The sequence below is a fragment of the Vibrio sp. OPT18 genome, assembly GCF_015163615.1.
Classification (GTDB): Bacteria; Pseudomonadota; Gammaproteobacteria; order Enterobacterales; family Vibrionaceae; genus Vibrio; species Vibrio coralliirubri.
Window position 1 is genome coordinate 1 of sequence record NZ_JADDYK010000073.1, and the last position, 43,893, is coordinate 43,893.

The 43,893-nt window shown below is 43.3% G+C and carries 56 protein-coding genes and 2 pseudogenes; 12 read left to right on the top strand and 46 right to left on the bottom strand.

Annotated features, from left to right (window positions below):
• Window positions 1-48: 48 nt before the first annotated feature.
• The 3 genes and pseudogenes from IQQ51_RS18075 to IQQ51_RS18085 form a co-directional block, all read right to left on the bottom strand.
• Window positions 49-1,461 carry a transporter substrate-binding domain-containing protein gene (locus tag IQQ51_RS18075; RefSeq protein WP_193841719.1) on the bottom strand — a complete coding sequence of 471 codons (1,413 nt, stop codon included), beginning with the start codon at window positions 1,459-1,461 and terminating at the stop codon, window positions 49-51.
• Between the two features lie 314 nt (window positions 1,462-1,775).
• A pseudogene (locus IQQ51_RS18080) lies at window positions 1,776-2,033 on the bottom strand (IMP dehydrogenase); the annotation flags it as partial.
• A 130-nt stretch (window positions 2,034-2,163) separates the two neighbouring features.
• Window positions 2,164-2,454 (bottom strand): hypothetical protein, encoded by a 291-nt coding sequence (locus IQQ51_RS18085; RefSeq protein WP_193841720.1) that lies wholly within the window; start codon window positions 2,452-2,454, stop codon window positions 2,164-2,166.
• 238 nt (window positions 2,455-2,692) lie between these two features.
• Here IQQ51_RS18085 and IQQ51_RS18090 point away from each other — a divergent pair, with 238 nt between their 5' ends.
• Window positions 2,693-3,394: an SPOR domain-containing protein gene (locus IQQ51_RS18090; RefSeq protein ID WP_193841721.1), complete on the top strand. Its 702-nt coding sequence runs from the start codon at window positions 2,693-2,695 to the stop codon at window positions 3,392-3,394.
• Window positions 3,395-3,397: 3 nt separating this feature from the next.
• Here the strand turns inward: IQQ51_RS18090 and IQQ51_RS18095 are convergent, their stop codons facing one another.
• From IQQ51_RS18095 to IQQ51_RS18215, 25 genes and pseudogenes are all read right to left on the bottom strand, one after another.
• Window positions 3,398-3,595, bottom strand: a complete 198-nt coding sequence (locus IQQ51_RS18095) for a hypothetical protein (protein WP_193841722.1) — start codon at window positions 3,593-3,595, stop codon at window positions 3,398-3,400.
• Window position 3,596: 1 nt separating this feature from the next.
• Complete coding sequence (locus IQQ51_RS18100) at window positions 3,597-4,292, bottom strand: hypothetical protein (protein WP_193841723.1); 696 nt, start codon at window positions 4,290-4,292, stop codon at window positions 3,597-3,599.
• On the bottom strand, window positions 4,283-4,972 hold the full coding sequence (locus tag IQQ51_RS18105) for a hypothetical protein (RefSeq protein ID WP_193841724.1): 690 nt from the start codon (window positions 4,970-4,972) through the stop codon (window positions 4,283-4,285). Before IQQ51_RS18105 ends, IQQ51_RS18100 begins: the two co-directional genes overlap by 10 nt.
• 9 nt (window positions 4,973-4,981) lie before the next feature.
• Window positions 4,982-5,518, bottom strand: a complete 537-nt coding sequence (locus IQQ51_RS18110) for an adenine glycosylase (RefSeq protein ID WP_193841725.1) — start codon at window positions 5,516-5,518, stop codon at window positions 4,982-4,984.
• Between the two features lie 9 nt (window positions 5,519-5,527).
• Complete coding sequence (locus IQQ51_RS18115) at window positions 5,528-5,833, bottom strand: tail fiber assembly protein (protein WP_193841727.1); 306 nt, start codon at window positions 5,831-5,833, stop codon at window positions 5,528-5,530.
• A 12-nt stretch (window positions 5,834-5,845) separates the two neighbouring features.
• A complete protein-coding gene (locus tag IQQ51_RS18120; RefSeq protein ID WP_193841728.1) occupies window positions 5,846-6,778 on the bottom strand; it encodes a hypothetical protein in 933 nt (310 codons plus the stop codon).
• 126 nt (window positions 6,779-6,904) lie between these two features.
• Window positions 6,905-7,364 (bottom strand): annotated as a pseudogene (locus tag IQQ51_RS18125) (phage tail protein); the annotation flags it as partial.
• Window positions 7,365-7,368: 4 nt separating this feature from the next.
• Window positions 7,369-7,869, bottom strand: a complete 501-nt coding sequence (locus IQQ51_RS18130) for a hypothetical protein (RefSeq protein WP_193841873.1) — start codon at window positions 7,867-7,869, stop codon at window positions 7,369-7,371.
• 19 nt (window positions 7,870-7,888) lie between these two features.
• On the bottom strand, window positions 7,889-9,076 hold the full coding sequence (locus IQQ51_RS18135; protein WP_193841730.1) for a baseplate J/gp47 family protein: 1,188 nt from the start codon (window positions 9,074-9,076) through the stop codon (window positions 7,889-7,891).
• Complete coding sequence (locus IQQ51_RS18140) at window positions 9,069-9,401, bottom strand: DUF2590 family protein (protein ID WP_193841731.1); 333 nt, start codon at window positions 9,399-9,401, stop codon at window positions 9,069-9,071. The genes IQQ51_RS18135 and IQQ51_RS18140 overlap by 8 nt, the downstream gene beginning before the upstream one ends.
• Entirely contained in the window at window positions 9,401-11,506 is a 2,106-nt protein-coding gene (locus IQQ51_RS18145) for a phage tail tape measure protein (protein WP_193841732.1), read from the bottom strand. The genes IQQ51_RS18140 and IQQ51_RS18145 overlap by 1 nt, the downstream gene beginning before the upstream one ends.
• 25 nt (window positions 11,507-11,531) lie before the next feature.
• Entirely contained in the window at window positions 11,532-11,675 is a 144-nt protein-coding gene (locus IQQ51_RS18150) for a DUF6890 family protein (RefSeq protein WP_167332346.1), read from the bottom strand.
• Between the two features lie 41 nt (window positions 11,676-11,716).
• Window positions 11,717-11,980, bottom strand: a complete 264-nt coding sequence (locus IQQ51_RS18155) for a putative phage tail assembly chaperone (protein WP_193841733.1) — start codon at window positions 11,978-11,980, stop codon at window positions 11,717-11,719.
• Entirely contained in the window at window positions 11,977-12,255 is a 279-nt protein-coding gene (locus tag IQQ51_RS18160; protein WP_193841734.1) for a hypothetical protein, read from the bottom strand. Before IQQ51_RS18160 ends, IQQ51_RS18155 begins: the two co-directional genes overlap by 4 nt.
• Window positions 12,256-12,777: a hypothetical protein gene (locus tag IQQ51_RS18165; protein ID WP_060641565.1), complete on the bottom strand. Its 522-nt coding sequence runs from the start codon at window positions 12,775-12,777 to the stop codon at window positions 12,256-12,258. It abuts the gene before it with no gap.
• A gap of 5 nt (window positions 12,778-12,782) precedes the next feature.
• Window positions 12,783-13,205, bottom strand: coding sequence for a DUF5675 family protein (locus tag IQQ51_RS18170; protein ID WP_193841736.1), 423 nt, complete (start codon window positions 13,203-13,205; stop codon window positions 12,783-12,785).
• Entirely contained in the window at window positions 13,202-13,420 is a 219-nt protein-coding gene (locus IQQ51_RS18175; protein ID WP_193841738.1) for a TraR/DksA C4-type zinc finger protein, read from the bottom strand. The genes IQQ51_RS18170 and IQQ51_RS18175 overlap by 4 nt, the downstream gene beginning before the upstream one ends.
• A 12-nt stretch (window positions 13,421-13,432) precedes the next feature.
• Entirely contained in the window at window positions 13,433-13,888 is a 456-nt protein-coding gene (locus IQQ51_RS18180) for a phage protein (RefSeq protein ID WP_102363524.1), read from the bottom strand.
• 3 nt (window positions 13,889-13,891) lie between these two features.
• Entirely contained in the window at window positions 13,892-15,013 is a 1,122-nt protein-coding gene (locus IQQ51_RS18185; protein ID WP_193841740.1) for a DUF2586 domain-containing protein, read from the bottom strand.
• 15 nt (window positions 15,014-15,028) lie between these two features.
• The gene (locus IQQ51_RS18190; RefSeq protein ID WP_193841741.1) at window positions 15,029-15,685 is read right to left on the bottom strand and encodes a virion morphogenesis protein; all 657 of its coding nucleotides are present in this window, start codon (window positions 15,683-15,685) and stop codon (window positions 15,029-15,031) included.
• Window positions 15,669-16,163 carry a phage tail protein gene (locus IQQ51_RS18195; RefSeq protein WP_193841743.1) on the bottom strand — a complete coding sequence of 165 codons (495 nt, stop codon included), beginning with the start codon at window positions 16,161-16,163 and terminating at the stop codon, window positions 15,669-15,671. Before IQQ51_RS18195 ends, IQQ51_RS18190 begins: the two co-directional genes overlap by 17 nt.
• Window positions 16,160-16,579, bottom strand: a complete 420-nt coding sequence (locus IQQ51_RS18200; protein WP_193841744.1) for a head completion/stabilization protein — start codon at window positions 16,577-16,579, stop codon at window positions 16,160-16,162. The genes IQQ51_RS18195 and IQQ51_RS18200 overlap by 4 nt, the downstream gene beginning before the upstream one ends.
• A gap of 129 nt (window positions 16,580-16,708) precedes the next feature.
• Complete coding sequence (gpM, locus tag IQQ51_RS18205; RefSeq protein ID WP_193841745.1) at window positions 16,709-17,425, bottom strand: phage terminase small subunit; 717 nt, start codon at window positions 17,423-17,425, stop codon at window positions 16,709-16,711.
• Between the two features lie 9 nt (window positions 17,426-17,434).
• Window positions 17,435-18,445, bottom strand: coding sequence for a phage major capsid protein, P2 family (locus tag IQQ51_RS18210; protein WP_193841746.1), 1,011 nt, complete (start codon window positions 18,443-18,445; stop codon window positions 17,435-17,437).
• Window positions 18,446-19,321: a GPO family capsid scaffolding protein gene (locus IQQ51_RS18215; RefSeq protein WP_016788142.1), complete on the bottom strand. Its 876-nt coding sequence runs from the start codon at window positions 19,319-19,321 to the stop codon at window positions 18,446-18,448.
• Between the two features lie 176 nt (window positions 19,322-19,497).
• Between IQQ51_RS18215 and IQQ51_RS18220 the strand changes: the two genes are divergently transcribed.
• Together IQQ51_RS18220 and IQQ51_RS18225 are read left to right on the top strand one after the other, a co-directional pair.
• Window positions 19,498-21,276 carry a terminase large subunit domain-containing protein gene (locus IQQ51_RS18220; RefSeq protein ID WP_193841747.1) on the top strand — a complete coding sequence of 593 codons (1,779 nt, stop codon included), beginning with the start codon at window positions 19,498-19,500 and terminating at the stop codon, window positions 21,274-21,276.
• 4 nt (window positions 21,277-21,280) lie between these two features.
• A complete protein-coding gene (locus tag IQQ51_RS18225) occupies window positions 21,281-22,300 on the top strand; it encodes a phage portal protein (RefSeq protein WP_193841748.1) in 1,020 nt (339 codons plus the stop codon).
• 510 nt (window positions 22,301-22,810) lie between these two features.
• Here IQQ51_RS18225 and IQQ51_RS18230 read toward each other — a convergent pair.
• Together IQQ51_RS18230 and IQQ51_RS18235 are read right to left on the bottom strand one after the other, a co-directional pair.
• Complete coding sequence (locus IQQ51_RS18230; protein WP_193841749.1) at window positions 22,811-23,515, bottom strand: hypothetical protein; 705 nt, start codon at window positions 23,513-23,515, stop codon at window positions 22,811-22,813.
• A 71-nt stretch (window positions 23,516-23,586) separates the two neighbouring features.
• A complete protein-coding gene (locus IQQ51_RS18235; RefSeq protein WP_193841750.1) occupies window positions 23,587-24,465 on the bottom strand; it encodes a potassium channel family protein in 879 nt (292 codons plus the stop codon).
• A 442-nt stretch (window positions 24,466-24,907) separates the two neighbouring features.
• Here IQQ51_RS18235 and IQQ51_RS18240 point away from each other — a divergent pair, with 442 nt between their 5' ends.
• Window positions 24,908-25,159 carry an ogr/Delta-like zinc finger family protein gene (locus IQQ51_RS18240; RefSeq protein ID WP_193841751.1) on the top strand — a complete coding sequence of 84 codons (252 nt, stop codon included), beginning with the start codon at window positions 24,908-24,910 and terminating at the stop codon, window positions 25,157-25,159.
• Here the strand turns inward: IQQ51_RS18240 and IQQ51_RS18245 are convergent.
• From IQQ51_RS18245 to IQQ51_RS18285, 9 genes are all read right to left on the bottom strand, one after another.
• A complete protein-coding gene (locus tag IQQ51_RS18245) occupies window positions 25,110-25,778 on the bottom strand; it encodes a hypothetical protein (RefSeq protein WP_193841752.1) in 669 nt (222 codons plus the stop codon). The genes IQQ51_RS18240 and IQQ51_RS18245 overlap by 50 nt on opposite strands.
• A gap of 8 nt (window positions 25,779-25,786) precedes the next feature.
• Window positions 25,787-26,005, bottom strand: a complete 219-nt coding sequence (locus IQQ51_RS18250; protein ID WP_193841753.1) for a hypothetical protein — start codon at window positions 26,003-26,005, stop codon at window positions 25,787-25,789.
• 182 nt (window positions 26,006-26,187) lie between these two features.
• Window positions 26,188-28,296, bottom strand: coding sequence for a hypothetical protein (locus tag IQQ51_RS18255; protein ID WP_193841754.1), 2,109 nt, complete (start codon window positions 28,294-28,296; stop codon window positions 26,188-26,190).
• Window positions 28,296-28,523, bottom strand: coding sequence for a hypothetical protein (locus IQQ51_RS18260; protein ID WP_193841755.1), 228 nt, complete (start codon window positions 28,521-28,523; stop codon window positions 28,296-28,298). The genes IQQ51_RS18255 and IQQ51_RS18260 overlap by 1 nt, the downstream gene beginning before the upstream one ends.
• Window positions 28,523-28,765 carry a hypothetical protein gene (locus tag IQQ51_RS18265; protein WP_102341204.1) on the bottom strand — a complete coding sequence of 81 codons (243 nt, stop codon included), beginning with the start codon at window positions 28,763-28,765 and terminating at the stop codon, window positions 28,523-28,525. The genes IQQ51_RS18260 and IQQ51_RS18265 overlap by 1 nt, the downstream gene beginning before the upstream one ends.
• A complete protein-coding gene (locus IQQ51_RS18270) occupies window positions 28,762-29,181 on the bottom strand; it encodes a hypothetical protein (protein WP_193841756.1) in 420 nt (139 codons plus the stop codon). Before IQQ51_RS18270 ends, IQQ51_RS18265 begins: the two co-directional genes overlap by 4 nt.
• 70 nt (window positions 29,182-29,251) lie before the next feature.
• Complete coding sequence (locus IQQ51_RS18275) at window positions 29,252-29,476, bottom strand: hypothetical protein (protein ID WP_193841757.1); 225 nt, start codon at window positions 29,474-29,476, stop codon at window positions 29,252-29,254.
• Between the two features lie 11 nt (window positions 29,477-29,487).
• The gene (locus IQQ51_RS18280; RefSeq protein WP_193841758.1) at window positions 29,488-30,027 is read right to left on the bottom strand and encodes a phage regulatory CII family protein; all 540 of its coding nucleotides are present in this window, start codon (window positions 30,025-30,027) and stop codon (window positions 29,488-29,490) included.
• 114 nt (window positions 30,028-30,141) lie between these two features.
• Complete coding sequence (locus tag IQQ51_RS18285; RefSeq protein WP_004742462.1) at window positions 30,142-30,354, bottom strand: hypothetical protein; 213 nt, start codon at window positions 30,352-30,354, stop codon at window positions 30,142-30,144.
• A 97-nt stretch (window positions 30,355-30,451) separates the two neighbouring features.
• On the opposite strand from IQQ51_RS18285, the gene IQQ51_RS18290 reads away from it, so the two are divergent.
• The 4 genes from IQQ51_RS18290 to IQQ51_RS18305 are packed head-to-tail and all read left to right on the top strand — an operon-like array spanning window position 30,452 to window position 34,692.
• The gene (locus tag IQQ51_RS18290; protein ID WP_193841759.1) at window positions 30,452-31,078 is read left to right on the top strand and encodes a phage repressor protein CI; all 627 of its coding nucleotides are present in this window, start codon (window positions 30,452-30,454) and stop codon (window positions 31,076-31,078) included.
• Between the two features lies 1 nt (window position 31,079).
• Complete coding sequence (locus IQQ51_RS18295) at window positions 31,080-32,534, top strand: AAA family ATPase (protein ID WP_193841760.1); 1,455 nt, start codon at window positions 31,080-31,082, stop codon at window positions 32,532-32,534.
• Between the two features lie 6 nt (window positions 32,535-32,540).
• Window positions 32,541-33,353 (top strand): hypothetical protein, encoded by an 813-nt coding sequence (locus tag IQQ51_RS18300; protein WP_193841761.1) that lies wholly within the window; start codon window positions 32,541-32,543, stop codon window positions 33,351-33,353.
• Between the two features lie 19 nt (window positions 33,354-33,372).
• The gene (locus tag IQQ51_RS18305; RefSeq protein ID WP_193841762.1) at window positions 33,373-34,692 is read left to right on the top strand and encodes a DUF3427 domain-containing protein; all 1,320 of its coding nucleotides are present in this window, start codon (window positions 33,373-33,375) and stop codon (window positions 34,690-34,692) included.
• A gap of 30 nt (window positions 34,693-34,722) precedes the next feature.
• On the opposite strand, the gene IQQ51_RS18310 is transcribed toward IQQ51_RS18305, so the two are convergent.
• Window positions 34,723-35,589 carry a hypothetical protein gene (locus tag IQQ51_RS18310; RefSeq protein WP_193841763.1) on the bottom strand — a complete coding sequence of 289 codons (867 nt, stop codon included), beginning with the start codon at window positions 35,587-35,589 and terminating at the stop codon, window positions 34,723-34,725.
• Between the two features lie 119 nt (window positions 35,590-35,708).
• On the bottom strand, window positions 35,709-36,089 hold the full coding sequence (locus IQQ51_RS18315; protein ID WP_193841764.1) for a hypothetical protein: 381 nt from the start codon (window positions 36,087-36,089) through the stop codon (window positions 35,709-35,711).
• 133 nt (window positions 36,090-36,222) lie between these two features.
• On the opposite strand from IQQ51_RS18315, the gene IQQ51_RS18320 reads away from it, so the two are divergent.
• Window positions 36,223-37,254 (top strand): tyrosine-type recombinase/integrase, encoded by a 1,032-nt coding sequence (locus IQQ51_RS18320; RefSeq protein WP_193841765.1) that lies wholly within the window; start codon window positions 36,223-36,225, stop codon window positions 37,252-37,254.
• A 138-nt stretch (window positions 37,255-37,392) separates the two neighbouring features.
• Here IQQ51_RS18320 and IQQ51_RS18325 read toward each other — a convergent pair whose 3' ends face one another.
• The 3 genes from IQQ51_RS18325 to IQQ51_RS18335 all read right to left on the bottom strand — a co-directional run bounded on the left by IQQ51_RS18325 (window position 37,393) and on the right by IQQ51_RS18335 (window position 40,724).
• A complete protein-coding gene (locus IQQ51_RS18325) occupies window positions 37,393-38,436 on the bottom strand; it encodes a GMP reductase (protein WP_050650856.1) in 1,044 nt (347 codons plus the stop codon).
• An 844-nt stretch (window positions 38,437-39,280) separates the two neighbouring features.
• The gene (locus tag IQQ51_RS18330) at window positions 39,281-39,718 is read right to left on the bottom strand and encodes a PAS domain-containing protein (protein WP_048606084.1); all 438 of its coding nucleotides are present in this window, start codon (window positions 39,716-39,718) and stop codon (window positions 39,281-39,283) included.
• Between the two features lies 1 nt (window position 39,719).
• Window positions 39,720-40,724: a response regulator gene (locus IQQ51_RS18335; protein WP_048606080.1), complete on the bottom strand. Its 1,005-nt coding sequence runs from the start codon at window positions 40,722-40,724 to the stop codon at window positions 39,720-39,722.
• Window positions 40,725-40,826: 102 nt separating this feature from the next.
• Here IQQ51_RS18335 and IQQ51_RS18340 point away from each other — a divergent pair, with 102 nt between their 5' ends.
• Complete coding sequence (locus IQQ51_RS18340; RefSeq protein WP_193841879.1) at window positions 40,827-41,033, top strand: hypothetical protein; 207 nt, start codon at window positions 40,827-40,829, stop codon at window positions 41,031-41,033.
• Window positions 41,034-41,051: 18 nt separating this feature from the next.
• Here the strand turns inward: IQQ51_RS18340 and IQQ51_RS18345 are convergent, their stop codons facing one another.
• Window positions 41,052-41,297, bottom strand: a complete 246-nt coding sequence (locus IQQ51_RS18345) for a hypothetical protein (protein ID WP_029223306.1) — start codon at window positions 41,295-41,297, stop codon at window positions 41,052-41,054.
• Between the two features lie 212 nt (window positions 41,298-41,509).
• Here IQQ51_RS18345 and IQQ51_RS18350 point away from each other — a divergent pair, with 212 nt between their 5' ends.
• The gene (locus tag IQQ51_RS18350) at window positions 41,510-41,947 is read left to right on the top strand and encodes a Spy/CpxP family protein refolding chaperone (protein WP_048610860.1); all 438 of its coding nucleotides are present in this window, start codon (window positions 41,510-41,512) and stop codon (window positions 41,945-41,947) included.
• A 113-nt stretch (window positions 41,948-42,060) separates the two neighbouring features.
• On the opposite strand, the gene IQQ51_RS18355 is transcribed toward IQQ51_RS18350, so the two are convergent.
• Window positions 42,061-43,413 carry an MATE family efflux transporter gene (locus tag IQQ51_RS18355; RefSeq protein WP_193841766.1) on the bottom strand — a complete coding sequence of 451 codons (1,353 nt, stop codon included), beginning with the start codon at window positions 43,411-43,413 and terminating at the stop codon, window positions 42,061-42,063.
• 100 nt (window positions 43,414-43,513) lie between these two features.
• Here IQQ51_RS18355 and IQQ51_RS27340 point away from each other — a divergent pair.
• Window positions 43,514-43,893: LysR family transcriptional regulator (locus IQQ51_RS27340; protein ID WP_228012984.1), on the top strand; the 380-nt coding region annotated here is incomplete at its 3' end.

Genomic DNA, 43,893 nt, shown 5'->3' on the forward strand with positions numbered 1-43,893 from the left:
TCTTTTTCGCTTTACCCATGTCACCACCGTTCTAACTATCACAAAGGTTCAGATCACGGGACTTGGAAAAGGTTCAACTGATTTAGGCAACAACGCCTGCTCTAGACCATGTTCACTGATCGTTTGGGACATAACATGCGGACTTGTGGCAGTAGCATCGACGTCCCCTCTATCTAGAGCTTTATAGGCGTCAACCCCATTTTTGTATGTGACATAGTTAAGGTCAGGATAGTTTTTCTGCAGTAACCTTGCTACTGAAGAGTTCTTGCTAACTCCAATACGGTAACCTGCTAATTCGTCTAGACTGCTGAACACTGGACCATCATCGTGAGAAAAAATGGTTAAATAATAGGTAAGAACAGGATTGCTCAATAGGACTTCTTGCTTTCTTTTTTCATTGATATTGATCGTGGGGATAAAATCGATTTCACCTTCAAGCAATGCTTGGTAAGTTTCAGTCCAGTTAGGGTAATCAACATAATAGCTGCCTACATCGTATTTGATGTTAAGCTCTTTAACCAAATCTGCAGCTAACCCCCCCATAGTCCCATCTTCTTCAACATAAGAGTAAGGAGAGTATTTGGTCGGCTGCGAGTAAATTAGCCGTTTATTGTTGTCCAGCCACAATTGCTCTTCTTCCGATAGGCCTTTTTCAAGTGGCAATGATTGTTGTTGATTAACCCATTTATCAGCTAAACGTCTCTTTTCTTCCGGCGTAACGGAGGAGATCGCTTTATTGAGAATAGATACGAGTTCTGGCCAATCTTTCCTTACAGCAAAATAGGCTTGCTTTGGCTCTGCTATTTCAGCAATACCCAAATGACCTCGAGACTCAACCAGTGATAAGAATCGACTGCTCAAGTATGTATCACATATACTTGGGTAACATAAAAAGTAGTCACTATCGCCTTTCAAAATAGAATTCACGCCTTGATGAATGCTATCAACACCTTGTAACTGCACATCTGGGTATAATTGTGAAAGCAACCTTTGGTCAACAGTATCTCGAAGAACAGAGACTTTTTTGCTTCCTAATTGAGTATAACTACTGATTAACGCTTTGCTTTTTTTCGCGTATAGAAGGCTCGGTGAACCGGTAAAGTAGGATTGAGTATAATTAAGGTAACGCTTTCGGTCCTCAGATTTACTAACGAGATGAAGTAAATCGATGTGTCGGTCTTCAGCAAATTGCTTGTACTCACTCCACGTTTTTCCTTGAACAAACTCAAAAGATAAACCAACTTTATCCCCCAGTAATTGAAGGTATTCAATGGAGTAGCCCGCTGGAGCACCATTTTCGATAAAATCAAAGGGGGCGTTTCCACTTGAGTTGTTCGTTTTAATAACAGGAGCGTTATCAATCCATCGCTTCTCATCTTCCGTTAATTGCACAGTTTGTGCGAACGCTACGTGTATAAGAAACACACAAGTCAAAACAGATTTTGCTAGCAACTTCAGCATATCAAACGCACCTGATTAATTACATTGGATTAACAGTCAATCCTAGCCTATAACGTTGGCATTATCATTAAAAACAGATGTATCATATTGAAAAATTTCGACAAATGATGATATCAAGCGAAACCTTAGTGCTAGTATTATTCTGATTGACTGCTGACGTTGACTTTAGAAAAAGATAAACACGCAATTGATTTTACTACACCAATTAGTCAAGTTAAGGTTGTGATGTACCTGCTGCCACTTACTAAATCCCAAACAAAAAAGAGCCGCTAAAAAGCGGCTCTAGATCTTCAAACTATTCGAACTCGTTCAGATTACTCTTTACCGAATACGTTGTTCTCTTGCTCTTGTACACGGATGAAAGTAGTACGCTTAGTTAGCTCTTTAAGCTTTGCTGCGCCTACGTATGTACAAGTTGAACGTACACCACCAAGGATGTCAGAAATTGTGTTGTGAACTGAACCACGGTATGGAAGTAAAACAGTTTTACCTTCCGCAGCACGGTACTTAGCAACACCACCTGAGTGCTTGTCCATAGCCGACTGTGAAGACATGCCGTAGAACTTAACAAAAACAAAGAATAATTCAACAAAATCAGAAACTTAAAACAAAACCACTATATTTATAAACAGTGAAAAATGACGTCTTATACCCATAAATTACGCTGTTTTACAATGAATGCCGCCATTTTTGCCGCCATTTTCACCAACTCAATTCATTCATTTGTTTTACATCTATGATTAATCTATTCGCTGTATCTAGCAATTCACGCGCTTCACTTCCCAAGGGTTGATTAGCTAATACTAAAGCGTAGAAGTAATCGAGCATCACTATTAAATCATGTAGTTGATTTAGTATGTTGATGTCTATGCTTCCTATGTAATTTTCTAAGTCATTATCTGAATCAAAGTCATTCGGTTCTCCACCAAGCGCATGTACGATTGTCTCTCGTATGTAATGGCACAGCGGAATCAACTCCTTAGCTACAATCATTTATCCTCCAAGATTTGCTGGCTTATGAATCAATCTTGAGATTGTCAGCCCTGGTTATTCAAATGGTTTGTCAGATAATTTCGTCTGACTTAACAAAGAAAGTCCTCTCCCCCCTAACCCTCTGTGTTTAATGCTCAGAAAATTTGACTTACAGCGAACAATAGCTCGATTTGAAACGCTATTCTATTTAATGTAAATAACAATTATGGCGCTAAGCACCTAGCACAAGGGTTTATACATGAGATGGTTTCCTCTAACATTTTTACTTCTATTTTCTAGCTCACTCTATGCACTACCGGAAGAAGGTAAGTCAACCGAAGCCTTAAGCTTAGGGTTCTTCCTAACTGTTAGTGAAGACTGCCCTCTTGAGTATTCAACGTTAAAACACGGCTTGGATGGTGAGTTTTTACGAGCTAGGATTTCACCTAGTAAAGACCTAGACCAAAACTTATCTGTTTATGTGAAATGCATGCCAGTCCATAGCGGGAGTTCTGTTCATACTGGCTATGCTCTTAATGTAGATATTCGTTTTGGTACAAGGTTAACAAGTGGAGAGAACGTGCTCCTAGAAACACCAAAATATGGAGCACTATTAATTGGAGGGACTACTGATAGCGCTAGACTATACTTCACCAATTACATTAAAGAAGGTGTATCAACAGCTCTAACTGATTACCTCGCAGAGAGTATTGATGAACAAAAGAAATATTCCAATAACTCCAGTCATTTTCTTTTACAACTAATGGTACTAAGGGATAAAGACAATGCGATTAATGTGCAAAAAGACCTCACCGAGCGAGGGTATAACACCTCAATCGTTAGTAGCCCCGATTTTTTTCGAATCGTTGTTTCAGGCAAAGCGAAAGAGCCAGGCGATGTCGTAAAGATTATCAATGAACTAGAAGAAATTACTGGTTCCAAAGCTAAACAAATAGAATAGACGTTAACTGATTTTGTAAGAGCCTGATGAACTTCCACTCGTAATATTAGCTTGTGCGTTTTGTGTGATCTCATCAACCACAGCATTCGCGATAGCTTCGGCCATCATGCCAGCCATCGCGAATTCACCATCAAGAACAAAGCCTTGCGCTTTCAACTCGTTTTCTAACTTCTCTTTTAGTGATGCTTTGCTTAATGCCATCTTACTTACCTGCAAATACGGTGGTTGATACGTCTACGTGTGGCTTACCCATAAACGGGCAAATGCTTGCACCTGTGCATACTCCCTTACCACCATTCATCTTTATAGAATCTGCATCCTCGGTGATATTCTTAGCCGTGGTTGCCTTATTACCTTTGACGGTTTCCGTGTGATCACCTTCAATTTCGGCCAAACGGTTTTCCAGTACTTTGATGCGTTGGTTAAGACATTCCAATTTATCGTCTTTATCTGTCTTTCGTTCAAAGTTTCCGTCTTGATCTACTAAGTGATAAACGCCTTTGCGTTGTTGGTATCGGCTTTCACCTTCTTTGATACCTGGTAACTGGAAGCCAAGTGGAAGAACGCAACGAATAAAAGGTTTGTCTGGTTGTCCGAACATAAAGCCTAACTCTACAATGCTGCCAATAGCAGGTGGCTCTAATCGGCCAGCATGATCACCAAGACCTGGAACTGGAAGCGGTACCGCCTGCAGTGGCGGTTTACCTTCGTATTCCATGCCCTTTTCATCGAGTAGCTGAACATCCACGGCATAATAAGGATAAAAGCGATCAGATAAGTCACCCTCTTCTGGTAGTTCTGGCAATGCCACAACCTTTCCCCATCTTGGCAAGTGCCACTGGCCTGTAAACTCTGGGAACAACCGGAAGATAATACGCTTAATAACATTCACATCCATGTTAGCTTTGCCTCCGTTCCTTCAAACTCTACACCAATTAATCGAAGTCCATTCACGACAATACCTGGCTTTAGCTTTGGAATAGCCGGTATCTTTACTGATTTATTGGCTGTGTGGTTTGTCATTAGCTCATTAGGTACGGTGACTGGCTTATCTGCCCAGAATGAATCTTTCCAACTACCTACGTATATTTGCCCATTGCCTTGTTGCTGCCAGAACAAGCCATCAATGCTGAACGCTTGAGCTAATTCGTCCATAACTCGATAGCCGTTACCATCGCTATAAAAACAAGGAATGGCTGTTTTACTGTAGGCTTTCTCTGGCACCACAAATTGAAGTCCCGTTTTATTAGTCACTTCGCTAAGCAGCTGCATAAGTGTCGGGTGACGCATGATGATGTTGAGTGGCTTATAAAGTATTGCCGCTAATTCGCGGCAAAACACTTTCGACCAACCTTTTTCTGCAGGTTGTACTCGCTCAATGTAACCAAGAAAAACACGGCTGATATCACTGCCCCAACCTAAATCTACCGCAATGATGGTATTAAGTTCGGGGTTACCTTCAATAGCAAGCTCACAACGACCTGGTGTGTTTTCGCTAAAGACAATGCGATGGCTTTTCACCTTGGCTTTATCTTTGCCCAGATAAGCGCGGCAAAGGAACTTGTTGGTTGTCGTCATAAATCACCATTAGCCCAAAGCATTATCGACAGCTTTTAGCACCTTCATTACACCAGTTAATTCGACTTCTGTATCTGGCGGCACATCCTTGGTTTGTCCTATTTCAACTGGCGTACTCACACCTTGCACTTTTTGTTGAGCTGCAGGCTCATCTGGTTGACGTTGCTCAACTCGTTCTGGTACCGATAAGTACTCAACAAGTTCGAATGAAACGCTCCATTGCCTATGAGAATCTTGCTCATCGGCACGGACTGCACCTTGGAATTTCACCTGGCGAATTTTCAAAGCTTCTGCTGTTTTGTTACTGATACGGTAGATATGGCGAGAGCCATTTTCTAACGCTTCGGCCATGCTAAACAGATTGGTGAGAAGTTGGTTCTTACTGAACGGGATCACACCTTTTATGGTTAGAATTTTGCCCTTAGTACCTGTTTCTGCTTGGTCGGTGGCCGAAGTTTGGCCGGACATATCTTGTCCGGCTAACTGTTGGCGAACGCTAATGCGCAAGTTCTTTAGTGGGAGTTGTGAACCGTCGAGAGTTAGCATTTTTTCTACCTATAATTCTGGCTTTTCTGGCCACACAACCTTAGTTGGATCGCTGTAGGTCTGAGGAACATCTCGTAGCTCTTGGCGGTACGCTGCGAACTCAGCGATTTTTTCAGGATTTAACGGGCTGTCTTGCCCCTGCGTCCAGTCGGTTTCAAATAACAACTGACTGCGTTTTCCTGAAATTTCCTTCCATCGTTCATTATCCAACGCCGCATCAATGATACTTTGTCCAACACCTAACGCTTGTAGGTCTTCTACCGTCACGTTGTAATAGTGGCACCCGTTTATTTCTACATGAGCAATCATTTGCATTTTTAGCCCCTATTAAGCAGTTAGTGGTACTGTTGAACGAATGTTATCTTTGCCAACGAGTGGACCGATTAACTCAGGCAACGTAATACCACCATTCAAAGATAAAGAAATAATCTCTAAATCAAATGGAATGTTTGCCACCCCATACTGATCCACTAAATATTGGAAACCATTAGTGATTAAGTCACTTGATAAATCACGCTTCGTAACCGACGAATAAACAATAGAGATAGTATCTAACCAACCAATCGTTCCACTAGTATGTTGCTGAACTAGCGCGCTGTTATTTAGAGTGATGTTCGATGAATAGAATGTTACTCGCCCACCTGTTACACCATTTGAATGTGTCCCAAACAATGCGCTTATGTAATTCACTGGGACTCCTGACGACACCCAATCTTGCCAGCGACAAGTTTCAATATCGACACCATAAAATTGAAAATTACTTCCTCCTTTCAATAGGAAGCTTTTAGCTTCAATATTATCTCCATTCTTCTTAGCTGAATGAGTAAGCACTGGGTTAGTACCGTTAGCTCGATAAGGTTTGAATGTTACTGTTACATTGTCAGCAATAACTTTTTCATTTAGAACATAACGGCGGCCATCTCCGGTCAAATAGATAAGTGCCTTAGTTCCAGGGATGATTTTTTCAAAAGCACTCTCTACTGTATCAAGCGGATCTGAGCTTGTTCCACTGCCTTCTGTTGTCCCTTCACTAGAATCAACAAAAAGAACAATATCAACTTTCCCTTGGATTGCTGAATCAATATCTCCTGTCGCTTGAGATATTTTGGTATCCATCTCAGACATTTTCTGATTGACTTTACTGTCAATCTCACCCATTTTTCCAGAAACTTCGTCTGCCAATTCTCGGCTTTCTTGCGTTTGAGCCATCGACTGGTCTATCGCTTCCCGCAATAGCTGCTCAACATTTTGATTAACCATTTTGTTTCTCCAATGCATTCAGTCGTTCAGTGATTTGAATGTTCTTGTGATAAAGCTCGATAATGTGTTTTTGAGAAGCAAAATGATTTGCTGCTAAAGACACCACCATCGTGTCAAAGTAATTAATTTTGTCTGAATAATTGAATTGCCAAGTTTCGGCTGGCACGGTGATATTTGTGATGGCTTGTGCGCCCGAGAACTTGAGCAAGAAGTTACGCGTTAAGTTGTTTCCTTCTTCACCCGTCAATTCGTTATTCTTGCGCTTAGACTGCACCACCATGTGGTTGGCCGACACCAACACACCTTCTTCACTGACTAGCCCAAGCCAATTGAAATCAAAGTTACCCAGTGTGTTATCCAAAATGAGTGAGTAAACCACTTCATTCGAATTCACATAGGCACTTCGCGTTGGGGCCATTCTTAGTCGAATTTGGTTGCTTGGAGGCAACGACTGATTTCTTTCTGGCGGCACTGAAGGATCAACACGTGGCACGTAAGCCAACACAAACTCTGCAATTTCTAGTGGCTCTTCCGCTTGCTGCTTTTGTGCAATAAGCTGTTCGCCCGCGATAGTAATGACTGCCATATTCTTATCCTATTGAAGCTGAGTAAGTTTCATGGGTATGGCTGAACTCAGCGACCGAAACATGAAAATTAGCGGTAGTGGTCACATCAAAGCTGTATCGTCGGCATGTTCGTCCATATTGCCTTACAATGGCATCCATCAAACCAGGTACATCGTTAATGTCACCGTCTTTCACTTTGACGCTCACGATATCCCATGGGTAATAGTTCAGCCGTTCGTCAATTTTTATATGTGGGTAACCAAGTTTGGCAAACATATCTTCCCAACCCACTTCTGAGCCGCCACCTGCCGCAAAGGGGTACGCAAAGTTCACCCGTATGCGATAAATTTCTTCTGGCTCCTCAGGTAGTCGCTCGATGTCACGTTGCCAAGCAATCAAGTCCACAAACTCAATGGGGGCTACCATCGGGTCTAATTGCTGCAGCGGCCACTCCAACACGGCTTTGATTGCATCCCAGTATCCAAGAAGGGCGTTAGCTAATTTGAGTATTTCCCCTTTGCCCATCCAGTGCTTTAACTTAAATTCAGGCAGTTGCAATGGTCACCCCAAAGCTACTAATACGAGGTACTTCCATACCATTAGCAATATCAGCATTATCGAATTCAATTGACTCTAGTTCAGGGAACTGGCCGTGAAGCTCTTGCGCCAATTTAGAAAAACTAAAGCGCGATGATGGTTTAGTTTTCGTCGCCTTGTAGTCCGTGTTCTGCCTAAATGCTGAACCAATGAATAGGCCGATATTCGTTTCTAGGTCTTGCCTTTCAGCCCCTGTTAACACTCGACCAACCCACGCATTACATGTCACATCAATCAAGTTACCTGGCATCGCATACACAAGAAGATCATCACCATGACCGTGGTTACCATCGCGATTGATATGATTATTTAAGTCACTAAGCATTTGAGAAGAAGGTTCGCCCGAGTCCAGCAAAATGAATGCATTGGCTGAACCCGCACCGCGTGGCGCGTTATGCTCGAAGTAAACATTTTCACTGTTGATACCCGCTCGTAACATGAGTAATGAACGGTATGCCGCGTCTATATGCCACTTTGCCACGCCGCTGAACTGGTTGCGGATACGAACTCGAAGCTGATCATCACTCTCTTCGTCGGCTCCGGCTTCAATAAGCCAATCAGCTGAGTTCACGACTTGTCCGATACCTGGCACTGCAGTAGCAAAAATGTGGTAGTAACCCTCACCAAGGTTATAGGCCGCACCTTCATGCTCTGCTTCCACTTCACCAATAACCGACAGCTCATTTTCAGGCAGCGTGGTATCTTCTTTTAACACCACTCGATAAACAGTGCCGTTAATAGGGTCAGTTTGAATAAATGTCCCTTTAGGAACGACAATAGCCGGCCCCTTTGATGCTGCGCGATGAAACACTATTTGCCCTAGTGCTTTAGTTGCAGGTTTGCGTTGTACGTTAAACTGCCAAGCCCATAAGTCGAGCCATTTGCCCACAGCCGTAGCAACAAACATATTTGGCAGAACATACCCAACCAAAAACGTATTGATAAGCCACACTGTTGGGCTGATCACCATGGTTTCAATCAAACGCCAAAACGGTGAGTACTTGGAGTCGTTAGCAATGATGCTACCTTGCTTCTCCGCTTCCTCTTTCAGCACCGCTTTCCATTGGTCTTCATCAAGAGGCAAGCCTGCTTTTTTAGCAAGTTCGGTAAAATCTGGTTTAGGTATATCAGTCAAGGTTCACCTCTGTGCTTACTTCGCCAAACTCAAGAGTTTCTGCAAAAATGTAAATTAAGCCATCATTAACTTCGTCAATACGCACTGTACCTGGTACCAGCCGCACATCTTCTTCAACCAAGAGTTCTAGCTGTGTCCGAGCATCCGCCTTTTTTGAAGGGCTGCGCTCTGCAATCAGATACACGGCCAAGTTACTCTCGATAATGGCGTGTTTAATGTCTTGGGCGATCACCGCTCTGTCTTGAATCAATACAGGGTTACGGCCTGCATCAAGCACCATATCACCGTTTTCAATGAGCAAATCTTGGTATTTAAAATCTGCCATTAGCCTGCCGCCATTTCTAATTCACTTGCCATGTCTTGTGGGCTATTCATGTAGGTTGGATAAATTGCCACACCACCGTAATTGGTTGAGCTCGTTTGATAGCTAGCAATGCTCTTGGCCGCGCCACCTGGCTGAATTTGTGCTTGAGGTGTCGCGCGTTTTACTGACTCAGATTGAACCGGAGCCGTTTCATCATCACTGCCAAAACCTGGTATCCAGTCAATCAGCCCTTTCATGGTTTCCCAGATGCCTGCCAACTTGTCTGTTAACCAACTAAATACGCTCCCAAAGATGTTTCGCATCGAGTCGGCCATTTGCCCAATAAAGGCAAAGCCACTGGTATCGGTAAAACCACTCATCACCCACTGCCAACCTGCCGATAGGAAGTTGAATAGGGTTTGAAATGGCAACGTCACCAGTTCTACCGCACTAGAAATTGCGGTAAACCACCATGTATCAGCCATTTCCGCTGTAAACATATGCCAACCCAACACTAGGCTCTCAAACCCGCCTTTCAACCACGACACCATTTGCCCAATGAAAGCAAAGCCACTGCTATCGGTGAAGCCACTCATCACCCACTGCCAACCAGCTTTAACAAACTCGAACATGGCCTTAAATGGCAGGGTGATTAACGTGATTGCTCCTTCTAGTACCTGAAACCACGTTGTGTCACCAAATGAAGCTTTGAGATCATCCCAGTAGTAAATCAATGCCCCTACTGCTGCGATTGCCGCTACCACTGCACCAACGACCAAAGTGATTGGGTTAGCCGCTATCGCAATGTTGGCTGCTAACACGGCCACACGTAGTGCTGCCATGCCCTTGGTTAATAAGAAACTCACTCCCGTGAACATCTTCATTGTGAGCATGTAAGTTGCCATTGCTTGCTTACCCACACCCATCATCAAGGTAAATGCACCGCCTGCTGCCGCAGCACCTAAAATCGCTATTGCTGCAAAGCCAATGTATTTAGTGAGGTTCGGGAACATCTGCGTCCATTGAACAATTGCGGTAGCTCCTTTAGCCATGCCGCCAACAACAGGCAAGATGGCAGGTAGAAGCACAGAACCAAAAGCAGCACTTATGGCAAAAACGCCTTGCTCTAACCGCTCCCATTGGTCGGTCATGGCTCCCGCCATTTGCTCAGCAACATCAAGCCCTTTGACTTTGCCGAGCTCATTTATTGAAGTGGCGAGCCCATCAGTGTTTTGCATCAGAAGTTGGATCATGGCTGTAGCTTCTTGAGTACCAAACGCTTTACTCAGCTCTGCCGCTTCCGCTACGGAGATTGTTTCACCATAACGGCCCTTGATTTGATTCAAGATATCGACGATTGGCAGCATTTGACCTTGAGCATTCGTGAACTGCATATTCAAGGCTTCTTGAGCTTTTGCCGTACCCGCTAAGAACGCACGATATTTGGTACCCGCTTCACTACCACTCATGGTGGACTGCAAAGTACCAAGAATCGCCATTTGCTCAGTCATGCCGACACCAACAGAGGTTGCCGCAGCACCTACCGAGGTGAACGCCGATGACATGCCATCACCCGTGGTCTTAAACATCTGAACCGCTCTCGCAGTTTGACCACCCAACATATTTACCCAGTCCGCCTTACCCATTTCGTTGGCTGAATTTTGGAAAATGCCGTACATGGTGCCAACATAGTTGGTAATGGTTGAGGTATCCGCTTTAGTCGCTGCAGCGAGCACCCCAGACGCACGGGTAAACTCAGAAAGCTCGTTGCCTCCTAAGCCAGAAATAGCGGATTGAATATCATAGGAAGCTGCTACAAAATCTGAGGCTGACTTGCCATAGTCCACGGCAAATTCAAGTGCCGTGTCACTTAGCTGATTCAGCTGCTCATCAGCAACACCAAGAGATTTAACCTCACCTAATGCCCTATCCATTTCAATGGCAGGCATCAAGGCTTGTTGTAATGCGAAACCTGCACCTACCATGCCTGCCGCACCAGCCATCATGGTATGAGTACCTTGACGATAGGCGTTGGTGACATCGGTCATTTGTCGTTGAATATTGCCCAAAGGTTTTGAAATCTGGTCAATGAGTCCAACTTGAAATCTGAGTGCTTCTGGTAACATCAACAATTCTCTATTTGCTTAGTGGTTAACCGCCAAAGGCTTTGGCAACACCGCTAGCGGTGACGGCTTGCATGTTTTCCCAATGGTTCTTCTCTAACCAAATCGCATAAGCAAGGTTCTGATCAGTATCCGGTTCATTAGGTAACCACTTTCGCCGCCACGCATACATTTTTTGCCTGTCACTACTATCAATGGCAGCGACAAGCCCATCTATTTTTTTACCGAGATGGAAAGCTTAGGCGCGTACTCTTTAAGAACGGCACCGTAAATCTGCGTTGCTGCACCTGGGTTCTGTTTAGTAATCTCGCGCAGCGCATCTTTTGAACCTTCACTAACGCTATTCATCAAGAAGTTATGTGCTGCACTACTCGCATCACCTTGCAAAATTGTATTTTGTGCTTCGTCGTATTCGGCTGGCGTTGGGTTGAATTCAAGGTCTGTCGTGCCAACGGTTAAAACAATTGATTTTGTCATGCTACTTCTCGCTCTTTATCTAATTTGTTTTCCAAACGGTCGAACCGTCCATTAATTGAATCTTTCAAATCGTCTACGGCTTCCCGTAGCTCATGCTTGGTGGCGTATTTTTCTGCAACATCCGCTCGTTGGTTGGCAATTGCCAGCTCGTTTTTGTGAGTCCGCAGTTCGAGATCTCGGGTTGTTGCTGCGGATTTCTCAGCGCGGGTGTACACAAAACCGATCAGCGTTAACAGGAAGCCTCCCAATCCGAGCAACACGCGCCAATCTTCCATCTAGCCCCCTTGTAAATTCAGTTTTTTACTCTTGTCCGCACTGCCTTTGCTACTACCCAACCAAAAAGCTACCCCTGTGCCAAACGCACCTAGCACGGTACCGGAAATCATGATCAGCACTTGGGCATACTCTTTCGATGGTTCACCGAAGAACAAAGCGGCAAACATTCCAGCGACCATGGCACAAAGCAACAAAGCTAAAAGGCTTGGCATCCAGTGATCTTTATGCTGCTCACGTGCATGCTGCGTATCTGCTAAATTGGCTCGTTTGGCTTCCAAAGCTAAGCGACCTTCTTCAATGGAGAGACGTTTAAGCTCTTGCTCATGCTCTTTCTCCAATTGACGCAGTTTGAACAATGCTTCAGTGTCATTGACCAACGCCTGTTCAATAGCTTCTGGCGTATTTTCAACATCAAGGGCATTAGCAACTAATCCACCTACCGCGCCCCCTGCTGGGCCACCAATTAAGGTGCCAACCAATGGTGCAGCCGAACCAATAAGTGATTTAACTTTTTCCCACATATCAATCAGTCCTTTAGAATTGTTAGGCTTGCTGGCTCTCCGCCAAGCTCTGCCATCAGGTTGTTAAATGCAGCGGTTGAGTTCATCACTGCCCATTCATCACCCACAAAACCAAAATCCACACCAGGAGCCAAACAACCTTGAAGCTGCTTAGGCGAATTCGCTTTGTGAATCAAAATATGAGTTCGTAGGCTTGGCCCTTGTCGAGTCACACCAAGGTCTTTGCTTTCCAATGCATAGCACTCACCAAACTTTGGCGATTTATGAGGAAAAAGCGTGTAGCTACCTTCTGGAATACAGGACTCAGATGGCGCGTTGTTCTGCCAAGGTCGCTCAACAACACAACACACCTGACTACCATCGGCACGGTGTAACGTTGAATAGGTACCGTGGGGAAAGTAACGGCGCTTTAAAACCAAATGCTTCATCGCTTAAATCTCTCTATGTTGCTTTGGCACAGGGTGCAGTATTGGCACCCTGGTACTTTCTGGCGGCGTTCTTCGGGTATCGGGTCGCCACATTCGCCGCATTCCTGTGCGCTTTCCCATTTTTCAATTCGCTTAGCCCTTGCCAGTTGGTTGGCAAGCGCCACTTCTGTGAATTGGGTTTCAAGGCCACTGGCATGGTCGATAACATCAGACATCACGCCCCCTTATTACTGCACCAAGTCTTCGGTTTCGTCCGAACGCAGATATGATGTGCCGTTGATCTTCACAAAGTCTGGGCTTGTGACTTCAAACGGCAGTTTGTGAACCAATGCGCTGCCACCGTTAGAATCAACATCGAGCAAATCAGAGATTTTGATTCGACAACCAAAGGCTTCTACTTTCAGCTCATCTTTATCAATCTTGCCGAAGAAAAGCGCATCGAAATCAGGCAACCCACGCCATGAGCCCGCTTGGCTTGCTGCTTTGCTCAACTGGTTAAACTGTTGAGTAGTGAGTTCCATTTCACCGCTTGCTTCTACGTCGCCATCTACCCAACCATCTGGCACACCAGAGGTTTTATTCACGGCTGAATTGTCGGTAATAGATAGGGTGACTTTTTGCGCTTTCAGCTTGTAGTCGCCCATTGAAAAGTGCATGTTCTTGCCAGAAATACGCATACTCATGGGTTACGCCTCCGAATCTGCAGGGTTAGAGAGATCAAGCCCAATGTTGACCACAATGTGTTTCGGGCAGTTATGAGGACGAACCATTAAGCCAATGTTTACTTTGGTTTTGCTCATCCACTGAATTGACACATCTTCATCGCGTGGTGGCATGATTTCACCAGGGAACGGAATGCCGCCAATCTCAGTGGTCTTCGACATGTCGCGCATGTCTTTACTGAAGTAAGTACGGTTGAGCTCGATACTTGGTGGTGTTGAATTAAGAATGCGGTCAGCAATACGACGAATCGCTTTAATTCGAACTCGGCGATTTAGCTTGTGAACGGGGCGAACATATTCAAGGTATTGATAGTCTCCGCCTTTCGCTTCCAGCGTGGTGGCATCTGTCCAGTAAACACCTTCCATATCGGCGTACCACTGGGGTAGTGAATAACGTGCGTCGGCTAACGCTGAGATGGTGCTCATTTCCAGTGGTTTACCTGCGCTATCCACTGGCATTTCACCAAGATCTAATAGGCTTCCCGTTGCGACTCGCATTGGGCTATCGGCTACAGTAACAGCGCGATCACATAAGCGACCACCAAGCACACCGACATTATTGCCGTTAAGCATTGGCACTGGCGTTACCATATTTGCTGCCACATCTTTCACTAGGGCTAGCATGGCGGCTTCATAGTCCGACCACGTTTGGGTATCTGCATCAATACCAGCACACGCCGCAAGGAAGAACACCCAACGGCCAAGTTTACTCGTTAGATCTGTTGCTTTTTCTTGCATCGTTGTGAACTCGGCTTTGTCGGCCACAACATCAACAATACAAATACCTTCGAAAGAGTCGGTAAGGTTGGCAGTATCTACAGCGTCTTCCCAAGAGTCACCGTCAGCCAAACCGAAGATGGCACCCGTCCAGTTTTGTTTACCATTGAGCTGCGCGGCTTTGACGTTTGCGCCTAGCGCATCATCCGCGACCACTTCATCAAGGTTAGTCATATTGTTTACACGGGTAACTTTGCCTTGAAGTTCCGCTTTATCCGTTCGCCCGATGTAGAGCAGGTGGCGTTCAATCTCTGGAATCCCGCCTTGCCCTAAATTGAGGTTGTTTACCTCTACCTTTCCGGTTGCCATTGGTTATTTCCTCGCTTATGTTCGCGTCTTGGCCTGCTCAAAGATCTTTATGAGTTGGCGGGTTACTTCGCGTTCGTTACTGCCTAATATCTGGCGTTCTGCTAATGGGATATCCCAAGCGGTGATATTGGGCTGATTGCTCAGCTCCCGGATAATTTGCCCTGCTTGCCCATGGGTAACGGTTTCCATCAGTAAGCGAAGGCTTGGCTTTTTCCGTCCTTTGCCGCTTTTTCTCGGTACCGTGTAACCCAGTTCCCTTAGCTTTCGCGCTTGCCCTTTAGAGCAAGGCGCGGAATAGTTTGGTGTGCCCCATCGCTTTTGCATTTGACGCTTGGTCATTTTTTGCTTTTGACCAACGTGGTGTCTGGCTGCAATTCTTGCGGCGAGCTTGTTGCTCCAAGTTAGGTCGAGCATGTTGGCGTTTCGTACATAAGGGGTTAACCCTTTCGCCATACGGCGCATCACTTTGCCGCGCTTCTTCCCTTTTTTGGGCTCTAATGCTTGCCCGTGAATATCTTTCTGTTGCTGAATGCGTTTGCGTGTATTGGTCTTTTCCCAACGGCCAAGGGTTTTCAGTATCCAAACTCGCTTTTTTGGTGGTAGTGCTAACATGGCAAGCTTTTCTTGCATGTTGAGCACATCCCTTTTATTCGCACTAATCGTCGGTTTCATTCACCAACTCCGCTTCTTCTGCGGTGTAAATCTCTACGGCTTGAACTCGGTATTTAATTCCGCGCCAGGTAATCATTCCGGCTTCTGAATCTGGTACCAACTCGATAGGCTCCATCAGCTCAAGCTCTATGCTCACATCAGCGACTTCATTGCTGATCACATCCACCGATAGCGTTGGGTCTTCTAATTCCTGTTCGTTTCGGTCTTCTTCATGGTCGCTTAACCAACATGCAACCAGAGCTAACAAACAGCGTGGGTCTAATAACTGGTGAGGAAATTCCTCAACCGACACCACCGCGTGGTATTTCCAATAACAGGCGATATAGCCATCGTTTCCACGGTCTTCACCGCTTGGTACTATCGAACCGTTCTCTTGCCAAGCATCAATTTTGTTATCAAGCACATTGCTGTTTAGGTGGCTAACGATGTAATCCGTTAAGTGCTCAAGCTTGGTTTTGTTGTAAACCGTGTCGCTCATATCGAATCAATGCCATTGGCACTGCGCCCGAGCAATTGAGAAACATCTCTATTACTTTGAGCTAGGAAACGTGCCGCCTGTTGTGGCTCATCTATCGCCGCGTTGTCCCCTTCTTTACGCCTGTCTTGCGTCGCAAACTCGGGTAACAATTCAGAGTGAGCTCGGCCATACACCGCACGTTTATACAATGCGGTTTTGGCACTGCTCATTGATGGCGGAATACCATCAACCAACAAGCGATCTAACTTCTCTTGAATATTCAGCACAGCAATCGTGATGGCCGCAGCAATAGAGTCGTTATCAAACGTATGCGGAATACGGCGCAATTGGCGAAACTCATCGGTCGATAAGCTTGGCCAACCTTCACCAGGTATGGCTTGGTCACTCGTTTTATACACTTTCCCGCCAAAACTCATGATTCAACCTTTTTGCTACTGCAGTTAATTAGGGCGCCTCTAGCCACTGAGTCGATGGAATAAGCAGGGTGATGAGTCACTTGCTCTTCCTCGTCAGTCGAGGCGCGGTGGCATAGGAGCTGTTTTAAGCTAGAGGTTGTCGCCACTCTCTAATGCTCGGATACGTTGGTCGATGTTATCGATCATGGTGCTAACACCAATCGCACTGTATTGCTCATGCGCGTTTTGAAGATGAGTTCGAGCTTTCTGTAACGTCGGCACATCTCCGACAGAGGCCGCATGAGGCTTACCTTCATCGTTACGCAGGAGGTACAGGCCCGCGAACTTCAACCATTTAGCCGTGGGCTTTTCGTTGATGCTCCAGTCGTCGGTGACCTTCTCAAATACCTGGGAGAAGTAAGGCTCAATCGATTGGCCTTTGTCTGCCATACGTTCTGACCAAGCCAACACTTCGTCTGCGCAGAATGTGGCAAAGTCTCGCTTGAATCGCTCAGGAGTATCTAGCCCGCGTTCAATAGCAATGTCACACCACTCAATCGCTGTTTCTAGATCCTCGATATCGAAGAGCCAAATTACCATTTGAGTGAATAGCGGGTTATCGAACTGCTCGTCACCAGCGAGGTAAGCTTCAATCGCTTCACGGTATTTAGGTACCAAAACTTCACGTTTGTGGTTAACCTTTTCATCCTTACGATTGAAGGTTTTTAGCACCTTCAAATCGCTTTCGAGTTCAGCTAAAAGCAGGTGAAGGCTGTTAGGATTAGCAACAAACTGTTTCTCAGGTGTCGATTGCTTTTGCTGTTTTGCCAAAGCTTCTTGGCGCAACTTTGCTAATGGACTGGCCATGTCTTCCCCTTAACCTGCAGCTGGCACAATGACAGTGACTTTTTCAATCGCTGCAAACTTGTGGTAATTGCCCACCGCATAACCTTCCATACGTAGGTATGACGTTTCGAAGCGCTTACGGTCTTCTTCATTACGAGACTTACGCCACTGCGTTCCTTTTTGAGTCAGGATTTGCAGGTTGGTCAAGTTCGTTACCCAAATCATGTCTGGCGGGAAAAATGGCGGTGTATACACCATTTTACCTGCAACGGTCTTAGCCAAGCTCTGCGCGGCTTTGTGCTCGGAGGGTACTTCTGCCGATTCCAATAAGCGATGCTGCTCTGCGGCTACTAAGTTGCGACCAATCAAAACCACTAAATCAGGGTCGCCTTGATGCACTTCATGGATAGTGGTGTTAATCAGATCGTTAACCAGTGAATCGAGGTTTCGATATGAACCCTCGGTTGCCCCTGTCGAATCCAATTTCACCGCAGGTAAGACTTGAGCCGGTGCCTTCTCTTTTGCGAGTTGTAGCCAGCCTTTGTTAACGTCTTCACCCATTGGGTTTGCTTTAGGGTCGGTACTCTCACCCGCAATGGAGATGCCGTGGAAACCAATACGCAGCTTATCTAAGGCAAAATTACGCGTGATGGCGTTGTTCATCAGCTTCATCCACTGACCTTTACCACCCGAGTTCGCCCAGATTGTCATCGTGATCCAGTTGATGTGAGCGCCTGAGTCCGTTTCGGTTAGCTCGTAGGTATTGCCGCTTTGGTCAAGAGAGCCCATGAAACGACCGTCTTTAACTCGACCGGTCAGCAAACCACTGTCACCCACATCGATTACTTGACCTTTAATTTGGTCAACCGAGATATTCGAAACACGGTTTAAGAAAGAGTCGGATTCAACAATGGCTTGGCGAAGCTTGGTTTCCATCACAGGCGTGATATTGAATTGCTTAGACGCATCTACAACGCCGCCCGCTTTTGCTACGGCTTGGCAATATTCATCTAAAAATTGAGTCGATACTGCATTAAGCATTTACACGACCTCCACAGTTGATTCGCCGCCGTTGCCTTCTTCACCTGGCTTTTGACCAGGGACTTCTTGCTTAAGCTTCGCGAACTGGGTTTCAAGGTTTTGTACTTGTTCGGCTACAGGAGCAAGCTGCTTCTCTAATTCACTAGAGAACTGCTCCAAAGAGAACGTTTGAACTTCACCTTCGGGTTTTGCTTCGGGTTCGTTAGGTGTTTGCGTTTGCAGGTTAAACTCTTGTTTGAGTTCATCCTTTAGCTCACCTTTCATAATGCCGAACTGCTCTTTCATCGCAGCTTTGAATTGTTCTTCGGTCACTTCTTCTTCCTCTGGTTCAGGGTCAGGTTGTGGCTCTGGTTGTTCATCACCAGAATTGAAAAAGGCATTACACAAGGCAAAGAATCGGTCTGTTTTTGAGTAACACTCATCAAGGCTGATTTCTTCCAGTTGGCTGCAACTCAGCTCTGTGGTTTGACCTTCTTGTCGCGAAAACTGAAGTAATGAAACACCAGACGACGCCGGGGAATCGGTCACGGCTAATCCCATCAGGTAGCACTTTCCTTGCCCTTTATAGTCAGGGTTGGGTTCTATGGAGGTAAACAGCTTCTGCCCAAGCTTATTGGCTTCAAGTAAATATTGATTAGGTTCAAGCTTGGCAAACAAGCGCATTTTCCCATCCACTTCTTCAGCTTTTACGGCAAGTACTTTGCCCCAGTTACTTCCGTAACCAGCAAAGCGTTTGTGTTCAGGCCAAATCAAAGCGGTGTATTCACTCAAGGCGTAATTTTCTGCAATCTGCATGAGCCATTCTCGGGTGATCTTACGACCATCTACCGTCGGCCCTTCTGTTGCTACAATTTTCCAATCACTGGTTTTTGCCATTTGAGTTTTTTACCTAGTATTAATTTGTAAGTTAGGTGTTTCTGGCATTCACAATACGCCTTTGATTTACCCGTTTCAGCCACTTCAATTCCGCCCAATTCGGATACAGGGCGTATCCGAACTCATCCGAATTTTGCTATGCAATTTAGGTTGTTACCTCGGCGTATGATTGGGCCATGGCATATTCTCCTGAAACACGACACGCGGCCCGTTCCCTTTATTTAAAGGCTTGGACGCCCAATGAAATCGCTTCCGAACTAGGTTTGAACAGCACCAGAATCATCTATCACTGGGCTGACAAATTTGGATGGCGCGATATGTTGCGCGAGCAAACGATTGATGAATCGATAGCGCGTAGAATTGAAACCCTGCTTGAGCTGGAAAACCCGACCAAAGGCCAGCTCGATATGCTTGATAGGCTCATCAAGCACCACGTACAACTTAAAAAATTCCATGCTCAAGCTCAGCCAGTTGGAGAGAAACACTCATCAAACAAAACTGAACCTGTAGCTAAAACTAACGGTAAAAGCTCGCGTTCTAATAAGTCTGACGACAAGCAGGAAAAGAAGAGCAAAAAGAAGAACAACATTGCTGAGCTAACCAAAGAGAACTTCGCAACCTGGCATGAATCGCTCTTTGAATATCAGCATACGATGCGTAACAACCTGCACCAACGTACGCGTAATATTCTTAAATCTCGTCAGATTGGCGCCACCTATTATTTCAGTGGTGAAGCGTTAGAAGATGCGATTTTGACTGGCGATAACCAGATATTCTTATCCGCCTCTCGCGCCCAAGCAGAAGTATTCAGAAGCTACATTATTGCGATTGGTGAAGAGTTTTTAGGTGTTGAATTGACGGGCAACCCGATCATTCTCTCTAACGGGGCTGAGCTCAGATTCTTGTCCACCAACTCAAAAACCGCGCAAAGTTATCATGGCCATGTTTATGTGGATGAGTATTTCTGGATCCCGAAATTCGATGAGCTGAACAAACTCGCGTCAGCTATGGCGACTCATAAGAACTGGCGTAAAACCTACTTCTCGACCCCTTCCGCTAAAACGCACCAGGCTTACACATTTTGGACCGGTGACCAGTGGCGCAGAGGCCGTGATACCCGCACCAATATTGAGTTCCCCACGTTTGACGAATATCGAGACGGCGGCCGAATTTGCCCAGATAAGCAATGGCGTTACATAGTCACGATTGAAGATGCAGCTGTAGGCGGCTGTGAGCTTTTTGATATTGATGAACTGCGCGACGAATACAGCAAAGACGATTTTGATAATCTTTTTATGTGCATTTTCGTTGATGGCGCCAGCTCCGTCTTCAAATTCTCAGCACTTGAAAAAGCCATGGTGGACATTAGCCGGTGGCAAGACTTCAAGCCAAATGACAAAGACCCCTTCGATCGCCGTGAGGTTTGGTTAGGCTACGACCCAAGCCGAACTCGAGACAACGCTTGCTTGGTTGTCGTGGCACCGCCCATTGTTGCCGTTGAAAAATTCAGAGTACTTGAAAAGCACTACTGGCGAGGGTTGAATTTTCAATACCAGGCGCAGCAAGTTTCAAAAGTGTTTGAGCGTTATAACGTGAGCTATTTGGGTATTGATACAACAGGCATTGGCGCGGGTGTCTATGACTTGATTAACAAGAAACACCCACGAGAAACCGTGGCCATTCAATACAGTAATGAGAGTAAGAACCGCTTGGTGATGAAGATGATAGATGTGGTCGAAGCCAACCGCATTCAGTTTGATGCTGAACACAAAGACATCGCCATGGCATTCATGGCCATTAAGCGAGCGACCACCAATAGCGGCAACAATATGACCTTCAAAGCAGAGCGCAGCGAGTTAACTGGGCATGCCGATGCCTTTTGGGCGATTTCCCATGCCTGCATTAATGAGCCGCTCGATCACTCTGAAAAACGTAAATCAACTTGGCAGATGTAAATCAATGACTGAACAGACAACAGAAATAATCACGAAAGAATCCGCTAATGATGAAAGCTTGATGTTTAGCTTTGGTGAGCCAGAAATCATGGACCGTGATTTCACCAACTACGAATACAACGAGCTTTACTACAACGAAGACGGGAACTACTGGGAACCACCACTCGATAGAGCTGGCTTAAATAAACTGACTCGGGCTAACGCTTATCACGGTTCTATCTTAATGGCTCGCCGTAACATGATTGCGGGCCGTTACACCCAAGGTGGAATGCAGAAGCAGCAAATGCAATCAGCCGTGCATGACTTCTTAGAATTTGGTGACACTGCCCTGCTTAAGCTTCGTAACTACTTTGGCAAAGTCATTGGACTATGGCCTATTCCTACTATGTATTTACGTAAACGTAGGAACGGTGACTTTGCTTTCCTAGAGCGGGATGACAAACAAAAGAGTTACAAGAAAGAAGACGTCATATTCATCAAACAATACGACCCAGTTCAGCAAGTCTACGGTGGACCTGATTACCTTGGTTGTGTCCAGTCTGCTTTGCTTAGCCAGGACTCCACCACGTTCCGTCGCCGTTACTATAAGAACGGTTTGCACATGGGTTTTATCTTCTATGCGACTGACCCAAACTTGAGTAAAGACGATGAGGAAGACCTAAAGCAGAAGATGGCTTCAAGCCGTGGTGTGGGGAACTTCCGCTCGATGTTCATCAACATTCCAAACGGCAACGAGAAAGGGATTCAACTCATACCCGTTGGTGACATTGCAACAAAAGATGAGTACGAGAAAATTAAGAACGTCACCGCACAAGAGGTGATCACCGGTCATCGCTTCCCTGTCGAACTGGCCGCAATCATTCCAAACGGTGGTACTCGTGGTGACCCGATTAAATTTGATTACGTTTACTGTAAAAACGAAGTGATACCCGCTTGCGAAATGTTCATGGATGCCGTGAACAGCGACCCAGAAGTACCAGAACACCTGCATTTGACCTTCAATTTGGACAATGTCGCGGCCTAAGTAGCATGATGTTTTTTGCAATTACGTTTTTGACTGCAATTTACGCTCAGCCCTTTCTTCATAAGGGCTGATATACAACTCAAACGATCGTCATAAAACACAAACGATCATTAAAAAATCGACCTAAAATACAAAAACGCATACACTTCAGATAGTTAACAAAGCCAACCAGATCAACACTGATCGTCAGAATTTCAATTCCTTTCAATTTCTTGCACTCTTCGCAATTTTATTAGGCGCTCTATAAGCCGTTTTAAGGACTGTTAACTCGCGGCAAGCCCCATTATTCCTAAAGGGCTAGCGGCTTGTTAGCCTTCCATAGCGGCGCCAGAATTTCACTGAAATAGAATTTCGAAAAAATGAGATCGAAAACGCTTCAGGTGGGGAGAAGGAGTGAGATTTTCGTGTGTTAGGCGTGCTTTCTTCCGACATTGAAACAAACATAAAAAAACCACCGTTAAAGGTGGTTATTACTGAGAAAAATAATAAATATTACCTATCTACAGGTTGTTAGCTAGATCTTACCTTATCAATCAACTCTGTCATCTTCCTTTTGTAGTACTCTTTTGGTCCAGAACAAGTTTCAGGGTTGTTTAAACAATGCAATTTGTCGATAAGATTTCCATACATCCGACTTTGTGTGAAGCCCATTAATTCTAATAGTGCCGCAGGTGACTTCATTTCAATAAAACAACTTCTAGAAAGCTTTACCTTATCGTGAAAGCCATCATAGTGAAGCTCGCCTATAACTCTACGAGAACTATTGTAATTGTTATTATTTCCAATTATGCCAAAGCAATAAAGCGAAAGAATGACCAAGTCTGTGTAATAGTAATTGACTGTAATGTCATCATAATTCAGCGTCACTTCCTGTAAAATCACTCCACCTCCGATTCCTGCAGATAAGTTGGACCACATTGAATGCTTACGTAGTTGATGAAGCTCCGCTCTTAGAACACCTTTGGCAATACTCCACGATTTTGTTGAAGTATCAACCATTGTTGACTTGACCTGGACTTTTCGGCTTATATCTTCCGAATCTAGAACTAAATCATACCCATTGTCGTCAACATCAGTGCGGTAAGCTTTTAGATATCCTCCCTGCATTGCGTACGCTAGTTGTAAATCAAACAAAAGCTTATTCATTAACATCGCTTCACGACGAGTCGAATTCTCTGATTCGTAAAAAAAACGCCTAGATTTATCATTTTCCATGATTATTACTACCGGACTCTCCGCCGCCTCTTTAAACTAGAAAATTGCTTTCTTCATCCATATATAAACAACTAACTATTTTTAATCTCATCTGACTTTCTCTCAAAATTATCGATAAAGTCAAAACTTGCCTTCAGCAACAAATAAAGTGCCACATATTGATTAATTATATTGGAAGGCTTAAATTCAACTTTCCCAGTATAGTCAGCTATCGTCTTAGCATCTTCTTCTGAAGCTTTTTTGTCACCATATGTGGTAGTTGGTTGTTTGAGGATGCTTTCTCTAAAATCTAAAGATTTACTCTGTCTAATAAAACCTACACATAAATCTTCCATATCAGGCCATTTAGAGGCATACCCTAATTTTACTAGCTCCTCTAGAATTTCTGTAAATTCTGTGAGGTTTTCAAAATAGTAATCAATAGCTGGGGTAAAATTATTGTCCGTCAAGCGCATTGTAGATTTGAAAAGATCTCGCATATCTTGAAATTCAAAATATCTGTTCGCCTCTTTTCTATCCTGAGACGAAGGAACAGTAATAGGTGTGCAATAAGTAAGATACCTTTGTTTTCTTAATGAAACTAACCTCTCAAATGAAGTAAACCTTGCAATTGCACGCTTCTTATTTTGGTCTTCTATCCTTTCAAGCTCTTTCTTTTCGATTTCTTGAGTATGTTGAATCGATAACGCGTTCAAAAATAGACCAATAAGTAAAATTCCTAACAACGATTCGGTTGCTGCGGCAATTTGAGCCCATGAACTACTAGGTAGTACATCTCCATATCCAAGAGTCGTGATTGATACAATACTGAAGTAAAAATAGGTTATCCAACCTTGATTATGACTCCCAAAGTCTAAGTCAACCATCGAAAAAACAATGGCGAAGATAGGAATTAAGCTCAAGTACGCCAAAGCGTACACATATGCTTTACGAGAAAATATTACATCCATTTTTAACTCTAATTACTTGTTATTCAATTAAAATGCCGGTGATTTAAGGAAATGCCCAACAAGGCGTTGAACTACTGGTACGACGTCTAGCCTTCGAATCCAGTTAACATAAACATGTAACGGGCGTAACCAAGCATACCAAGCGCCGTGAATCACTTTTCTAAACTGATATTACGACAATACTCAGTCATACCTCAAAGAAGATAACCATATCCAATATTTACCATAATTTACAGAAACTTATGGTTAGCAAATACTATCCAAATCACAAAACTCCTGAATACAGTAATATCGGTCAGTTCGGTGTAATATGGCATTTATAGAGCACCTCTTAAGTCATCTTTGTAAAATGAAAAATAGATTCAAAGTCTACTGATCTGTATAAATCCTCACCGTAATTTAGTACCATGAACCTATTATTTCGATAGGTTCATGGTGTCATATGAGAGTAGTTTGCCAGGAGTGTGGCGAGAAAGCCCGCATACAAAAATCCAACCGAATTTCAGCGGGTTATAGCGACTTATATTGTAGTTGTACTGACCCTGAATGCGGCCACTCCTTCGTGATGAACCTGTCGTTTAGCCACACTCTGAGCCCAAGCTCAAAGACCACTTCGCAGATGGCCTTTGAATTGGTTAAAGCACTTAGTCCTGAGAAGAAAGCTGAGCTGAAGAATCAACTTTCAATGCTTTAACCAAAGCAACTAAGCGTCTTGCTCTAACAAAACCTAAAGCTGTGTTTCTAATCTTCATTGCCACCAACAGGAACAGCATTGAAGCAAAAATGGTAAGTGCTCCATATTGAAAGTTATTGGTAGAGCCTATTGCGCCAATGATTCCCAAAAAACAGCTCATTGAAGATAGCGCTATTGATACCAACCAAAAAAAAACCAATTCCAGCCTATCAAGGTAACTTTCTCTAGTGAATAAAAAGCCTTTCCCCAAACTCAGCCATTGACTCGCGCTTTCCATATGCTCTTTTGGAAATTCCCCCATCGCTAAATCATATGCTTCTTCAAGCTTTCTTCCTTTAATTAAGTCGCAACGAAAGCCCCAAGCATATCGAAACTGAATCTGTTCTACTCTTTGTTTCATACCATTTGTTACTTTTACATCTAGTGACTTTAGCGATTTATAGAGAGTAATAACCGCGAGATCCTTAGCGTTATATGTCAATTGCCATACCACATAGGCGCTACACCCAATAAAAAATAGTGCGAGCATACTACTAATAATTGCAGGTCCAGGTTCTGGAACAAAACTAACTAGCAATTCAGAAAGCGACTGTAGTGGACCAATATCTATGATTTCCATGTATTAAGCTAAACCTCGAACTTAGGGCTATCTGCATCATCTGCCATTTGGATGATCATCTGAATGGCTTCTACTTTTTTGTTATCTAGTTTGCCTTGATTGTCTGCGACCACCAATCCCATCAGATACGCGCCCACCTGAGCCCTACTTTTTTCATTAGTACTCAAAGCAACACCATCTATGATCAGTTCCAATGCTTGCTGGAATAACTGGTTTTTATCAGACATATCAATACCCTTAATAATAACACTTGAAAATATACTGTATACACATACAGCATTGCAACTAAAAGTATTAATTTTGAGGAGGGTGATTGAAGTTTCTAAAAGGGATTAACTGACCTCCAACCAGTCATGCGTGAAGTGCTTCAACTAATTGATAGTTTGAGTTATTTTTAGTACTTCGAGGTTCAACGCCCATTTTCATTAGTGCAACAGCAGTATTCATTCTGTAACGATGAATACTGCTGTTGAGTCTCCATCCAATAACTTTGCTCATTCTCATCCACATCCAAAATGGGAGGACTATCTTCAAATACTGCCTTCCAATAGGCTCGCCGTTCTTGGTGATAAACAAAGCTATTTAAGTAGTACTCGTCAGCGTCTTGTTTGAGATCAGCTAAATCCAAATCTCTACACTCCATAGACCAACCACGAGCACCAGCTGCCCAATACAGAAACTCATCAACCTTGGTGCGTGACTCATCACCTTCAAATGTCACCGAAAACCGGTTACCACTAGAAGCATGTACCCCACGTTCGCGGATCTCTCGATTCACCTTCTCAGCCTGTTTTTCTAAACGGATAATACGACATTGCATCTTGTCCGTGAGCTCTTTCGGCTTACCTTGTTGGATTGCTATCGACTTAGCCTTAATAGTTTGAGCTTTAGCAACAATCAGCTTTGATACCTTGCGTTTCAAAGGTTTTTTCCACTGTTCTAGCTTATGGCCAAGCTCCTTAATCACTGCGGTCATATTGTCGGCTTCAAAAGAGGCCAAGCATTCCCACTTTGGCGCTCGCGTACATTTCGATATGTTGTAGCGATTACCTCTTATAAGACCTTGTTCAGCATTTTCTCCCTTTGCTGCATAGCCCACCGCTTTGATGATGTAAGAACCTGCAGCTTTAGGCTTTTTGATTCGCTCAAGCTTTGCAAAACCATGCCCCCAAATTTTTTCTAGTCTTTTTGCCCAGGCACTAAAGAACCTAGGTTCTACATTCCACTTTAAAAGAACATGTACGTGAGGGTTGGGTTCACCATCCTCATTCGCTGGGCACTCAGCGACCCAAATGTAATGAAAATCGAGAGGTTTCTCTGTTGGGCCTACTTCACTAGGTTTACCAATATGAGCAGGGACTTTTTCAGTTGTTAAATCACAGTATTTCTGTCCGCTATCGGTATCAATTTGCAGAGTATGATCAGCTACCCACCCTCTTTGGTACATCTTCTTCATAGCATCGAGAATCCGGGAAACCTCTTTTCCCATAGTGGTTTCAATTGTTTTCTCTAATGTAAACCCACTCGTAGGCTTATCCTCCAAGCGGCAATAATCACCAGCAATATCTCCCTTGATGTTCATCAGCTTAGTTCGCGGTCTATTGGCAAATGGGACGGTTGAATACGGCCCCCCAATATTCATGACCGGTAACGCCACTCGTTTTTCAGTTGAGCTACTCGCGTAAGTCACCATGTTTCTTCGATAGCGAATTGGATGCCGGGCCCCTAACCCACCAATTTCAGATTCACTAGCCATACCACCAAAGATGGCCAAGCGCTGAGCCTGAGTAAAAGTAAGTGTCAAAAATGTTGTGAAACCTTCATTACTTACCGCCGAATATGCAGCGCTTTCGAAAATCTGAGTCACCGCCCGCTTGGTAAGTTTATCGGTATATCTGTCACCACTGTTTGCAGCTGGCGCTTTACTCGCTGGAGTCTGCGTAATGTGCTGAATTCGATATTGATTGAAGCACTTACGCTGCTGCAGTTGTACTGAGGTAGGAACAATTTGCGGTTCGCAGCGATTGACCTTACCTTTGTCACGCAAAACTGCAGGCGTATTTCGCCCTGTAGAGCAATAGAGCGAGTCGTGATTGAAATACGACTCTGAGTTTCGCAATACTTCCAACGGCTTCGAGACATTGTCTAGCAATCGCAGAGTCTGACGATTTCGCTCTATTCGATGCCTATATTTTTCTGTCGGACTTTTGCGCCCTTTGACTAGCCTATTGTCTTCGGCGATTCTCGCCGCCGCTTCGCGGTCGTGTTCTGTGCGATGATTAAGCGCTTTAAAGAGATCAGTAGACTTCTTCAGTTCCAACTCTCGTTTAGATTTTTGATTAAAAACGCGATCGTAAATCGGGATTTTCTTCACTAAACCAGAATCTAAAAGTGCTTGTTCTTGGTCGGTGTAAATTTTGGATACTAAAAAACCAGCTTTATAGCTGGCGTCGTTTCTACGGATTTTATCGAGGGGCATTACAGCCCCTGCGCTATAGAGTAAATCACTCAGTTCCACTAAATTGCCTCCAACTCCTGATTAGTGACCACCATAAAACCACTTTTGCCTTCCCCTTTTGAGATAACCCCCTTGTGCAAATGAGAGCACTCAAGTGTTAAGCAAGCTTGGTTAACCGCATCATCCATTGATTCGAAATCACCAACCTGAACATTGGCGACTTGCTGAGTTTCTTCATGGCGAACGATGCCACCGCTAGGACAAAGAAATACTGCTGAATACTCCATTATTCATTTACCTTCAGCGCTCTTAGATAGTTAGTGGCTTCATTAGAAAAGAAGCGAGAGTCTTGAATTTGTCGTTCTACATCAGCGGTTGTTAATCCAGCAGCATGCGTACTTTCTATTCCTGCCTCCATGCAATCTGCAGCTTCAACCAAGCGGTCCCTTAAATGTTCAATAAGAACAAGAGCCTCTTTCGGAATTAATAACGAACGCTCAATGTCATGCTTATCATCTAAATGGCTCATACGTTATCTCCTCTCGTAATACCAGTCACCGTAAGGCAGTGCTGTTCAAACTGGAAAAGCTCTTCATCGTCAAAGCACCCTAAATCTCGCAACCCCAACATTTCCAAAAATAAATGGCGGTTACTCATATCCAAACTCGCCCAATGGTGTAGTTGTGAAACCTGGTCTATCGAACCATTTCGATACCAGCTAGGAAATGAATGACCGAAGAACAAACGAGCACGGTCAGACTCCATTGCTTCTTTAATGTCAGCAATAACTTCTGACTGTGGGCGGTGTGTTTCCATTAGTTCCTGCTTCTTTGCAATTGCATCGAGTTGAATCAACAACCTTTCTCTTTGCCCTTGGCTACTAGCATTAAATCGTTCAGCTATTTGGGAGAACGATTGATTAAACAAATGAACTTCAAGACTCATAGTTGATTACCTCAGTTAAGATTCAGAAAGCCCCTTGAAGGGGACAAATATTTCTAGTTGTCGGTGAAAACTAAGACCAGTTACGTTTTATGCTCCTTGCTCTTCGGCTAATCGCCGTCTTCAACGTTGGGTTTTCCGCTTCTTCGTACTCTGTTCTCAGCTTGCTAAGTACGCCTTCACGAACTTGGGCTTTGACTTGTTTAATCATTTCTAAGCCTCTCGCTTTCTGCTCTTGGTTAAGGCTGTAAGCAGGTAAATCTGGACAAGGCCTATGAATTGGGTTGGTCGATTCCATCGAAGTTTCTCCTAAGTAAGTCCGGGAATAGCCGAACCATTAGCGACCAAATCCACACTCATAGCTAAGAATGGGGAAACGCCTTTTGTGCGGCTTTCTATATCGTTGATAAGAAGCACAAGGTTGCTAATACCCGCTTGTGCCTTTTGGATAATGATGTGTTTGTTAGTGCGACTAAGGCGATCTTGTCCTGCATGTTCTAAAGCCATACGAGACAAGTCACCAGAGTGCATCGCGTTTTCTAATGCGCGTTTGATGAAGGTTTCTTCACTCGCATCATTGGGGATTTGTGCGGTCACCACACCGAGGCCAAGCAAAAGGCTATTAAGAATGGTGAAGTTGCCACTCGCCTTGGTGATCATCACAAGTTCTACACTGGTAAGAATGTGCGGCTGCTCTGGGTTGAGCTTATTGCGCAGCATAGTGGCATTCATATCCACGGCCTTTGCTAACTTGGTCATGTTCTCCGAGTTCGCAAATGCACAACACGCTTCGTTAAATGCCTTTTGTTTAGAGCCACGGAATTCGCACATTGAGTCAATTTCGTTCATAACCAATACTCAATTGAAGACAAACGGGACGAAAACGAAGCCCCAACCAAGAACATTGAGCCATAACGGGCAATACTCTTTGGTTGGAATTAGGGAAGATAAACGCATGACGGCCTACCCCAACTTTTCCATAGCTTCACGAGTCGCCATTTCTACTAAGGCGATCATATTGATGAGAGGAGTTTCTTTACCTTTTGCTTTAGTTTTAATAGGTAAGCGGCCATCGGCTACCCAATCCATGATGGTGCGCTTAGGCATTCCAGAAAACTGAGAGTATTGGTCATACGTCATGAAAGGCGTATTTAGGACTACTTGATATGAGAGCATAGTGATATCCTGTTGTGTTATTGAGTGTTTCATTTCGGACAATAGGGTCGCACCCCGCACTGTCCAGTCATCATTTGAGTGAAAATATAGTCTTCTTATGAGTGAATTACAAGAGCAAATACCACCTTTTGAATACATTGGCGGCCGAGAAGTTACAGAAAGGATGAAGGAAGTCACGAAAACGAGAGACTTTAAGTCCCTTGGGGACGTACTTGGCATTTCAAAAGGAACGATATCTACGTGGCACCAGCGAGAGTTAACTCCCTTCGAAGTGATTTTGAGACTTCATTTGAAGACTGGCGCATCAATCAAATATCTGGCTTTAGGAGAAGGCGAAGCATTCCCTGATCAAGTAGTCCAAGAGCATACGTCTAAAAAAAATGAAGCTAAGACACTTTTTGATGTCGATTACTTCACTCTGACTAATGGAAAGCTTGTGGGAAATGAAACGCTAGCTTTTGATAAGAGCTACTTAGACAAACTTGGGGTTCTGAATGTAATGGGCATCGAACACGATGGGACTACATTCATTGTCGATAAAGAAGTTCACCAAGCAGTAAGCGGCACTTACCTAGTGGATATGGACGGCCTACTGTCTCTAAACGACATTCAGCGTTTACCAGGTAAGAAACTAGCGATCAGCTTTAACGGCTCGACTCTAACAGTTGAAGAAGATGAAGTAAGGGTTGTGGGTAGAGTTGCGTTGGCGATGGAGAAGAAGTGAAATGAAAATTCAAATTACAAACTTTAAAGCAATAACGCAAAAACAGGAATTTGACTTAGATAATATCAATATTATTTCAGGCCAAAATAGCGGAGGGAAATCAAGTCTAATTCATGCATTATTATTCCTGAAGCAAAATATTGAAGACCGTCATGAGCGAGAAGCTCTTAAATTCAATAAGCCTCTTCTATCTCTAGGAAGGTTCGAAGATATAACTTCAAAGAATCATAATGATGGAATAATGAAATTTTCGTTCATTCTAGATCGTGAAGAGTTTGTTGAAAAAAGTTTTTATGTGTCACGTAGAGTAAAAGAGCTGCTAAGTAATATAGGAAAAGTAATCTATACTGTCGAATTTGAATCAAAGAGACAAAACGTTGGCCATCGCACCTATATTCGTTCGATAACGATAAGTCTATTTGACTTAGGTGATAAAGAACAACAAATTAAATACAAAAGAACAAGAGGTGAGGATTTCACATTAAGTTTTTCTGACAACTTCGACCAGTATTATATAATTACCGATGATTCATTTGACATTAATAATGCAGAAATAAAAACTAAAATCAGTGTTGGTGACTTTCTTTTAAGTCATAGTCACGTTCGAGTTACGCATAATGACAACAATCTATGGTTGAGGCTTCCGATAGTAGATATAACCACAAGAGCTATTAGTAAGAAATTTGAAAACATATATTACATTGGTCCCTTGAGAGAATCGCCTAAAAGCTACTACTACTTCGAAGACTCTGGTAGTTCATTAGTTGGAACAAGAGGAGAGTATACCCCTCAATTTCTAGCAAAGCATCAAAAAGATAAAGTTGAATTTTATGAATATGAATCAAATGAGATTACTAGTAGTTCAATTTTAGAAAGTACCAGGTATTGGATATGTGACTTTTTCAAATTAGCATCAGATATAAGCTTAGAGAAAGATAAAAATGGTGTCTTATACCAAGTTAAGTTATCACTTCCAAACAGTAACACTAAAGTATCCATAAATAATGTTGGTTTTGGTATAAGCCAGGTGCTTCCTATAATAGTGCAAAGTATGGCGTTACCAGAAAAGAGCATTCTCATTCTCGAGCAACCTGAGATACATTTACATCCTACTGTACAAGCGAAAATATTCGATTTCCTGCATGCTCTGCATAAAAAAGGTATATCAACTATTGTTGAAACTCATAGTGACCATCTTATAACAAGAATGAGAAGAAGAGTTGCTGAATCAGAAAGCGAATTAGAAAAAATCATCAACCTTATTTTCGTTGAGTATTCCAAAGATAATAACAACACTAAATACTCAAAAATGTCACTTGATGAATTAGGTAATTTTAATCTATGGCCTGATGGATTTTTTGACCAGTATGACAAAGATGTAAGAGCTATATTGAAAGCTCAGATATCTAAGAAAAAAGCACTGCGTAAAAAAACAAGATCAGAAGAAAAGGCCTAAAAACGCATGGAATTCTTTTACTTAGAGCCATCTACGCTTGTTTGGGATAAAGAGCACTTTATAGCTAGCCCTCACTCATATGATGATGTAATAAATGATGTAATTGAGTTGTTAGAATTAGAAGAGGTTGGGGAAATACAACTAACCCTACTTTATGACTTTGTCATGTCGATTCTGGACTATTATCCCTTTGAAACATTGGAACACGGACATTGGCCCAATAGTAGAGACTTTATCACGCAAGTATCTCAGTCAGTCAGCAAGTGGATGAGTTCTGAATTAATGTTAGATGATATTGATCAAGAAAGTTTATTAGATACTGTCAGTTGCTCCCCTCCGCTTATTAAAGCAACTGACCAAAAAACCTTTGAAATAAAGAGTAACTCTTCTAGTTGCTTGTATAATAAGAATGAATTCGCGGTTATTTCTTTCAACCCAAAAAAAATCAATCTCGTTACTTTGACTAAATTTAGCGATAATGGAGATGAGGTTGATATCGAACCTCGACCTTTATTTAACACTTTTCAACTGTTACAAGACTATTTAGAAAATAATAAGTTAACTTGTGAATTTTCAAAAAAACACCATCCTACTAGCGGTTGGGGTTCGAGAATGCTTCATGAAGACATGGAAATAATGCAACCCTTACTAGAGACCTCATGTTTTTCTGAAAATAATGAGTTTCGAGTCAGGTACGCTTACTGTGAACGTGATTCTATATTTTATGCATTTAGAGTTACTAACGGGCTTATTTTCCACCCTTATCCAGTTGAACGCCAAGAAGTGCCACACCCTATTTTACAACAGATTGAACCTTAAACACCTTTAGTGACTTCCTATGAAAACAAAATTAGATAAAGCAGGACGAATTGCTAGGTTGATAACAATATCTAAACCTCTTACAACATCTCATATCTATGGTGCTGTAGGTGTTTTCGATAGTTTACATGGCCACGTAGAGTCATACATCGCTTCTACCGGTTACGATTTACTCGTTAATGGTAAGCGTTACCCACCCAAAGCTATATTCGGCCTTGCGCTTAGTGACCTACTAAACGAAACGGTGCTTTCTAAGCACTTTACTGGTGGCGTTGGAAGTGACTGTTTTAAAGTTCTAGAAAGGTTAGGTTTTGATATCGTTGCTAAGCCGCGGCCATCGAAAAGCGATGGACTTGCTCTCTATCAAAAATACACCCGCAAGCAACTTAACGATCTCTTTGACCCCGATATGATTTTTTCGTCAGGTGCGGGGCGCTGGGGTGGTACAGGTATTGTGCCTAATACACCACGTGAAAACGACTTCACTTTTATTGTCACTTTGGAAGACAAAAAAACCTATGAGGATTACCTAACAAAAGATGGGATCATCTATTGGGAATCACAGGAACGCCACCACCAAGAAAGTGACTGGATAAAGTCCTTCTGCACTCACGATGAAAACCAAAACACTATCTATTTATTTATGCGTGTAGCAAAAGGGGACGATTATACGTTCTTTGGGCCCTTAGCCTTCAAACATTGTGATGAAAATACTCAGCACCCGGTTCATTTTCAATGGCATTTGCTCAATTGGCCACTTCCAGAAAATGTTTGTCAAGAGTTCAACGAGCACATCAAAGGCGAAGAAGTTAAAACAGCCCCGCCACTGAATCTATCAGGTGTATCGTTAAATGAAACCACTCCCCCAAAGTCAGATAACAAAAAAACGACTTTTGGTAAAAACAACTCTCAATCAGTGACTGTTGATTGGGCTAAGCGTGAGCAGCGTAACCGACGATTAGGTTTAGCTGGTGAACAGCTAGTAATTAGGCATGAAATAGAACAGCTAAAAAGTGTCCACAAAAGGCCCGATCTAGCTAACCAAATTGAACACATTGCAGAGACAGATCCAGCTGCTGGCTACGATATTAAATCTTTCGATAAAAATGGTGTCGAAAAGTATATTGAAGTCAAAACCACCAAAGGTTCGAAAGGTAGCGCTTTTTATATATCAAGAAATGAAGTGGAAGTATCTAAAAGCCTTGACCAAAAATTTTGGATCTATAGGGTGTACAACTTTGATTTCAAATCGGATAGAGCAAGTTTCTATCGTATTAATGGTGCTGTTGAAAATAACTTTGACCTTGTCCCTGAAAACTATAAAGCCCGCGTTAAATAATTAGAGCCCCAGCTAGGGGCTTTATTGTTACTAAGATACCGGCTCTTCTATCGCTGTAACATTCATTTTTCTAAACGACAGGTACTTGGTAAAACCAGTACTAATAATCGCTTTACCATTAGCAGAGAATCCTACATGCCCAACAATAATAACGTCTGAACCATCCAACTCTGAAACTTCAGTCAATTTGAAGTTCTTTAACAACTGTTCTTTTAATGAAGATGAAAGACTGACACTCGGCTCCTTCCTATAATCGCCGTAATTCAGCCACAACGTTCCATTCTTATCGACGTTTAAGTTGTTAATCGTTCCCCAGAAGATGAACTCCTTACCAATATGCTCGCGACTTACTGAAGATATTGGTACCAAGAAGTCAGACAGCGCCCCTTCAATAACCGCTCTACCGCCATCTGTAACGATTTTGATGGTTTGCCCTCTATCTGCATAATGAGGGTTTCGACAAAGGTTTGTTAGTAGAGCTCTTAGTGACTTATTTAAAGGAAAACCACTGCCATTACCCAAGCCTTTGGATTGCTTACTACTTACGCGTGTTGATTCTTCGTCACCGTGCAAACCATTGTCTTTAGAAACATAAAGAGAGTTAGCACCGGTTTTATCCAAATCAACTTTTAAATCGGAAGTTGTTTCACCATCACCGTCTTTGTCTTCATCAACATCGTCACTACTAAATAACACCGTTGATGCATCACACCCATCTTTATGCTTAGCACCAAAGCAAGCCATTCGATTAACTTTGGCTGTTGAGTAACCTTTAACAAACCAAGCTTTCTTACCACAAACAGTGCAGTCGATCAGGCCTCGGTACTTTTCAGGATTGGCTTCGTAATCCTCTGTTGTACATTTACTACCATTTTCTCTATAAGTACAGGTGATCATAGATTATGCAACCGATTGATTTGAATGATAACACTCTACCAAAATTATAAGATTCTCAGTTTAAAACCATATGCACAATGTGACGTATATCTTACGTTTTATAAACTATCTCATTAGTATTAAAACAATCCGAATACATTGTTTTTCCCATCTTGTTCAAAGCCTTTGATCTGATGGTGTTTTGGCTCCCCACCAAACAATAAGATATACAGCTTCCGGTCTTGATACGTCCCCACTACATAGTGGCCTTTTTGTATCACGTATTCGATAGTTTCGGCTTTCTCATCAGTGCACAAATACTTAATATCGACCAGCTTCACCAACTTCAAACCAACTACGTTCTCTGCTTCTATAAACCCACCAAATGGCGCCGTAAATCGATTACCTAGCTTCAAAAGCGCATCAATCACCCCTTGGTTCTTCTTACTTACCCCAATTGGACCATCACTGTTGATTTTGAAATGACTGTAACCAGCAGTCACATGAATTGAATGATACATAGCAAAAACCTATTAATTTTCTTAGCACTTTGAGAAAGGTGTCTAACCTGTGCTTTTTGTCCGATATAAAACATTGTTCTACGTTTTCGCTCGAATTATACTGTTTTTATATACAGTTACTTTAGGCTTAATTATGTCAGTACGCAATTTGAAAGACGGCTCGACCAAACCTTGGATCTGCGAATGTTACCCAAACGGGCGAGCGGGAAAGCGCGTTCGTAAGAAGTTTGCGACTAAGGGCGAAGCCAAGGCTTTTGAACTTCACACAATGAAAGAGATTGATGATAAGCCCTGGATGGGAGACAAGCCGGATCATCGCAGGCTTTCTCAACTTATTGAGCTTTGGTACTCCCACTATGGTGCAACCCTTGCTAATGGCAGTGTCATCCAAAGTAAATTTTTAAGAATGGCTAAAGCTATGGGTGACCCTGTAGCGACCATTTTCGTTGCAAAAACATACTCTGAATTCAGAAGTAACCGAATGAGTGGGCAAATTAGCTTTGTTGATGCGCGTTGGCAAAAAGGGGCGCCTAGTATCGCAACGTTAAATTCAGAACTTGCGCGCTTTAAGGCTATGTTTGTTAAATTGAAGGAAATTGGAGAGTGGAAAGGACCAAATCCTTTAGAAGAAGTGAAGCCATTTAAAGATCACGAACGTACCATGTCTTTCCTTCATAAAGAGCACATTATTTTATTGCTTGAACACGTGTCTAAACACAACCGAACAGACATGCAGAAAATAGTGAAGCTATGTCTTGCCACTGGGGCTCGCTGGAATGAAGCAGCTCAGCTGAAAGGCTCTCAGTTAAGCAAATATAAAGTTACGTTTACCAACACCAAGACTAAGAAGAATCGCTCTGTACCCATCTCTGAAGAGCTTTACAACGAGATATACAAACCAACCTCTGGGAAGCTATTTGAAGAGTGCTATACACCTTTCTGCTACATATTAAAGAATAAACTGGGCATCACCCTGCCCTCAGGGCAAGCTTCTCATGTTTTGCGTCATTCGTTCGCAAGTCACTTTATGATGAATGGCGGCAATATTTTAGTGCTAAGGGACATTCTAGGCCACGCAGATATCAGCATGACAATGCGCTATGCCCACTTCGCACCTGATCACCTATCTGAAGCAATTATCCATAACCCTCTTTCTAACCTGTAACCTGTAACCTGTAACCTGTCGCCACAAAATTTTTTGCTCGGCTGTCGCCACTTTGTCGCCACTTGCCAAATTTCAGGTAAAAAAAGAGCCACTCTAAAGTGGCTCAATTCTTAAAATTTTAAACAAGTGTTTTAAACGTTACTCTTTACCGAATACGTTGTTTTCTTGCTCTTGTACACGGATGAAAGTCGTACGCTTAGTTAGCTCTTTAAGCTTTGCTGCGCCTACGTATGTACAAGTTGAACGTACACCACCAAGGATGTCAGAAATTGTGTTGTGAACAGAACCACGGTATGGAAGTAAAACAGTTTTACCTTCCGCAGCACGGTACTTAGCAACACCACCTGAGTGCTTGTCCATAGCCGACTGTGAAGACATGCCGTAGAACTTCATGAATTGCTTACCGTCTTGCTCTACAACTTCGCCGCCTGACTCAGAGTGACCTGCTAGCATGCCGCCTAGCATTACGAAGTCAGCACCGCCGCCGAACGCTTTAGATACGTCACCCGCACATGAACAGCCACCGTCACCGATGATCATGCCGCCAAGGCCGTGTGCTGCGTCGCCACACTCGATGATTGCAGAAAGTTGAGGGTAACCTACGCCTGTTTTAACACGTGTAGTACAAACAGAACCAGGGCCGATACCAACCTTAACAATGTCTGCGCCAGCTAGAATTAGCTCTTCAACCATGTCACCTGTTACAACGTTACCAGCAGAGATAACTTTAGTCGGGAATTCAGCACGTACTTTTTGTACGTACTCAACTAGGTGCTCTGAGTAGCCGTTAGCGATATCAATACAGATAAATACGAAGTCTTCGCTAAGCGCCATGATTTGCTTTGTTTTCTCAAACTCAGCTTCAGATGTACCCGTTGATACAAATACGTTGTTCAGTGTTTTCTTGTCTGCTGTTTTAGCGAACTCAGCCCACTGCTCTACTGTGTAGTGCTTGTGTACTGCAGTCATAACACCGTGCTCTGCTAGAGCAGCTGCCATTTCAAAGCTTGCTACCGAATCCATGTTAGCTGCAATTACTGGAGTACCAGACCATTGACGACCGCTATGCTTGAATGTAAAATCGCGGGTTAATTCAACTTGAGAACGGCTTTTAAGGGTAGAACGCTTCGGACGGAAGAGTACATCTTTGAAACCTAACTTAAGTTCTTGTTCGATACGCATAGTGTTTTCCTTGATTCATAAAATTATGTGTCTCTCGCGAAATGCGTAGTAAAACCGTTGGCAGACGAGTTTACTTTTCTTCGGACACAAAAAAACCGGAGCGTTGGCAGACGCTCCGGTTTTCAGCATTATAGGTCGTGATTTAGTAACAGCAAGTCTGATATTTCACTTTTTTTTGTGTTATCCTCTCAAAGATTCCATATCTGGTAAAACCTCCCTAGCTCGACCTTCTTACTAAATTCTTACTAATTAATAACTTAGCGAACCAATCACGCAAACGTTGTCGATTTATTGCGCAATCGTTTTCCTCTCTCTTTCACACAATATCGCCTTCATTAAAAAAATATGTGAAGAAAGTGCCTCGAGATCACATAAAAATCACACTTTTCTCCAACAAAAAAATGCCTTTTTTCTTAAATAAATTCGATTTTTTTCCAAATTATTTCTGTTTTCGTCCAAATTAGGCAAACTCATCGTGTTCCTGGTTAACCTCACCTAAGAGAAACACGCTTCAATGCACTCGATTTTGAAGGCAAGGTTCATTTGATTTCGACAATCCAAATCCCAGCCTCTATTAAAAGCCCCCTAAAAAGCCAAACTTTATAAACCACCAACAACCAAAATCATGCTTCTTTGGCGTCTGGTAGTTCATTCAATCTAGATTCTTGAGGAAGAAGGTTCTAAAAAAGAGAGTTCGCTGAGCGAAAAGCAGAGTAAACATTGAAAATTTAGAGTGAGTAGATGAAAGAGATCGAAGCCTCCAAGGTCAATTGAAGAATAAAAAGCAAAAAAATGGCTAAGGTCGTTAACCTTAGCCATTTTTATTCACTCTTTAGGTTCAGTGCTAGTTCTTTTGAGAGACTAACGCTTCTGCAGTCGCATCTTGAATAGACAAAAAGAGAGAAGTGACTTGGCCTGTTGGTGAACGCATCGGGTTTAGCGTGACGTTCTGATACATGAAATCAGCTTGCTGGGTTACTGGCCTAACGTTACGACACTTAAACAGATAAGGCCTTTGTTGCCATGTAATGAAGCTGCGACAGCCTAGATCGTAGACTGGCTTAGTTTTCAGTCTAAACCACTCTTCTGGGATTTCAGGGAATAACTCAAAGATCGACTTACCAATAGCATCATGCGATTGCTTACCGCTATGGTGAGTCATGAAGCCATTCCAGACTTGCACCTGAAAATCACGGTTAATGACCACCAGCCCCATGTCGACGTTTTGAACCATGTCCACCATCCAGTGGAACTGTTCAAATTCAGCAGGAAGATTCAGCATATTAAAACTCCTCCATTAGGTAGGCCAATTTGTTGTCTAGAAGCGGCAAAGACTCATCAACGAACATAAATAGAAGATCACAGCGGATGGACGTACCGTCTATGTTATAGCTGACTTCGAAAGTCATGGTCTTCTTAAATGAACCACTGGTATTTTCAATCACAGAGTCAATCGAGATGTGCTGACCTAGCAACACAGGAGAACTCTGGAAGAAACGAACTTCTGATTGCTCCCCTAGTCCATTCAAGAATGAGCCAACGAGAATATTCGACACATCCATCAGTAGTTCTAACTCTTCAAGCTGTTCGCTTTCGGTTGGCACCTTCATGAGCTTCTTAAGATCGCTCACACTGGAATCACTCAACAAAACTAGTGCTTCACCTGCAATCCCTTCTCCGCTGAAGCCTTGGCAAACACCCGATACTTGGTCGTTATCCGCTAGATCGCGAAGTGCCATGTGCAATTCACTCACTTCGAAGATGTTGACGTTCGGCAGCGGTAGGTGAACAAATACATTAAAGTGGCGCGCCAATGCATCGGCTGCACGGCCTATCGCTACGTTCGCGACTTCCATATAGACATCACGTCTGCGAAGTATTGGCAGTTCTAAAGCGGTTGGAGTAATGATTTGAGGTTGTTTTGGCGGCTCAACATGCTCACGCAAAATAGCTTTGAGCGCTTCTTTATCGATCGGCTTTTGCAAAAACGCTTTGGCGCCAAGATCCATCACCTTCTGTTGTGCTTTTGGTTGTATGTCACCAGAAACAACGACAACAGGCGTGGTGTCACCTAAACGTTGCATCTCTTCCAATGTGCCATAGCCATCTAATTCCGGCATGGTGAGGTCGAGGAACATCAGTTTGAACTGGTTTTGAGCGAGCTCTTCAAGTGCATTAAGCCCATGAACAGCAAAAGTTATATCTGCATTTAGAGAACTAGGCAGTGATCGAGCCATCTGCTTCCTTGCTAACGCAGAATCATCACATATAAGAACTGGGAACGACATAAATGCACCACCGACAAATTAAAGCTAATTCGGACGAGTGTAACAGAACATTATGGTATCAGGTACGGGGTGAATGGATTTATGTGTAGATTATTAGTAAGAATGATGAAACAAGCAGGTAAGCTATTATCCGACATTATTCTTGATGAAAAACAATATGCTACAAAGGTAATAACCGTTCGTCATTATAGAGTAATAGCACTTTTTCATGGAACAACAGCGCTAATTTATGAAATGACAGCCTTAATAAGTGAGTTTATTAAGGCTCAATCTCGTCATGAATGTATCGGTTTTATATGCTCTATATAAAAGAGCGAATACAAAGGACTAAAACTGGTATGAAGGCCATAGGATCAGTAATGCGAAACGTATAACCACAGCAAACACCAACAAAGCAATGCCCAAACGGTACCATTTGTATTCTGCAATATTCATTGGGATACGCTTGTAGAACATCGTAATTACGCCTTTCCAATCGCTACTGCGTCTTCCGTACTGCATCATGCTCGTCAAAACAAACAGTGCGCCAAGCACTAGCATTCCTTTTTCAGCCCAGAACAATCCAACTTCCATTTGTGTATTCCTTGATAAAACGGTGAGCAACTCAAATCATTCTAGTCACCTTTTAGCTCGGTTTCTGTAAGACCAAGGTCTAACTCGTTCCACGCTAAGATGAAGGTAACTAAGTGAACGCAATGAGCTCGGCGAATTAAACTGAACGACATGTTCATATCGAGTTCAGCTTACTCACCTATACTCATGTTTCCACTAACAGGAGAAACTCAATGAAATCACTGAAAAAGTCGCTTTGTGTATTAACTGCTTCAGCTCTACTCGTTACCGCTCCTTTTGTGAGTGCTTCATCACCACAACAACCGCCACAGCCAGCGCTTAGCCCATTGCAAATGGTTATTGCTTCTTTGAATCTAACCGAAGAACAACAAGCGGAAGTGTTCTCTCTTGTTGAAGATTATCAATCCGATCGAACAGAGATTGATATGGAGAGCGCAATAGAGCTTAAGAAGAAACAGATCAGCCTTGTGACTCAACCTGATTTCAACGAAGCCGAGATGGAAAAGGTCATTGATACGGTTCAAGCAACCGAGAAGTCGATGGTGATGCAAGAGATGCGTCTTAAGAACAACATTTACAATGTGTTGACTGAAGAGCAGAAAGAGCAATTCAAAACCATGATGAAGTCTGCGCTCTCTGGTGGAAAGTAGTCGAGTAGAAACTAGCTGTCCTCAATCCTGATATTGATTCACTCCCCCAAGAATCAACTGAGATAAACTAAAGCCACAGACATTGCTGTGGCTTTTTTACGTTTCAATTAAGCTTAAGAGTAAGCTGAACAATCTAAGTCTGGTGTCTTACTGCTCTTGTTAAGCACGACCATTAAATGAATCAGCAGCAAAATACCTGTCACGCCTAAGCCAACACCGATTCCGCCCCAAATCCCTGCCAATTCAAACTTAGGCATCAAATACCAAGCCGCAGGCAAGCCAAATACCCAGTAACCGATGGCTGTCATCACGGTTGGCATAGAGACAATCTTCATGCCTCTTAACAGGTTAATCGCCAGTAGCTGCCAAGCATCAACAATAAAGCACAAAGCAACGACCCAGATAACAGAAGCCAACAATGAGGTCATCGCACCCGTACCATCGTCTAACTTGAAGATAGAGGCGATCATCTCAGGCCATATGATAAACACAGCCGACAACGCCACACTCAACACAGACACCAATATAAAGCTTTGAATTGAGGTTCTTTTTATTCCTTCGTAGTTACCCGCGCCAAAATCACGACCAACCAAAATCGCCGCAGCTTGTGAGAAGCCGAAATTGAAGTTCCAAGTAAAGCTTAAGCATTGCAGCAGGATTTGGTGCAGAGCTAGCGAAGCAATACTGATCGTGCCCGCCATTAAGGTGCCACCGTAAATCAAGCCATGCTCAAGTAAAGCTGCCAAGCCGATAGGTAGACCCATCAACAACAATGGGTTCATCAACTTGATTGAGTACTCTTCTGTGTTTAACCAAGGGGCAAATTGCTTAAACTCGTCACGCTTAAATACCCAAACCGTATATCCAACCATCACGATAAATGCCGCGATAGCCGTACCAAGCCCCAAACCTGTTAAGCCCATGTCTAATTGGAAGGTGAGAAAGTAGCTCACGGGCACATTCAGAATTACGGTGATAATCGACATCACAAGAATGGAGCGCACGTTGCCAAACGCACTGGTTAAGCCACGAAGTACCAACAAGATAAGCGAAGGCAACATCACCCACTTCAAAGCATGGACATATTCCATGGCTAAAGTGATCACTTCTGGCGGCTGTTTTGCGGCTTCTAACACCAACGGAGCAAACCAGAAGCTGGCCATTAAAGTCACGCTGAGCACGAATGCCAACATGGTTGCGCCTTTCACCGCCAATCTAATTTGAGTATTACCAAACTCTGGGCGAGCGACGCGCTGACCATAAGCGATCGCAATCAAGTTCGCGACACAACCTACGGTGCTGCTCGCAATAATGAAGATGAAAAAGTAGATAGAGGCGCCTAAGCCACCAGCCGCAAGGGCTGACACACTGATACGCGACATCATCCAAACATCAGTAAGGACTAACGCCATGGAGATCAGCTGTGAAATGATCAAAGGGAATGCAAGTGTGAGTATTTTTTTCATGAGCGCCTCAGGTAATTTCGCCCAAAATACGATCGATGAGGCTGGCGTTCAATTGATAAATTTGCGACTCTAACATTCCATAAACTCATGCGAACGAATTATGACCCCATATCCTAGCTTGCCACCCTCACATAATGGCTTAAAAGCCTTTGAAGCTGCTGCAAGGCTGATGAGCTTTACTCTGGCTGCCGAAGAGCTGCATGTGACACAAAGTGCGATCAGTCGACAGATCAAACAGCTTGAAGATGAGTTAAACGCATCACTGGTTATTCGCAAGCATCGAGCGATTGAATTAACGGTACAAGGTCATGATTTGTATGTGGCTTTGCGTGAAAGCTACGGTAATATCGAAGCTGTTATCGCCTCTTGGAGTGAGCCCAAGCAGAAGCGTATCGTGATCAAAGCGACTCTGAGTTTCGCGACGCGAGTATTGATCTCCAAAGTTCGGGAATTAAACGAGCGTTATCAAGATCATGAGAT

Excerpts from the sequence above, each read along its gene's own strand:
- IQQ51_RS18150 (WP_167332346.1), bottom strand. The coding sequence starts at position 11,675 with ATGTATGCGTGGCGGCGAAAGTGGTTACCTAATGAACCGGATACTGAT.
- IQQ51_RS18085 (WP_193841720.1), bottom strand. The coding sequence starts at position 2,454 with ATGATTGTAGCTAAGGAGTTGATTCCGCTGTGCCATTACATACGAGAG.
- IQQ51_RS18195 (WP_193841743.1), bottom strand. The coding sequence starts at position 16,163 with ATGAGCGACACGGTTTACAACAAAACCAAGCTTGAGCACTTAACGGAT.
- IQQ51_RS18270 (WP_193841756.1), bottom strand. The coding sequence starts at position 29,181 with ATGAGTCTTGAAGTTCATTTGTTTAATCAATCGTTCTCCCAAATAGCT.
- IQQ51_RS18215 (WP_016788142.1), bottom strand. The coding sequence starts at position 19,321 with ATGGCAAAAACCAGTGATTGGAAAATTGTAGCAACAGAAGGGCCGACG.
- IQQ51_RS18165 (WP_060641565.1), bottom strand. The coding sequence starts at position 12,777 with ATGTGGGAAAAAGTTAAATCACTTATTGGTTCGGCTGCACCATTGGTT.
- IQQ51_RS18140 (WP_193841731.1), bottom strand. The coding sequence starts at position 9,401 with ATGGCAGATTTTAAATACCAAGATTTGCTCATTGAAAACGGTGATATG.
- IQQ51_RS18075 (WP_193841719.1), bottom strand. The coding sequence starts at position 1,461 with ATGCTGAAGTTGCTAGCAAAATCTGTTTTGACTTGTGTGTTTCTTATA.
- IQQ51_RS18265 (WP_102341204.1), bottom strand. The coding sequence starts at position 28,765 with ATGAGCCATTTAGATGATAAGCATGACATTGAGCGTTCGTTATTAATT.
- IQQ51_RS18120 (WP_193841728.1), bottom strand. The coding sequence starts at position 6,778 with ATGGTTAATCAAAATGTTGAGCAGCTATTGCGGGAAGCGATAGACCAG.
- IQQ51_RS18335 (WP_048606080.1), bottom strand. The coding sequence starts at position 40,724 with ATGTCGTTCCCAGTTCTTATATGTGATGATTCTGCGTTAGCAAGGAAG.
- IQQ51_RS18320 (WP_193841765.1), top strand. The coding sequence starts at position 36,223 with ATGTCAGTACGCAATTTGAAAGACGGCTCGACCAAACCTTGGATCTGC.
- IQQ51_RS18100 (WP_193841723.1), bottom strand. The coding sequence starts at position 4,292 with ATGGATGTGAATGTTATTAAGCGTATTATCTTCCGGTTGTTCCCAGAG.
- IQQ51_RS18190 (WP_193841741.1), bottom strand. The coding sequence starts at position 15,685 with ATGAAACCGACGATTAGTGCGAATAAAAGGGATGTGCTCAACATGCAA.
- IQQ51_RS18225 (WP_193841748.1), top strand. The coding sequence starts at position 21,281 with ATGACTGAACAGACAACAGAAATAATCACGAAAGAATCCGCTAATGAT.
- IQQ51_RS18200 (WP_193841744.1), bottom strand. The coding sequence starts at position 16,579 with ATGAGTTTTGGCGGGAAAGTGTATAAAACGAGTGACCAAGCCATACCT.
- IQQ51_RS18275 (WP_193841757.1), bottom strand. The coding sequence starts at position 29,476 with ATGGAATCGACCAACCCAATTCATAGGCCTTGTCCAGATTTACCTGCT.
- IQQ51_RS18295 (WP_193841760.1), top strand. The coding sequence starts at position 31,080 with ATGAAAATTCAAATTACAAACTTTAAAGCAATAACGCAAAAACAGGAA.
- IQQ51_RS18355 (WP_193841766.1), bottom strand. The coding sequence starts at position 43,413 with ATGAAAAAAATACTCACACTTGCATTCCCTTTGATCATTTCACAGCTG.
- IQQ51_RS18210 (WP_193841746.1), bottom strand. The coding sequence starts at position 18,445 with ATGCTTAATGCAGTATCGACTCAATTTTTAGATGAATATTGCCAAGCC.
- IQQ51_RS18345 (WP_029223306.1), bottom strand. The coding sequence starts at position 41,297 with ATGGAAGTTGGATTGTTCTGGGCTGAAAAAGGAATGCTAGTGCTTGGC.
- IQQ51_RS18090 (WP_193841721.1), top strand. The coding sequence starts at position 2,693 with ATGAGATGGTTTCCTCTAACATTTTTACTTCTATTTTCTAGCTCACTC.
- IQQ51_RS18310 (WP_193841763.1), bottom strand. The coding sequence starts at position 35,589 with ATGATCACCTGTACTTATAGAGAAAATGGTAGTAAATGTACAACAGAG.
- IQQ51_RS18170 (WP_193841736.1), bottom strand. The coding sequence starts at position 13,205 with ATGAAGCATTTGGTTTTAAAGCGCCGTTACTTTCCCCACGGTACCTAT.
- IQQ51_RS18130 (WP_193841873.1), bottom strand. The coding sequence starts at position 7,869 with ATGGGCAAAGGGGAAATACTCAAATTAGCTAACGCCCTTCTTGGATAC.
- IQQ51_RS18315 (WP_193841764.1), bottom strand. The coding sequence starts at position 36,089 with ATGTATCATTCAATTCATGTGACTGCTGGTTACAGTCATTTCAAAATC.
- IQQ51_RS18155 (WP_193841733.1), bottom strand. The coding sequence starts at position 11,980 with ATGACAAAATCAATTGTTTTAACCGTTGGCACGACAGACCTTGAATTC.
- IQQ51_RS18340 (WP_193841879.1), top strand. The coding sequence starts at position 40,827 with ATGATGAAACAAGCAGGTAAGCTATTATCCGACATTATTCTTGATGAA.
- IQQ51_RS18230 (WP_193841749.1), bottom strand. The coding sequence starts at position 23,515 with ATGGAAAATGATAAATCTAGGCGTTTTTTTTACGAATCAGAGAATTCG.
- IQQ51_RS18095 (WP_193841722.1), bottom strand. The coding sequence starts at position 3,595 with ATGGCATTAAGCAAAGCATCACTAAAAGAGAAGTTAGAAAACGAGTTG.
- IQQ51_RS18180 (WP_102363524.1), bottom strand. The coding sequence starts at position 13,888 with ATGAGTATGCGTATTTCTGGCAAGAACATGCACTTTTCAATGGGCGAC.
- IQQ51_RS18235 (WP_193841750.1), bottom strand. The coding sequence starts at position 24,465 with ATGGATGTAATATTTTCTCGTAAAGCATATGTGTACGCTTTGGCGTAC.
- gpM (WP_193841745.1), bottom strand. The coding sequence starts at position 17,425 with ATGGCCAGTCCATTAGCAAAGTTGCGCCAAGAAGCTTTGGCAAAACAG.
- IQQ51_RS18185 (WP_193841740.1), bottom strand. The coding sequence starts at position 15,013 with ATGGCAACCGGAAAGGTAGAGGTAAACAACCTCAATTTAGGGCAAGGC.
- IQQ51_RS18325 (WP_050650856.1), bottom strand. The coding sequence starts at position 38,436 with ATGCGTATCGAACAAGAACTTAAGTTAGGTTTCAAAGATGTACTCTTC.
- IQQ51_RS18110 (WP_193841725.1), bottom strand. The coding sequence starts at position 5,518 with ATGCTAACTCTCGACGGTTCACAACTCCCACTAAAGAACTTGCGCATT.
- IQQ51_RS18160 (WP_193841734.1), bottom strand. The coding sequence starts at position 12,255 with ATGGAAGATTGGCGCGTGTTGCTCGGATTGGGAGGCTTCCTGTTAACG.
- IQQ51_RS18300 (WP_193841761.1), top strand. The coding sequence starts at position 32,541 with ATGGAATTCTTTTACTTAGAGCCATCTACGCTTGTTTGGGATAAAGAG.
- IQQ51_RS18245 (WP_193841752.1), bottom strand. The coding sequence starts at position 25,778 with ATGGAAATCATAGATATTGGTCCACTACAGTCGCTTTCTGAATTGCTA.
- IQQ51_RS18260 (WP_193841755.1), bottom strand. The coding sequence starts at position 28,523 with ATGGAGTATTCAGCAGTATTTCTTTGTCCTAGCGGTGGCATCGTTCGC.
- IQQ51_RS18175 (WP_193841738.1), bottom strand. The coding sequence starts at position 13,420 with ATGTCTGATGTTATCGACCATGCCAGTGGCCTTGAAACCCAATTCACA.
- IQQ51_RS18240 (WP_193841751.1), top strand. The coding sequence starts at position 24,908 with ATGAGAGTAGTTTGCCAGGAGTGTGGCGAGAAAGCCCGCATACAAAAA.
- IQQ51_RS18330 (WP_048606084.1), bottom strand. The coding sequence starts at position 39,718 with ATGCTGAATCTTCCTGCTGAATTTGAACAGTTCCACTGGATGGTGGAC.
- IQQ51_RS18145 (WP_193841732.1), bottom strand. The coding sequence starts at position 11,506 with ATGTTACCAGAAGCACTCAGATTTCAAGTTGGACTCATTGACCAGATT.
- IQQ51_RS18105 (WP_193841724.1), bottom strand. The coding sequence starts at position 4,972 with ATGACGACAACCAACAAGTTCCTTTGCCGCGCTTATCTGGGCAAAGAT.
- IQQ51_RS18280 (WP_193841758.1), bottom strand. The coding sequence starts at position 30,027 with ATGAACGAAATTGACTCAATGTGCGAATTCCGTGGCTCTAAACAAAAG.
- IQQ51_RS18285 (WP_004742462.1), bottom strand. The coding sequence starts at position 30,354 with ATGCTCTCATATCAAGTAGTCCTAAATACGCCTTTCATGACGTATGAC.
- IQQ51_RS18220 (WP_193841747.1), top strand. The coding sequence starts at position 19,498 with ATGGCATATTCTCCTGAAACACGACACGCGGCCCGTTCCCTTTATTTA.
- IQQ51_RS18305 (WP_193841762.1), top strand. The coding sequence starts at position 33,373 with ATGAAAACAAAATTAGATAAAGCAGGACGAATTGCTAGGTTGATAACA.
- IQQ51_RS18250 (WP_193841753.1), bottom strand. The coding sequence starts at position 26,005 with ATGTCTGATAAAAACCAGTTATTCCAGCAAGCATTGGAACTGATCATA.
- IQQ51_RS18350 (WP_048610860.1), top strand. The coding sequence starts at position 41,510 with ATGAAATCACTGAAAAAGTCGCTTTGTGTATTAACTGCTTCAGCTCTA.
- IQQ51_RS18115 (WP_193841727.1), bottom strand. The coding sequence starts at position 5,833 with ATGCAAATGATTGCTCATGTAGAAATAAACGGGTGCCACTATTACAAC.
- IQQ51_RS18290 (WP_193841759.1), top strand. The coding sequence starts at position 30,452 with ATGAGTGAATTACAAGAGCAAATACCACCTTTTGAATACATTGGCGGC.